This window comes from Variovorax sp. OK212 (assembly GCF_900112425.1).
Lineage (GTDB): Bacteria > Pseudomonadota > Gammaproteobacteria > Burkholderiales > Burkholderiaceae_C > Variovorax.
The window spans coordinates 343,120-399,270 of sequence record NZ_FOLP01000004.1 but is presented as its reverse complement, the minus strand read 5'-3'; the positions used below and the strand labels follow the sequence as shown (position 1 = coordinate 399,270).

Below are 56,151 nucleotides of genomic sequence, written 5' to 3'. Positions count from 1 at the left end.
ACCTGTTCGACACGGTGCGCGAGGCGCTCGCCGACTTCGGCGTCGACATGGACGCGCTGGCCGAGCGCGAACCCGACGCGGCGCTGGGCAACGGCGGCCTCGGCCGGCTCGCGGCCTGCTTCCTGGACTCGATGGCCACCCTCGGCGTGCCGGGCATGGGCTATGGCATCCGCTACGAGTACGGCATGTTCCGCCAGCGCATCGTCGACGGCCAGCAGGTCGAGACGCCCGACTACTGGCTCACGCGCGGCAACCCGTGGGAGTTCCAGCGGCCCGAGGTGAACTACCGCGTGCGCTTCGGCGGCCATGTGCAAAAGCGCGAGGGCGCCAATGCCCCCTACGGCGCGGCCGACTGGGTCGACACGCACGACGTGCGCGCCGTGGCCTACGACACCATCATTCCGGGCTACGGCACGCAGGCCACCAACACGCTGCGGCTGTGGTCGGCGCGCGCCACCGAGGAAATCGACCTCTCGGCCTTCAACCGCGGCAACTACATGCAGGCGGTGGAAAGCAAGAACCACTCGGAGAACGTGTCGCGCGTGCTCTACCCCGACGACTCCACGCCGTCGGGGCGCGAGCTGCGCCTGCACCAGGAGTACTTCTTCTGCAGCGCGAGCGTGCAGGACCTGCTGCGCCGCTACCTGCGCAACCACAAGACCTTCGAGCAGCTCTCGGAGAAGGTCAGCATCCACCTGAACGACACGCACCCGGTGCTGGCCGTGCCCGAGCTCATGCGCCTGCTGCTCGACGAGCACAACCTGTCGTGGGACGAGGCCTGGGCGCACACGCAGAAGGTGTTCAGCTACACCAACCACACGCTGATGCACGAGGCGCTGGAGACCTGGCCGGTCGAGATGCTCGGGCGCATCCTGCCGCGGCACCTGCAGATCATCTACGACATGAACGCCCGGTTCCTGGCCACCGTGGCGCAGAAGGCCGGCAACGACGTCGAGCTGATGCGCCGACTCTCGCTGGTCGACGAAGCCGGCGAGCGGCGCGTGCGCATGGCCTACGTGGCGGTGCTGGCGAGCCACTCGATCAACGGCGTGTCGGGGCTGCACTCGGAGCTGATGAAGCAGTCGATCTTCGCGGACTTCGACAAGATCTTTCCCGAGCGCTTCAACAACAAGACCAACGGCGTCACGCCGCGCCGCTGGCTGGCGCAGGCCAACCCGCCGCTGGCGGCGCTGCTCGACCAGCGCATCGGCAAGGGCTGGCGGCGCGACCTGTCGCAGCTCGAGGCGCTCAAGCCCATGGCCGTGCAACCGGCCTTCGTGCGCGCCTTTCGCCATGCCAAGCGCGAGAACAAGCTGCGGCTGGCCAACTGGATCGAGCAGCACCTGAAGACCGACATCGACACCGACGCGATGTTCGACGTGCAGGTCAAGCGCATCCACGAATACAAGCGCCAGTTGCTCAACGTGCTGCACGTGGTGACGCGCTACCACCGCATCCTGGACGCGCACGCCGCGGGCGGCACGGCCGACATCGTGCCGCGCGTGGTGGTGTTCGCGGGCAAGGCGGCCTCGGCGTACGTGATGGCCAAGCTGGTGATCCGGCTCATCAACGACGTGGCGAGCGTCATCAACGCCGACGAGCGCGTGGGCAAGCTGCTGAAGGTGGTGTTCCTGCCGAACTACAGCGTGAGCCTGGCGGAAATGATCATGCCGGCGGCGGACCTGTCGGAGCAGATCTCCACCGCGGGCACCGAGGCCTCGGGCACCGGCAACATGAAGTTCGCGCTCAACGGCGCGCTGACCATCGGCACGCTGGACGGCGCCAACGTGGAGATGCGCGAGAACGTGGGGCCGGAGAACATCTTCATCTTCGGCAACACCACGCCCGAGGTGGCCGACATCCGCGCGCGCGGCTACCAGCCGCGCGACATCTACGAAGGCAACGCCGAGCTCAAGCGCGTGCTCGACGCGATCCGCGAGGGCGCGTTCTCACCGGGCGAGCCGGCGCGCTACCAGGGCATCTACGACGCGCTGGTGAACTGGGGCGACCACTACCTGCTGCTGGCGGACTACGCGAGCTACGTGGCCAAGCAGGCCGAGGTCGATGCGCTGTACCGCGACTCGGACGCGTGGATGCGCATGGCGATCCTCAATGTGGCGGGCATGGGGGCGTTTTCGTCGGACCGCACGATTGCGCAGTACGCGCACGAGATCTGGCACACCAAGCCGGTGGTGCTGGGCTGAACAAAGTGCCGGCCTGACGCGCCGGCCTGAGACATCGGCCCGACGTGCAGAGCCCGAAGCGCCGGCTTCAGCGCGCAGGGTTCAACGCGCAGGCTTGGCCGGCTCGGCCTCGGTCACGAAACCGATGCGGCTGAGCCCGGCCTTGTTCGCGATGCCCATCAGCGCCACCACCTTGCCGTAGGGCACGGTCTGGTCGGCGCGCAACTGCACCTCGGTGTCCTTGCTGTCGGCCGCGGCCTTCTCGAGGCGGGCCGCCAACTCCTCGTCGGTCACGGCCTGGTCGTTGAAGAAGACCTTGCCCGCGGCATCGACCGACAGGCTCACGAACTTGGGCGCGTCGTTGGGCTGGCCCGCGTCGGTCTGCGGCAGGTCGAGCTTGATCGAGCTGGCCATCAGCGGCGCGGTGATGATGAAGATCACCAGCAGCACCAGCATCACGTCGACCAGCGGTGTCACGTTGATGTCGGACAGCGGACGTTGCGCGCCCGCGCCCATGGCGCGCCCGCCGCCTGCGGCGCTGCTGCCCAGTGAAGTGCGTCCGAAGGCCATGCTGAAGTACGCCTTGCCTCGCCTGCTCAGACCGGCATCGGCCGCGCGGGTGGCGGTGCGGCCGGTGCCGGCGGCGCGCCGAAGCTGCCGAGCAGGTCGTGCGCGAAGCCTTCGAGCTCGGCCTCGATGCGGCCGATGACGCGGCCGAAGACGTTGTAGGCCAGCACGGCCGGAATGGCGACGGCCAGGCCGAAGGCCGTCATGACCAGCGCCTCGCCCACGGGGCCGGCCACCTTGTCGATGGTGAAGCCGCCGGTCTGGCCCGCGATGCCCGAGAGCGCGCCGTAGATGCCCCACACCGTGCCCAGCAGGCCGACGAAGGGTGCCGTGGCGCCGACCGTCGCCAGCAGGATCTGGCCGGCCTGCAGCCGGCGCAGCGCGCCGTGCAGCGCGTCACGCAGCACACGGGTCAGGCGCTGGTTGCGGTCGACCGAGGCACCCAGCGTGCCGTCGGGAGCGCCCGCGGCCGCATGCCGGATGGCCGACACGGCGGGCGACACGAGCGCCGCCTTGTCGAAGGCCTTGAGCTTCTGCTCGGCATCGGCCAGCGTGGCCGATTGCCAGAACGCCGCGATGCTGCGCAGCACGTCGCGCGTGCCGCCGCGCAGCAGCCAGGCCTTCCACAGGATGATGACCCAGCTCGCGATCGACATCGCCAGCAGCAGCGCCGCCACCGAACGGCTGACGCCGTCGCCATGGGTCAGCAGTTCGAGCACGCTCATCGGCGGTCCTTTGATTTAGCGCAGGCCGAGGACGTCGTTCATGTCGAACAGGCCGGCGCGCTGTCCGGCCAGGAAACGCACCGCGCGCAGGCTGCCCTGGGCGTAGGTGACGCGGCTCGACGACTTGTGGGTGATCTCGATGCGCTCGCCCGTGCCGGCGAACAGCACGGTGTGGTCGCCCACGATGTCGCCGCCGCGGATGGCCGAGAAGCCGATGGTGGACGGGTCGCGTTCGCCCGTGATGCCTTCGCGGGCGAACACGGCGCATTCCTTCAGGTCGCGGCCCAGCGCGTCGGCAATGACTTCGCCCATCTTGAGCGCGGTGCCCGAGGGCGCGTCGACCTTGTGGCGGTGGTGCGCCTCGATGATCTCGATGTCGTAGCCCGTCGACATGGCCTTGGCCGCCATCTCGAGCAGCTTGAGCGTCACGTTGACGCCCACGCTCATGTTGGGCGCCATCATGATCGCGATGTCCTTGGCGATCTCGGCGATTTCGGCCTTCTGCACGTCGCTGAAGCCGGTGGTGCCGATGACGGCCTGCACGCCGAGTTCGCGGCACACCGCGAGGTGCGCGAGCGTGCCTTCGGGGCGGGTGAAGTCGATGAGCACCTGCGCGTCCTTCAGGCCCGCGCGCAGGTCGGACACGATGGACACGCCGCTGTCGAAACCGAGGAAGGCGCCGGCATCGGTGCCGAGCGCCGGGCTGCCCGCGATGTCGAGCGCGCCGGCCAGGCGCAGGTCGGGCGCGTTGCGCACGGCCTCGATCAGCATGTGGCCCATGCGGCCCGAGGCGCCCGCGATGGCGATGCGGCGCGAATCGGAAGCGAAGGGGGAAGGAGCGGAAGTGGAGTCGGTCACGCGGATTCAGTCATGCAAGGAACACGGGGAACACGGGACGGGCACTGCCTGGCTCGGCGGGCGCCGCCCGCTACGGCTGTCTGTCTGGCCGCTGTGCGATCAGCGCGCGGCTTCGAGCGGGGGGTACGCGGCCGGCAGCGGCGGGAGCGAGGCCTGCGCGTCGGAGGTACCGGCGGCGGTGTCGGCCTTTTTCTCGTCCTTGGAAGGCGCGTACTTCTTGAGATCGTCTTCCGACGCCTCGAGCGCGGGCACCTTGCCGGATTTCTTGCGGGTGTCGAGCGTGGCGACGAATTCTTCTTCGCTCGGCATCTCGTCGCCTTCGAAGCGGTCCATGAGTTCGCCGTTGAAGAACACCGTGAGGTGGCGTTCCTGCGGATCGACGCCCTGGCGGCGGATGGTGAACACGTAGTCCCAGCGGTTGGCGTGGAACACGTCGCTCAGCAGCGAGGTGCCGAGGATTTCACGCACCTGCTGGCGCGACATGCCGGGCTTGAGCGCCGCGACCTGTTCCTTCGACACGAAATTGCCCTGCACCACTTCGACCTTGTAGGGCGTGACCGCGGACAGCGCGCTGCGCGTGCGATCGCTGAAACCGCTGCAGGCACCGAGGCACAACGTGGCGGCCACGGCGGCGACCATCAGCCAGGGACGGCGTTGGAGAATGGCAGGCATGGGGGAAAAGGGGGTAGCGATATGATCGGCCATTGTAGCGGCTGGCCCTTTCCAGGGCCTTTGCCGCAGCCCAGGGCGCAGGAACCAACATGGCCAACATCGACGAACTCAAGAACACAGGCCTCAAGGCCACATTGCCACGCCTGAAGATCCTCGAGATCTTCCAGACCGGCAGCCAGCGGCACATGACGGCGGAAGACGTGTTCCGCGTGCTGCTCAACGAACACTCCGACATCGGCCTGGCCACCGTCTACCGCGTGCTGACCCAGTTCGAACAGGCCGGCATCCTCGAGCGCAGCCACTTCGAAAGCGGCAAGGCGGTCTACGAGCTGAACGAAGGCACGCACCACGACCACCTGATCTGCACCTCGTGCGGCAAGGTCGAGGAGTTCTACGACGCCGAGATCGAGCGCCGCCAGCAACTGGTGGCCAAGGACAAGGGCTGGATCCTGCAGGACCACGCCATGTCGCTCTACGGTCTTTGCGGGGACTGCGCCAAGAAGCGCTGAGCCACGCCTTCCCGGCTCCTCGCGCAGCGGGCCGGGAAAACCTTCAATCCTGTCCGGTTTCCATCGCCTTGTGATGGCGCGCGACGAAGTCGGCATACGTGTCGATGCCGCGCAGCTGCAGGATCGAATTGCGCACCGCCGCCTCCACCAGCACGGCGATGTTGCGCCCCGCCACCACCTGGATGATGACCTTGCGCACCGGAATGCCCAGCACGTCCTGCGTGAGCGGCGCCGAGGGCATGCGCTCGTAGTCGCGCTCGAAGCTGTCGCGGCGCACCAGGTGCACGATGAGCTTCAGGCGCATCTTCCGGCGAACCGCCGTCTCGCCGAAGATCGCGCGGATGTCCAGCAGGCCGATGCCGCGCACTTCCAGCAGGTTCAGCAGCAGGTCGGGGCAGCGCCCCTCGATGGTGTTCTGGTTGATGCGGTACAGGTCGACCGCGTCGTCGGCCACCAGGCCGTTGCCGCGCGAGATCAGCTCCAGGCCGAGCTCGCTCTTTCCCAGGCCCGACTCGCCCGTGATCATCACGCCCATGCCCAGGATGTCCATGAACACGCCGTGCATCGAGGTGCGCTCGGCGAAGTGCTTGGACAGGTAGGCGCGCAGCAGGTCGATCACGAAGGCCGACGATTCGCGCGTGGCGAAGAGCGGCAGCTGCGCGCGCTCGCAGATCGACAGCAGCTCGTCGGGCGCGGCCTGGCCGTCGGCCAGCACCAGCATCGGCGGCTCCAGCGTGACGATGCGGGCGATGCGCCGGGCGCAGTCTTCCTGGCTGCCGCGCGTGAGGTAGGCCACCTCGCGGGCGCCCAGGATCTGCACGCGGTATGGGTGGATGTAGTTGAGATAGCCGACCAGGTCGGCCGCCGACTGCGCGCGGCTGATGACCTCGGGGTCGAACTGGCGCTCTGACGCGCCGAGCCCCGCGAGCCATTCCCAGCGGAGCGAGCCGCGGAACTCCTCGAACATGGCATCGGCGCTGATGACGGTCGGCTTCATGCGTTCAGGCGCCGGCGCACGGGCGTCGGCATTGCGTTGGAGTGACGGAGAGAGCCGCGCAGCTTATCAGCAGCCGCGCGTGCCGACGCATGCGCTCAGGCGACTTGCGTGGACTGCCAGCCGGCAATGAGGCCGTGCAGGGCGGCCGCGTCGGTGCTGGACTTGATCTGTTCGCGCAGGCTGGCGTCGCTCAGCAGCTCGGCGATTTCGGAGAGGATTTCGAGGTGCTTCTGCGTGGCCGCTTCGGGCACCAGCAGGAAGATCAGCAGCGCGACGGGTTGTTCGTCGGGTGCGTCGAAACCGATGGGGTTGGCCAGCTGGAACACGGCAGCCATCGGGGCCTTGAGGCCCTTGATGCGGCCGTGCGGGATGGCGACGCCATGGCCCAGCCCGGTCGAGCCGAGGCGTTCGCGAGCGAACAGGCTGTCGGTGATGAGGGCGCGGCCGAGGCCGTGAAGGCTTTCGAACAGCAGGCCGGCTTCTTCGAAAGCACGTTTCTTGCTGGTGGCGTCAACGCTCACGAGCACTTGAGCGGGCGGCAGGATGGACGCGAGGCGATTCATGGTGGGTGCAGAGCGGGGGCGATTATGCACCCGGTTGGTAAAAACCCCCAGTCCTCCTATTTACTTTTTGTCTACATGTTGCCCAGAGGCCTCGCGCGCCCCTCTGGAGAGCGGCCAAAGACCAAGCGTGGCAGTCGGAAAAACAAAAGGCCGCCCGAAGGCGGCCTTGGCATGTGCCGGGGCGCTTTACATCAAGCGTTTGGGCGCCGCGTGATGGTGATCCTGCAGGCGATCCTTGTGGCGCACCACTTGGCGGTCGAGCTTGTCGACCAGTTCATCGACCGCAGCGTAGAGATCAGCGTGGCTCGATTCCGCGAACATGTCATTGCCCTTGACGTGGATGTTGCACTCCGCCCTTTGGCGGCGTTCCTTTTCCTTTTGCTTTTCCACCGTGAGGATCACCTTGACATCGACCACCTGGTCGAAATGCCGCGTGATCCGGTCCAGCTTGCTCGTGACGTAGGTGCGCAAGGCAGGTGTGACGTCGAGGTGATGACCGCTGATCGTCAAATTCATGAATGACCTCCTGGAATTGACGGTTGGGGAAATGACCCCGCTCCGGAATGAAGCGTGGCCGGGGGAACTCTGGGGGTGGGCAGGGAGAGAGAGAAGAGAGGGGGAGAAGAAAGAGGAATCGGGGGTCGGTCGATTCACTATGCCCAAGCTGTCACGGTATTGCAATACCAGGGATGCCCGCAGAGCGAGCACTTTCTGCGCAGCTTTTCACACGCTCATGAATCCATAGCAGGCCACGCGCGCCCGGCAGGCCGCGCAGCGTGTCGCGCACATGTGTTTCAGCAGGAAAAACCCGGTGACCCTGTCGCCCGAAGGGCCAGAGGAGGCGCAAGCCGCGCCGGAAAATTCAGCGCCAGGCGGCCCGCATGCGGTTGCGCAGGTCGATCACCGCGCTGGGCGGCGGCACCGCCGGCGGGCGCTCCGGCGGGGGCGGCCAGGTCTGCTGCTCGAAGCCCGCGAGGTCGGCGTCGGCGATGAAGCGCGTGCGGTTGGCGTACAGGTGCCGGTCGCCGCGCGCCGCCTGCTGCGTGATGTAGAAGCGCTGCGGCACCAGCAGGTGCAGGTGGTCGCGCGCCCGGGTCATCGCCACGTAGAGCAGCCGGCGCTCTTCTTCGAGTTCCTGAGCGCCCTGCGCCACATCGGCCGGCATGCAGCCGTCGACCACGTTGAGCACGTGCACCGAATTCCATTCCTGCCCCTTGGCCGAGTGGATGGTCGAGAGGATCAGGTAGTCGTCGTCGAGCAGCGGCGGGCCCGGGCGGTCGCTGGTGGCCTCCGGCGGGTCGAGCGTCAGTTCGGTCAGGAAACGTTCGCGCGAGCCGTAGCCGGCGGCCAGCCGCGCGAGCTGCTCCACGTCGGCGCGGCGCACGCCGGAGGTGTCTTCGTACAGCCGCTCCAGGTGCGGCTGGTACCAGTTCACGGCCACCTCCACGTCGGCCGGCCACTTCAGCGAGGGCTCGCGCAGGGCGGCGTAGGCCTGGGCAAAGTCGGCCCACTGCGCGCGCGCCGCGGACGGCGGCACGAAGTCGCGCACCGCCGCGGCCGGGTCGGCCGCCTTGTCCATGGCATCGAGCAGCCGCGCACCCGTGGCCGGGCCGATGCCCGGAATGAGCTGCGTCACGCGAAAGCCCGCCATGCGCCCGCGCGGGTTCTGCGCGAAGCGCAGCACCGCGAGCAGGTCCTTCACGTGCGAGGCTTCGAGGAACTTGAGCCCGCCGAACTTCACGAACGGAATGTTGCGCCGCGCCAGCTCCAGCTCGAGCCCCGCGCTGTGCGACGAGGTGCGAAAAAGCACCGCCTGCGACTTCAGCGCCAGCCCGCCCTCGCGGTGCGCCAGCACCTTGTCGGCCACCCAGCGCGCCTGCCCGGCCTCGTCGGCCACGAGCACCAGCTGCGGCTTGCCGGCCGAGGGCTTGTCGGTCCACAGCGTCTTGGCGTGCCGCTCGGCGGCCTGCGCGATCACGCGGTTCGACACGTCGAGGATCGGCTGCGTCGAGCGGTAGTTGCGCTCCAGCGTGACCACGCGGGCTTGCTGCGTGAACTGCGAGGGAAAGTCGAGGATGTTGCGCACCGTGGCGCCGCGGAACGAATAGATCGACTGCGCGTCGTCCCCCACCACCGTCACGCCGCGCCCGTCGGGCTTGAGCGCCAGCAGGATCGAGGCCTGCAGCCGGTTGGTGTCCTGGTACTCGTCGATCAGCACATGGTCGAAGCGCGCGCCGATGTGCGCGGCCAGCGCGGGCTCGGCGGCCATCTCGGCCCAGTAGAGCAGCAGGTCGTCGTAGTCGAGCACGTTCTGCTGCTGCTTGGCTTCGACGTAGGCGCCGAACAGCTTCTTGAGCTCGGCCTCCCATTCGGCGCACCAGGGAAAGGCCTCCTTCAGCACCTGCCCGAGCGGCGCGCGCGTGTTCACGCAGCGCGAATAGATCGACAGGCAGGTGCCCTTGCGCGGAAAGCGGTTCACCGTGGACGACAGGCCCAGCTCGTGCCGCGCCAGCCCCATCAGGTCTTCGGCATCGCCGCGGTCGTGGATGGTGAAGTTCTCGTCGAGCCCGATCTGCGGCGCGTACTCGCGCAGCAGCCGCGCGCCGATGCCGTGGAAGGTGCCGGCCCACGGCAGCGCCGGCGGCGTCTCGGCCTTCAGCCCGAGCACCTTGGCCAGCACCTGGCCCGCGCGGCGCTCCATTTCCTGCGCGGCCCGGCGCGAGAAGGTCAGCAGCAGCAGGCGCTGCGGATCGACGCCGCCCGCGATGAGGTGCGCCACGCGGTGCGCCAGCGTGCTGGTCTTGCCCGAGCCGGCACCGGCGATGACGAGCAGCGGCCGGTCGTCCCGCTCGGCGGCGGCACCATCTGCGTCCACACCCACTGCCGCGCCCACGCCGTGCTCGACGGCGGCCCGCTGCGCGTCGTTGAGCGTGGCCAGCGCGGCGGCCAGGCGCTCCGACGGGGTCTTCGGTGCGGCGGAAAAAACGGGGAGCGCAGCGGTCTGCATGGCATGCGACTTTACTGTATGTACGTCCAGTCCGGCCACCCGGGCGACATATGGCCGGTGACATAATCGCGCCTCGCTGCAACAAGAGATTCTTCCCATGGAAACCGCCCCGTCTCGGCAGCTTTCAACTCCCTTTCGCTGACGTGATTTCTTGACGCGACTTTTCGCGCACGTCGGGCCCGGGAATTGAAAGCGCCCCTCCCTCGCCCAACGTTTCAGTCATACCCGGGAGTGAGCCCATGCTCAACATCTTCACGCTTGCCAACGGCCGCCTCGTCCAGGAAGAGATCGAGGCGCTCGAAGAGCTCTCCAAGTTCCAGCCGATCTGGGTCGACCTGGAGTCGCCCACGCTCGAAGAGAAGCGCTGGATCAAGCAGTACTACGGCCTGTCGATTCCCGAAGACGCGATGGACGAGGACATCGAGGAATCGGCGCGCTTCTACGAGGAAGACAACGGCGAGCTGCACATCCGCTCCGACTTCCTGATCGACGACGACGAAGACCCGCGCACCGTGCGCGTGGCCTTCATCCTCAACCAGCACAACACCGACCTGCGCAGCCGCGGCGTGCTGTTCTCGATCCACGACGAGGACGTGCCCGTGTTCCGCCTGCTGCGCATGCGCGCGCGCCGCGCACCGGGGCTGATCGAGGACGCCAAGGAAGTCATGCTCAAGCTCTTCGACGCCGACGCCGAGTACTCGGCCGACACGCTGGAGAACATCTACGACGAGCTCGAGGTGGCGGGCAAGAAGGTGCTGTCGGGCAATGTCACCGACGAACTGGCCGGCGAGGTGCTCGGTCTCATCGCACGGCAGGAAGACTTGAACGGCCGCATCCGCCGCAACGTGATGGACACGCGCCGCGCGGTCAGCTTCATGATGCGCAGCAAGATGCTCAACGCCGAGCAGTTCGAGGAGGCGCGGCAGATCCTGCGCGACATCGAGTCGCTGGACAACCACACGGCCTTCCTGTTCGACAAGATCAACTTCCTGATGGATGCGACCGTCGGTTTCATCAACATCAACCAGAACAAGACCATCAAGATCTTCTCGGTGGCCAGCGTGGCGCTGCTGCCGCCCACGCTGATCGCCAGCATCTACGGCATGAACTTCAAGTTCATGCCCGAGCTCGACTGGTCGCTGGGCTACCCCTACGCGCTCGTGCTGATGGCGGCGAGCGCGCTGGGGCCCATGTGGTACTTCCGCCGGCGCGGCTGGCTCAAGTAGACCGGCGCCGCAGCGCCCTGCCCCGGTTGACCCGGTGCCCCGGGTGCTAGAGTGGCCGACAGCCCAGCGCTGAACGGAGAGCCACTGTGCGCAGACTTCGCTTCCTCACCAACCGCCACCGCGCGCCGTCGACCAACACCGCGCTCGGCCTGCTGCTGGCTTTCAATGCCGGCGCCGTCAATGCGGGCGGCTTCCTCGTGCTGCACATGTACACCTCGCACATGACCGGCTTCGCCTCTCAGCTGGCGGACGGCATGGTGCTGGGCAACGTCACGCTGCTGCTGAACGCGCTCGGCGCCATCCTCGCGTTCCTGAGCGGCGCCGCGGTCTGCGCGGTGCTCGTGAACTGGGGCCGGCAGCACCGCATGCACGGCGTCTACGCCCTGCCGCTGGTGCTCGAGGCGGCGCTGATGTTTCCGTTCGGGCTCATGGGCGCCATCACGCTGACCTGGGCCACGCCGTTCGCCGTGCCGCTCACCGTGCTGCTGCTGTCCTTCATCATGGGCCTGCAGAACGCGGTGGCGTCGAAGACCTCGCGCGGCAGCATCCGCACCACCCACATGACCGGCAACATCACCGACATGGGCATCGAGATCGGCAAGATGCTCTACTGGAACGGCCGCGACAAGTCCGCCCCGCTGGCGGTGCGCCACGACCGCACCCGCATGCGCCGCGCGGTCGGGCTGGTCGGCATGTTCGTGCTCGGCGGGGCGATGGGCGCGCTGGGCTTCAAGTACGTCGGGTTCGTGTGCGTGGTGCCGCTGGCGGCGCTGCTGCTCGCGCTGTCGATCCCGCCGCTGCTGCGCGACATTCCGCGCCGCCGCGTGGCCTCGTCCTCCTAGCTCAATCGGCCGCAGGCAGCGTGCCCAGCCACGCGCTGACCAGCGCCAGGCTGTAGCGGCTCGCCACCACGGCGACGAAGCGCGCGAAGTCGCCGTGCGCCGCGTCGTCGGCGCGATCGGAAATCGTGCGCATCGCGGCAAAGGGCACGCCGTAGTCGTGGCACACCTGCGCCACGGCCGCGCCTTCCATCTCGACCGCGAGCGCATCGGGCAGCTCGCGCTGCAGCGCCGCGCTCTCGGCGGTGGTCGACACGAAGCGGTCGCCGCTCACCAGCAGCCCGCGGTGCACCTTGGGCGCCGACAGGCCAAACTCGTCGACGCCGGCCTGGCCGATCAGGGCCACCGGGTCGCGCAACACGTCGCCGGCAACCGCCGACAGCGCATCGCCGAGCGCCGCGTCCGCCGCGAAGCGCGACAGACCCATCAACGGCACCTCGTGCTTCGGGAAGAGCGGCGACGCGTCCATGTCGTGCTGCAGCAGCGCGGTGGCCACCACCACGTCGCCCACGTTCACGCCCGCCGCGAGCCCGCCCGCGACGCCCGTGAACACGATGGCCCGCACGCCGAAGCGCTCGAGCAGCACCGTGGCCGTGACCGCCGCCGCCACCTTGCCGATGCGCGAGAGCACCGCGACCACGGGCTGGCCATGCAGGTGCCCCACCCAGAAGTCGCGCCCCGCGGCGCGCACGCGCTGCTCGTCGGGCATCTGCGCGAGCAGTGCGCCCAACTCCTCGTGCATGGCCGCGACAACGGCGATGGGCGCAACCGGCTTCATGAAAAATTACTTGATATCGACACCGTAGAAAGTATGACGGCCAAACGGGCTCAGCTTGAAGTCGACCACTTCCTTGCGCACCGGCTTCAGCTGCACCGCGTGCGCGATGGTGAACCACGGCGCCTGCTCCTTGAAGATGACCTGCGCCTTCTTGTACAGCGCGTCGCGCTCGGCCTGCTTGGTCGTGCTCTTGGCCTTCACCACGAGGTCTTCGTACGGCTGGTAGCAGAATTTCGACACGTTGCTGCCGCTGGCCGACTTGGCCGAGGCACAGCCCAGCAGCGTGTAGAGGAAGTTGTCCGGGTCGCCGTTGTCGCCAGTCCAGCCCATCATGCCCATCTGGTGCTCGCCGGCCTGCAGGCGCTTGCGGTACTCGCCCCATTCGAAGCTCTTGATCTCGGCCTTCACGTTGATCTTGGCCAGGTCGGCCTGCATCAGCTCGGCGATGCGCTTGGCGTTCGGGTTGTACGGGCGCTGCACCGGCATGGCCCACAGGTCGGTCGTGAAGCCGTCGGGGAAGCCGGCCTGCGCCAGCAGCTTCTTGGCGGCCTCGGGGTCGTACGGGTCGTCCTTCACCGCGTCGTTGTAGGACCACATGCTCGGCGGAATCGGGTTCTTCGCGGCCACGCCGGTCGACAGGTACACGCCGTCGATGATGGCCTTCTTGTTGATCGCCATGCTGACGGCCTTGCGCACGCGCACGTCGTCGAAGGGCTTCTTCGTCGTGTTGAACGACAGGTAGCCCACGTTCAGCCCCGGCTGCTCCAGCACCTGCACGTTCGGGTCCTTGCGGATCGCGTCGAGGTCGGCCGGGTTCGGGTACGGCATGACGTGGCATTCGCCCTTCTGCAGCTTGGCCCAGCGCACCGACGCGTCGGGCGTGATGGCGAACACGAGGTCGTCGATCTTCGCCTTGCCGCCCCAGTACTGCGGGAAGGCCTTGAAGCGGATGATCGCGTCCTTCTGGTACTGCACGAGGTAGAACGGCCCGGTGCCGATCGGGTCCTGGTCGACCTTCTCGGGGGTGCCGGCCTTCAGCATGGCGATGGCGTATTCCTTCGACTGGATGCCCGCGTACTGCATCGCCAGGTTCGCGAGGAACGGCGCCTCGGGCTGGTTGAGCACGATCTTCACGGTGTAGTCGTCCACGCGGTCCACCGTCTTCAGGAGCTTGGGCATGCCCATGTCGTTGAAGTACGAGTGGTTCTGGCTCGTGACCTTGAAGAAGGGATCGCTCTCCTTCCACTGGCGCTCGAGCATGAAGATGAAGTCGTCGGCATTGAAGTCGCGCGTGGGCTTGAAGCTCTTGCTGGTGCTGTGCCACTTCACGCCCTTGCGCAGGTGGAAGGTGTACTGCGTGCCGTCGGCCGAGATGTCCCACTTCTCGGCCAGGCCCGGCACGACCTTGGTGCCGCCGCGCTCGAACTCGACGATGGTGTTGTAGACCTGCGTGGTCACGTCGAACGAGGTGCCGGTGGTGTTCATGCCCGGATAGAAATTCTCCGGGCTGCCTTCGGAGCAATACACCAGCGTCTTGGCCGACACCGCGCCGCAGGCCAGGGTAAGGGCCGCAAGCGCTGCAGGTGCCAGGAACGCCAGCTTTCGTGAGCGGCGCGAAACGGTGGACTGGGTCTTCATGTGGACTCCTTGAGACACGGTTGAGAGAACAGGAAACAAGCGGATGCTAGGAATGCGCCGCCGTCGCAACGGCGGCCATCGGGACATCGGCACGCACCACGGGCGCACCGTCGAGAAACTGCTCGGCGAAGTGGCAGGCCACCTGCCGCTCGTCGAGCACGCGCAGCAGCGGCCGCTCTTCGTGGCAGCGCGGCGCCACATGCGGGCAGCGCGTGCTGAACACGCAACCCGGCGGTGGGCTCAGCGGCGACGGCAGCTCGCCCTTGAGCACGATGCGCTGGCTGCTGAGCCCCGGCGTGGACGCCAGCAGCGCCTGCGTGTACGGATGCAGCGGCCGCGCGAAGATGCGCGACTTGGGGCCCTGCTCCACCGCATGGCCCAGGTACATCACCAGCACGTCGTGCGCGATGTGGCGCACCACGCCCAGGTCGTGCGAGATGAAGAGGTACGCCAGGCCCAGCTCGGCCTGCAGGTCGGCCAGCAGGTTGAGCACCTGCGCCTGGATCGACACGTCGAGCGCGGACACCGGCTCGTCGGCCACCAGCAGGCGCGGCTGCAGCATCAGCGCGCGCGCAATGGCGATGCGCTGGCGCTGGCCGCCCGAGAACATGTGCGGGTAGCGGTTGGCGTACTCGGGGCGCAGGCCGACGCGCGCGAGCATGTCGCGGGCCTTGGCCGCGCGCTCCGCCTTGCCCATCGAGGTGTTGATGGCCAGCGGATCCTCGAGCACGGCCGCGATCTTCTTGCGCGGGTTGAGCGAGCCGTACGGGTTCTGGAACACGAGTTGCACGGCCTGGCGCAGTTCGCGCTTGCGCTCGGCGGGCGGATCGACGGCATCGGCGCCGACCAGCCTGAGCTGCCCCGCGGTGGGTTTCTCGATCAGCGCGACCATGCGCGCCAGCGTCGACTTGCCGCAGCCCGACTCGCCGACCACCGCCAGCGTGCGGCCACGCTCGATGCGAAACGAGATGTCGCCCACGGCCCGCAGGTGCGCGGGCGCGCGGAACAGGCCGCGGCGGATGTCGTAGGTGCGCTGCAGGTTCGTCGCCTCGACCACCACCTCGGCCGGTGCGTCGCTTGTTGTTTGGCTCATGGCAGCACCTCCGCGGCCTGCACCGCCGCTTGCCGCGGCGGGTCTTGCGCGATGGCGGCCATGCGGCCCGGCTCGCCGAGCGGGAAGTGGCAGCGCACGTCCGCGCCGTGGAACTCGCGCAATGCGGGCCGCACCTGGCAGGCGCGCTCGGTGACGTAGCCGCAGCGCGGTGCGAACAGGCAACCCGCCGGCCGGTCGTGCACGCCCGGCACCACGCCGCTGATGGTGGCCAGCCGGCCCTCGGGCGCGGCGCGCTCGGGCAACGCCGCGAGCAAGGCCTCGGTGTACGGATGCTGCGGCGACGCGAAGAGCCGGTCGACACGCTGGTGCTCCATCACCTGGCCCGCGTACATCACGGCGATGCGCTGCGCCATCTCGCTCACCACGCCCATGTTGTGCGTGATGAGCACCAGCGCCATGCCGCGCTCCTTCTGCAGGTCGCGCAGCAGGTCGAGGATCTGCGCCTGGATGGTCACGTCGAGCGCGGTGGTCGGCTCGTCGGCGATCAAGAGGCGCGGGTTGCAGGCGATGGCCATGGCGATCATCACGCGCTGGTTCATGCCGCCCGAGAGCTGGTGCGGGTAGCTGCCCAGGCGCGACGACGCGGCCGGAATGCCCACCTGCTCGAGCAGCTCGGTCGCGCGCTTCTTCGCCTCGCGCTTGTCGAGCTTCAGGTGCAGCCGCAGCGTTTCCATGAGCTGGAAGCCGATGGTGAAGCAGGGGTTGAGGCTGGTGGTCGGCTCCTGGAAGATCATCGCGACCTCCTTGCCGACCAGCGCGCGGCGCGCCTTGTCGGAGATGCCGAGCAGCTCCTTGCCGGCAAAGCGCATGTGGTCCGCGCGCACGCGCCCCGGAAAACCGACGAGGCCCATGAGCGCCATCATCGTCACGCTCTTGCCCGAACCCGATTCGCCGACGATGCCGAGCACCTCGCCCTCTTCGAGCGTGAGGCTCACGCCGTCGACCGCATGCAGCACGCCGCCCTGGGTAGGAAACTCGACGTGCAGGTCCTTGATGTCCAGCAAAGGCATCCGTTCTTTCCTTTGCGTCAGCGTTTGAGCTTGGGGTCGAGTGCGTCGCGCAACCCGTCGCCCAGCAGGTTGAAGGCCAGCACGGCCGCGAGGATGGCCAGGCCCGGGAAGGTCACGACCCACCAGGCGCGCAGCACGAACTCGCGCGCATCGGCCAGCATGGTTCCCCATTCGGGCGAAGGCGGTTGCGCGCCGAGGCCGAGAAAGCCGAGCGCCGCGGCATCGAGGATGGCGGTGGAGATGCCGAGCGAGGCCTGCACGATCAGCGGCGCGGCGCAGTTGGGCAGCACCTCGCTGAACATCAGGCGCAGCGTGCCGGCGCCGCTCACGCGCGCGGCGGTGACGTAGTCGCGCGAGACCTCGGCGATGACGGCGGCGCGCGTGATGCGCACGTAGTGCGGCAGCACCACGATGGCCACGGCCAGCATCGCGTTGACCAGCCCCGGCCCGAGGATCGCGACGATCACGATGGCCAGCAGCAGGCTCGGCAGCGTGAGCACGATGTCCATCAACCGCATGATCGCGATCTCGAGCACGCCGCGGAAGAAGCCCGCAACCAGCCCGAGCACCACCCCCACGACCACCGACAGCGCCACCACCGCAACGCCGATCGACAGCGACAGCCGCGCGCCGTACATCAGGCGCGAAAGAATGTCGCGGCCGATGGCGTCGGTGCCCAGCAGGTAGCTCATGGAGCCGCCCTGCTGCCAGGCCGGCGGCTTCAGGAACACGGCGCTGTTGGTTTCGTTGGGCGCGTGCGGTGCGATCCACGGCGCGAACAGCGCAACGAGCAGCAGCGCCACGATGGTGACCAGCCCGATGACCGCGCCGCGGTTGGCCGAGAACGCCGTCCAGAACTCACGCCAAGGGCCGGGCGGCGCGGCCGTCTTCGCGCCGGATGCGAGGGGAGAAGAAGTCGCCATGGATCAGCGCCGGATGCGGGGGTTGATGACGCCGTAGGCCACGTCGACGAGCAGGTTGACCACCATCACGATGCCGCCGAGCAGCAGCATGCCGCCCTGCAGCACCGGGTAGTCGCGCCGGCCGATGGCTTCGATGAGCCACTTGCCCACGCCCGGCCACGAGAAGATGGTCTCGGTGAGGATGGCGCCCGTGAACAGCACGCCCACCTGCAGCCCGATGACGGTGACGACCGGGATCAGCGCATTGCGCAACGCATGCAGCCCCACCACGCGAAAGCGCGACAGGCCCTTGGCGCGCGCGGTGCGGATATAGTCCTCCCCCAGCACCTCGAGCATGGCCGAGCGCGTCATGCGCGCGATCACCGCGAGCGGCACGGTGCCGAGCACGATGGCCGGAAGAATCAGGTGGTGCAGCGCCGACCAGAAGGCACCGGTGTCACCGGCGCGCAGCGAGTCGATCAGCAGGAAGCCGGTCTCGGGTTCGATGAAGTACTGCACCGCGATGCGCCCCGACACCGGCGTCCACCCGAGCTGCACCGAGAAGAACAGGATCAGCAGCAGGCCCCACCAGAAGATCGGCATCGAGTAGCCGGTGAGCGACGTCGCCATCACGCCGTGGTCGAAGATGGAATTGCGCCGCACCGCAGCAAGAATGCCCGCGGGCAGGCCCAGCAGCAGCGCGAAAAGAATGGCGCAGACCGCGAGCTCGACGGTGGCCGGGAACAGCGCGAGGAACTCGCTGATCACGGTGTCCTGCGTGATCAGCGACTTGCCCAGATCGCCGTGCAGCACGCGGCCGATGTAGATGCCGTACTGCACGATCACCGGCTTGTCGAAGCCGTAGGCGGTGCGCAGTTCGGCGTGGCGCGCGGGGTCGATCCCGCGCTCGCCGGCCATCGTCTCGATGGGGTCGCCCGGCACCAGCCGGATGAGAAAGAAGGCGAGCAATGTCATGCCGATGAAGGTCGGCACCAGCAAGCTCAAACGGGTCAGGATGAATCGAAGCATCGACCCGCGAATATGCAAGATCGATGCCGTGGCCCCACCCGGGCCGAACCCTTACTTTTTCGAGTCGCGCAGCTCGCGGCGAAGGATCTTGCCGACGGGTGTCTTCGGCATGTCCGTACGAAACTCTACGATTCGCGGCTGCTTGTAACCCGTAAGGTTTGCTCGGCAGTACTCGCGCACCTGCGCCTCGGTGAGCGAGGGGTCCTTCTTCACGATCACGAGCTTCACGGCCTCGCCGGTCTTGTCGTCGGGCACGCCGACCGCCGCGCATTCGAGCACGCCCGGAATCAGTGCGACCACGTCCTCGATCTCGTTGGGGTACACGTTGAAGCCCGACACCAGGATCATGTCCTTCTTGCGGTCGACCACCTTGAAGTAGCCCTTGTCATCGACCACGCCGATGTCGCCGCTCTTGAAGTAGCCGTCGGGCGTCATGACCTTGGCGGTCTCGTCGGGACGCTGCCAGTAGCCGGCCATCACCTGCGGGCCCTTGATGGCGATCTCGCCGCGCTCGCCCAGGGGCACTTCGTTGCCTTCGTCGTCGAGCAGCTTGAGCCAGGTGCTCGGCAGCGGCAGGCCGATGGTGCCGGTGTAGGCGGTACTGTCGGTCGGGTTGCAGGTGGTCGAGGGCGAGGTTTCCGACAGGCCGTAGCCTTCGCAGATCGAGCAACCGGTCTTCTCGAGCCAGAGCTTGGCGACCGCGGCCTGCACGGCCATGCCGCCGCCCACCGAGATCTTGAGGTTCTTCCAGTTGACGGTGTTGAAGTCGGCGTGGTTCGCCAGCCCGTTGAACAGCGTGTTGACGGCCGGAAAGCTGTGGATGGTGTGCTTGGACAATTCCTTCAGCACGCCGGCCAGGTCGCGCGGATTCGGAATCAGGATCAGCTTGCCGCCCGTGCGCATGTTCAGCATCATGCCGACCGTGAACGCGAAGATGTGATACAGCGGCAGCGCGCACACGCTGGTGGGCTGCTCGTTGGCCGGCACCTTCTTCATGGCCGGTTCGTTCCAGGCCTCGGACTGCAGCACGTTGGCGATCACGTTGCGATGCAGCAGCACCGCGCCCTTCGACACGCCCGTGGTGCCGCCGGTGTACTGCAGCACGGCCACGTCGTCGGGGCCGATGGCCACGGGCTTGACGCTGCTGCTGGCGCCCTTGTCGAGCGCGTCGTTGAAGCGCACCGTGCCCGGCAGGCTGAACTGCGGCACCAGCTTCTTGACGTTGCGCACCACGTAGTTGACGAGCGCGCCCTTCAGGAAGCCGAGGCGGTCGCCCATGGAGGCCAGCACGATGTGCTTGATCGGCGTGGCCGCGATGCACTGCTGCAGCGTGGTGCCGAAGTTCTCCATGATCACGATGGCCTTCGCGCCCGAGTCCTTGAGCTGGTGCTCGAGTTCGCGCGGCGTGTACAGCGGGTTCACGTTGACCAGGATCAGGCCGGCGCGCAGGATGCCCGCGACCGCAATGGGGTACTGCGGGCAATTGGGCATCATGGCCGCCACGCGGTCGCCCTTGACCAGGCCCAGGCCCTGCAGGTAGGCCGCGAAGGCCTTGCTCTGCTTGTCGGTCTCGCCGTAGCTGATGTCCTTGCCCATGAAGCTGTACGCCGTGCGGTCGGCGTACTTCTTGAAGCTCTCTTCCATGAGCGCGACCAGCGATGGATAGTGCGAGGCATCGATGTCGGCGGGCACGCCTTGCGGGTAGCTGCTGAGCCAGGGGCGGTCGGTCATTGGATTTGTCTCCTCCGGGGGTCTGACAGTTGAAAACGAAAACGGCGCACGAAGTGGCGCCGCGAAGATTCGCCCGCGTGGCGGGCGTGGACCTTCGGCCTATTCGATGGCCTTGCCCATATCTTCCACTACTTTTTTGGCATCGCCAAAGACCATCATGGTCTTGTCCATGTAGAACAGTTCGTTGTCCAGGCCGGCATAACCGGCGGCCATGGAGCGCTTGTTCACGATGACGGTCTTGGCCTTGTAGGCCTCGAGAATCGGCATGCCGTAGATCGGGCTGCCCTTGGTGTGCGCGGCGGGGTTCACCACGTCGTTGGCACCCAGGATGATCGCCACGTCGGCCTGGCCGAACTCGCCGTTGATGTCTTCCATCTCGAACACCTGGTCGTACGGCACCTCGGCCTCGGCCAGCAGCACGTTCATGTGGCCGGGCATGCGGCCCGCCACCGGGTGGATCGCGTACTTCACGGTGATGCCCTTCTCGGTGAGCTTGGCCGCGAGCTCCTTCACCGCGTGCTGAGCGCGCGCCACGGCGAGGCCGTAACCCGGCACGATCACCACGGTCTCGGCATTGCCGAGCACGAAGGCCGCGTCGTCGGCGCTGCCGGTCTTCACCGGGCGCTGCTCCTTCGCACCACCGGTGGCGGTGGCGGCCTCGCCGCCGAAGCCGCCCAGGATCACGTTGAAGAACGAGCGGTTCATGGCCTTGCACATGATGTAGCTCAGGATGGCACCCGACGAGCCCACCAGCGAACCGGCCACGATCAGCATCGCGTTGTTCAGGCTGAAGCCGATGCCCGCCGCCGCCCAGCCCGAGTAGCTGTTGAGCATCGACACCACCACCGGCATGTCGGCGCCGCCGATCGGAATGATGATGAGCACGCCCATCACGAAGGCCAGCGCCAGCATCGCGAAGAACGCCGTCCAGCTTTCGGTGGCGACGAACAGCAGGCCCAGCGCGATGGTCAAGAGGCCCAGCACCAGGTTGAGCATGTGCTGGCCCTTGAACTGCACCGGCGCGCCCTGGAACAGGCGGAACTTGTACTTGCCCGAGAGCTTGCCGAAGGCGATGACCGAGCCGCTGAAGGTGACCGCGCCGATGGCCGCGCCCAGGAACAGCTCGAGCCGGTTGCCGTAAGGAATGGCGTAGCGCACGAAGCCGTCGAGCAGCACGGCGCCGTCGGGCGTGGCCGCGCCGATGAGCGCGGCCACGGGCGCGGCGGTGATGCCGAAGGCCCAGGGCTCGGCCACAGCGGCCACGCCGATGAACACCGCCGCCAGGCCGATCATGCTGTGCATGAACGCCACCAGCTCGGGCATCTTGGTCATCTCGACCTTGTTGGCCATGAAGGCGCCCAGCCCGCCGCCGACCACGACGGCGGCCAGCACGTAGCCGATGCCCGCGCCGAAGTCGACATTGAGCGAACGGGCCTGGCCGTGGATCAGCGCGATGGTGGTCAGCACGGCGATCGCCATGCCGGTCATGCCGAACACGTTGCCGCGGATCGAAGTGGTGGGATGGCTCAGGCCCTTCAGGGCCTGGATGAAGCAGACGCTGGCAACGAGGTACAGCAGCGTGACGAGGTTCATGCTCACTTGGCTGCTCCCTCTTCGGCCTTCGCCAGACCGGGGGCGGCCTTCTTTTCTTTCTTCTTGAACATCTCCAGCATCCGGCGCGTGACCAGGAAGCCGCCGAAGACGTTCACCGCGGCCAGCGCCACGGCCAGCACGCCCATGGTCTTGCCCAGCGGCGTGGTGGTGAGCGCGGCCGCGAGCATCGCGCCCACGATCACGATCGCCGAGATGGCGTTGGTCACGGCCATCAGCGGCGTGTGCAGCGCCGGCGTGACGGTCCACACCACGTGGTAGCCCACGTAGATGGCCAGCACGAAGATGATCAGGTTGATGACGGTGTGGGAAACGGGATCCATGGTTTCTTCTCCTCGGCTGGCGTTTGTTTACTTCTTCGTGACCTGGCCGCCCTGCGTGACGCGGCAGGCGGCGACGATGTCGTCCTCGAGGTCGATGTTCAGCGCGCCCTCCTTGGTGACGATCAGCTTGAGGAAGTCGAGCACGTTGCGCGCGTAGAGCGCGGAAGCATCGGCCGCCACCAGCGCCGCGAGGTTGGTCTCGCCCACGATGGTCACGCCGTGCTTGACCACCGTCTTGTCGGCTTCGGAGATCGGGCAGTTGCCGCCCGTCAGGCCGCCATTCGCGTCCGCGCCCTTGCCCGCGGCGATGTCGACGATCACCGAGCCCGGCTTCATCGACTTGACCATGTCCTCGGTGATGAGCGTCGGTGCGGCACGGCCCGGAATGAGGGCGGTGCTGATCACCACGTCGGCCAGCGCCACGCGCTTGGCCACCTCGACCTGCTGGCGCGCCAGCCAGCTCGCGGGCATGGGCTTGGCGTAGCCGCCGACGCCGACAGCGGCTTCCTTTTCCTCGTCGGTGTCGTAGGACACCTCGATGAACTTGCCGCCGAGCGACTCGATCTGTTCCTTCACGCTGGGACGCACGTCGGAAGCCTCGATGACGGCGCCCAGGCGCTTGGCCGTGGCAATCGCCTGCAGGCCCGCCACGCCGACGCCCAGGATCACGACGCGCGCGGCCTTCACCGTGCCGGCCGCCGTCATGAGCATCGGGAAGAAGCGCTGGTACCGGTCGGCCGCGATCATCACGGCCTTGTAGCCGGCGATGTTGGCCTGCGAGGAGAGCACGTCCATGCTCTGGGCGCGGGTGGTGCGCGGCGCGGCCTCGAGGGCGAAGCCGGTGACGCCCGCCGCGGCCAGGCGCTGCAGGCCGGCCGCGTCGAAGGGGTTGAGCATGCCGATGACCACGGCGCCCGGCTTCAAGAGCCCGCTCTCGGCGTCGGTGGGCGTGCGCACCTTGAGCACCATGTCGGCGGAGAACGCGCCCGCCTGGTCCGTGATGTCCGCCCCTGCGGCCTGGTAGGCGGCGTCGGTCACGCTGGCGGCAACGCCAGCCCCCGACGCCACTCGTACCGCATGCCCGGAAGCGACCAGTTTCTTCACTGTCTCGGGTGTAACGGCCACTCGGGTTTCGCCAGCCAGTGTCTCGGCAGGCACGCCTATCAGCATAGAGATCTCCTCAGAGCAAGGGGGCACACGGAACGCGCGCAGAGCTTACAGCAAGATTACAGGCGCCCGGTGTCGCTAAGACGCCGGTGCGTCACCCGCCTCCAACGCCGATGAATGCTGCGACGAATGCTATGCAATAGATAGCAAATTCGAAACTTTGGAAGGACAGCATCGAGTGACTGCCGGGCGGTCTTGGCCGGTCTTCCAGCCGCTCTTTGCACTGGCCGATTGTTGACAGCCTTGCCGCCGCACGGCGACGGGGAGAACCCTATTTGTTTGCAACTGTAGCTAAATGTGGCAAGCGTTCTTTTGAAAAACTCGATTTGCGTGCATTAGTTGCAAACTCCCAAAATTACCTAAGTCGCAGATAGATACACTTCCGATCAATCGCCAGCTCACGGAGGTTGGCGAAGGGAGGAAGAAGGGGATGGAATGCGTATTGCTGTACTCGATGACGGCCCGGATCAGCTGAAGCTGATCCATCAAACCATGGTGGGGCTCTCACACGAGTGCCACCTGTTCAGGCAAGGAAGAACACTGCTGCAGGCTTTGCGCAGACAAACATTCGACTTGCTGATACTTGCCTGGAGCCTTCCCGACATGCAGGGGCCCGAGGTCGTGAAGACCATCCGGCTCGACCTGAAGAGCCGACTGCCCATTCTTTTCGTGACCCACGATTGCGATGCGAAAGACATGGTCGAAGGCCTCAACACGGGCGCCGACGACTTCATGGCCAGGCCGGTTCGCCACGGCGAGCTCGAAGCCCGCGTCAACGCGCTGCTTCGCCGCTCGTACCCGAAGCGCGAAGATGCCGAAATGGTCTTCGGCCCGTACCACTTCTATCCGCCCTCGCGCGTGCTGAAGGTACGGGGCGTGCCGGTCGACCTGAAGAACCGCGAGTACGAACTTGCGCTGTTCCTGTTCCAGAACCTCGGGCGGCTGTTGTCGCGGGAGCACCTGCACGAGGCCGTGTGGGGGCTGGGCATCGAGGCGCTGTCGCGCTCGCTCGACACCCACATCTCGCGGCTGCGGACCAAGCTGGACCTGCGACCGGCCAACGGCTTCCTGCTGCTGGCCATCTACGGCCTCGGCTACCGGCTGGAAGCGATCGACGAGATCTCTTTGCCGAAGCTGAAGCGGGCTTTCGCAAGGCGTTAGGTACACGTTGAAGGATGTCGGGCAGGCGTTGACCGCATCTGCCGACACACCCGCATTTCTCCCCTGAGATGACTGGCTTCGGGAATCTCTCCCACGCTACAGTCTCCAACGGGTTTCCCAAGGAACGAGACGAATGAATCCCATGATCCGGCTGCTGCTTGCCGCCACGCTGCTGTGGAGCTGGTTCAGCCCAGCCGCCGCCCAGGACCTCGAAGCCAGCGACATGGTGCGCGGGGGCATGCAGGCCATCCAGATGATCGACCAGGACCGGACTGGCGAGCTCTGGGACGGCGCCACGCCGGCCACCCGCAAGCGCATGCCGCGCGCCGACTTCATCGACAAGGTCGCCAGAAGCCGCGCGCCGCTAGGCTCGCCCCAGATGCGCACCTGGGTTGCGGTCAACCGCCAGGTCGTCGCCGATTCCGACACCGACACCGCCGGCCAGTACGTCAGCATCGAATACGAGACCCGCTTCGCCCACAAGCCCGACAGCACCCTGCGCGAACTCGTGAGCTTTCACCTCGACCGCGACCGCACCTGGCGCTTCAGCGGCTATGTGCTGCGATAAAGATGCCAAACATGAGCAAAGCACGCCCCACACGCTGGAAACCCAACGTCACCGTCGCCGCGGTGATCGAGCGTGACGGGCGCATCCTGCTGGTCGAGGAGCAGGCGGGCGACGGCCTCAGGCTCAATACACCCGCCGGCCACCTCGACCCCGGCGAATCGCCCGCCGAAGGCTGCGCGCGCGAGACGCTGGAGGAAACAGCCCATCATTTCACGCCAACGGCGCTCATCGGCATCTACATGGCGCGTTCTCGCCCGGTGGCCGAGGGCAGCGAAGACGTCACCTACATGCGCTTCGCCTACTGCGGCACGCTGGGTGCCTTCGAAGAGGGACGCGCGCTCGACGACGGCATCGTTCGCACGCTGTGGATGACGCCGGAAGAAATCCGCGCCAGCGTGGCGCGGCACCGCAGCCCGCTGCTGCTCCAGTGCATCGAGGACTACCTGGCCGGCCAGCGCCACCCGCTGGAACTCGTCCACGTCGACGCGACAGTGCGCGTCGCGCCCTGAATCAGACGATCACGCCGCCGCCCAGGCAGCGTTCGCCGTCGTACAGCACGGCGGACTGGCCGGGCGTCACCGCCCATTGCGGCGCTGCGAAATGCAGGCTGAACGCCGCGCCCGCCTCTCCCGGTCCCATCTCGCACGCCGAATCGGCCTGCCGGTAGCGCGCCTTCGAGCCGTAGCTCCCCGCCACCGGTGCCTCGCCGGCAACCCAGCTGGCGTCGCCGGCCTTCAGCGCGGACGACAGCAGCCATGGGTGGTCGTGCCCCTGCACCACCCACAGCGTGTTCTTCTCGATGTCCTTGCGCGCCACGAACCAGGGCGAATGGTCGCCCGAGCCGCGCTGCGCACCCTTTTCCTTCACGCCGCCGATGCCCAGCCCCTGTCGCTGCCCCAGCGTGTAGAAGCTCAGCCCCTGGTGCTCGCCCAGCTTGCGGCCGCGGTCGTCCTTGATCGGGCCCGGCTCCTTGGAGATGTAGCGGTTCAGGAAATCGCGAAACGGCCGCTCGCCGATGAAGCAGATGCCGGTCGAATCCTTCTTCTTGGCGTTGGGCAGGCCGATTTCTTCCGCGATGCGGCGCACCTCCGTCTTGTGCAGCTCGCCCACCGGAAACAGCGTCTTCGACAGTTGCGCCTGGTCCAGGCGGTGCAGAAAATAGCTCTGGTCCTTCGCCGGATCGAGCCCCTTCAGCAGCTCGTGCCCGCCAGTGGCTTCGTTCAGCCTCACGCGCGCATAGTGGCCGGTGGCGATCTTCTCGGCGCCCAGCCGCATGGCGTGGTCGAGGAAGGCCTTGAACTTGATCTCGGCGTTGCACAGCACATCGGGGTTGGGCGTGCGGCCGGCCTTGTATTCGCGCAGGAACTCGGCGAACACGCGGTCCTTGTAGTCGGCCGCGAAGTTGACGTGTTCGATCTCGATGCCCAGCACGTCGGCTACGCTGGCGGCGTCCACGAAGTCGATGTTCGACGAGCAGTACTCGCTGTCGTCGTCGTCTTCCCAGTTCTTCATGAAGATGCCGACCACCTCATGCCCCTGCTGCTTGAGCAGGTGCGCCGTCACCGCGGAGTCCACTCCGCCGCTCAGTCCCACCACGATCCGTTGCTTTGCCATAAGCGCGCCATTGTCCCAGCCCCGCGGTAGGGCCCCGCGGTGTGTGGGAAATCGGGAAAACCCGTGTCCCCGGCTTGTCAGCGCCCGCCCCACGGGCCCGGGCCCCGGCGCTACAGTGCCGCTGAACGAGGCGGCACCGATCCGCCCAGGCGATTCGCAACCACAGCACAGCGGAGACAAGACGCATGGCCACCCCCTCCCCCGCCACGGCTTCCGGCCACGATGCCGGCAGCACCCCCTGGACACGCGCCTACCCGCCCGGCATGCGCTGGGACGCCGAGCTGCCCGTCAAGCCGGTGCAGCAGATGCTCGACGAGGCCGTCGAACGCTGGCCCGACCACTCCGCCGTCGAGTTCATGGGCCAGTCGCTCAGCTACCGCCAGCTCGGCCAGGCGGTCGACCGCTTCGCCAAGGGCCTGCAGGACCTGGGCGTGAAGCCCGGCGTGCACGTGGGCCTCTATCTGCCCAACACGCCCCATTACCCGATCGCGTTCTTCGCGGTGCTCAAGGCCGGCGGCACGGTGGTGAACTACTCGCCGCTGGACGCCGAGCGCGTGCTGGCCCACAAGATCGAGGACAGCCGCACCGACATCCTCGTCACGCTCGACCTGGTGAACCTCTACCCGCTGATGGCGCGCCTGCTCGACCACTCGCGCCTGAAGACGCTGGTGGTCGGCAGCCTGGGCGACTACGGCGCGATGGGCGACAAGGTGCAGGCGCAGCTGCAGGCCGCGGGGCAGATCGCGCCCGTGCCCACCGACGCGCGCCACGTGCGCTTCACCGACCTGCTGAAAAGCGAAGGCACGCACCAGACCTACCCGCTCGGCGACCTGGCCGAAGAGATCGTGGTGCTGCAGTACACCGGCGGCACCACCGGCCTGCCCAAGGGCGCGATGCTCACGCACGCCAACCTCAGCTCGGCGTCCGCCCAGTACTACGAGTCGACCAAGGGCGACCCGCCGATCCTGGCCGAAGGCAAGGAGCGCTTCCTGGTCGTGCTGCCGCTGTTCCACATCTTCGCGCTGAGCGCCGCGATGCTGCTGGGCGTGCGCCTGGGCGCGGCGTTGGTGCTGCACACGCGCTTCGATGTGGACGCGGTGATGAACGAGCTCGCGGCCAGCAAGATCAGCGTGTTCCCCGGCGTGCCGACGATGTACACCGCCATCCTGTCGCACCCCAAGGCCAGGGAGATGGACCTGCGCTCGCTGAAGTTCTGCGGCTCGGGCGGCGCGCCGCTGCCGGTGGAGGTGGAGCAGCGCTTCTTCGAGCTCACGGGCTGCCACCTCAACGAAGGCTGGGGCATGACCGAGACCTCGCCCGTGGGCACCTTCACGCCCGCGCGCGGCGTGCGCAAGGCCGGCTCGTGCGGCATGCCGCTGCCGCAGGTGCGCATCAAGCTCGTGAGCCTGGACGACCCGACGAAGGACGTCACCGCCTTCGGCGAGCCCGGCGAACTCTGCATCCGCGGCCCGAACGTGATGAAGGGCTACTGGAACAACCCGAAGGCCACGGCCGATTCGATGACCGCCGACGGCTACTTCCGCAGCGGCGACGTCGCGAAGATGGACGCCGACGGCTACCTCTACATCGTCGACCGCACGAAAGACATGCTGCTGTGCGGCGGCTACAACGTGTACCCGCGCGTGCTCGAAGAAGCGGTGTACGAGCACCCTTCCGTGGCCGAGGTGTGCGTGATCGGCATTCCCGACGACTACCGCGGCCAGTCGCCCAAGGCCTTCGTGAAACTGAAGGAAGGCGCGGGCGAACTCACGCTCGATGCGCTCAAGGGCTTCCTGAAGGACCGCCTGGGCAAGCACGAGATGATCGGCGCGCTGGAGATCCGCGCCGAACTTCCCAAGACGGCGGTAGGCAAGCTCTCGAAGAAGGACCTGGTGGACGAGGAGGCCCGCAAGCGGGCGTGACTCTGAAAAGCCCACAAGCGGACTTGACCGGGAAACGCCCGCAAGCGGGCGTGATACCGAAAAGCCCGCAAGCGGGCTTGATGCTGAAAAGCCCGCAAGCGGGCTTGATCACGAGGAAACCGGCCTACTTGGCGGTCTGCCCGAACGCCCCGGCCAGCAGCTCGTAAGAGCGCAGCCGCGCGGCGTGGTCGAACACCTGCGAGGTGATCATGAGCTCGTCGGCGCCGGTGCGCGCCACGAACGCTTCCACGCCCTGCTTCACGGTGTCGACCGAGCCCACCGCGGAGCACGACAGCACCGAGTCGAGCAGCGCGTTCTCCGCCGGCCCGACCTTCTGGCGGTAGTTCTCGACCGGCGGCGGCAGGCGCCCCGGGCGGCCGCTGCGCAGGTTCACGAAGGCCTGCTGCCACGAGGTGGCGCGGAACTCGGCCTCGGCGTCGGTGTCGGCCGCGAACACGTTGAAGCCCAGCATCACGTACGGCTTCTTCAACTGCGCCGACGGCTTGAAGGTCTCGCGGTAGATCTGGATGGCCTGCATGATCTGCTGCGGCGCGAAGTGCGAAGCAAAGGCGTAAGGCAACCCCAGGTGCGCCGCGAGCTGCGCGCCGAAGGTGCTGGAGCCCAGGATCCACACCGGCACCTCGAGCCCCGCGCCGGGCACGGCCTTCACGGCCTGCTGCGGCGCCTTCGACATGAAGTCCATCAGCTCGACCACGTCCTGCGGGAACTGGTCCGAGTCCGACTCGAGGTTGCGCCGCAAGGCCCGCGCCGTGCGCTGGTCGGAGCCGGGCGCGCGGCCCAGGCCGAGATCGACGCGCCCCGGGTACAGCGACTCCAGCGTGCCGAACTGCTCGGCGATCACCAGCGGCGAATGGTTCGGCAGCATCACGCCGCCGGCGCCGATGCGGATGGTGGACGTGCCCGCCCCCACATACGACAGCAGCACGGCCGTGGCCGCGCTCGCAATGCCCGGCATGCCGTGGTGCTCGGCCAGCCAGTAGCGCGTGAAGCCGAGTTTCTCGCCGTGCTGCGCCAGCGAAAGCGAGTTGCGGAACGACTGCGCGGCGTCGCTGCCCTCGGTGATCGGGGAAAGGTCGAGGATCGATAACGGAATCATGGCGCGATCATGGCGCGATCCGCCAACGCCGTCACGCGAGGGGCTATTCGGTTTGGTATAGCGTCGTCACGGTCGCGAAGTCGCGCGCGTTCTGCTCCACGTTCACCTGGAACGGCACGCTCTCGCCGGGCGCGATGGCCGGCAGGTTGTCCATCAGCTTGAAGCCGGTGAGCTGCCCGTTGCGGTCGCGCAGGCTCACCCACAGCCGCACCTTGCCGACGATGGCCGTGCCCGGGTTCGTCACGCTGCCCGTGACCTCCACGCTCCGGTAGCTGAAACGCTGGCTGAAGTTGAGCAGCACGCTGCCCGTCTCGGCCTTGGTGCCGGTCACCTTCACCTCGAGCGGCTTGCGCGGGCCCGGCAGCGCGGCACGGCGCATGGGCTTCCATTCGATGCGCGTCTGCGTGATGCGCTCGACGTCGCGCGGCTCCAGCAGGATCGGGAAGCGCTCGCCCGGGTACAGGTACGCCAGCCCCGTGATGGCCGTGCTGCCGTCGGCCTTGTTGCCGCCGAAGCGCGCGATCGCACCGCCGGGCGCGAGCACGATCGCGTCGTTGCTGCGATTCACCAGCTCGGTGAGGAACAGCGGCCGCTGGATGTTGCTGCGCCCCGCCACCAGCGGCAGCAGCTCGAGCTGCTTCTCGTCGAAGCGCTCGCTGTCGTCGGCCAGCAGGTCGTCGGTGCCCAGGCGCAGGTCGGGGTTGAAGTTTTCCGGGGCGCCCACCGTGCGGATCACGCGGTCGGCACTGAGCACCGGCGTGCGCGAACCCGAGGCCTCGACCGTGCTGTAGCCGATGCGGTAGTCCCACGCCGCAATGGCCGCCGCGCGGCCGAAGCGCGCGATGCTCACGTCCACCGAGGTGCGCGCGCCCGCCGGCACTTCGTTGGCCTGGCCGTAGCCGTGGCCGAAGCCGATCACCTGCCCCGCGTCGTCGTACAGCGTGGCCAGCACCTCGACGCCGCCGACCACCGCGGCGTCCTTGCGGTCGTTGACGATGCGGCCCACCAGCCGCACGCGTTCGCCCTGCTGGATGAGCCGCACGCGCGAGAAGGCCATGCGCGGGCCCTGCACCGCGTTGTAGGGCTCGGCCAGCTTCTGCACGCGCAGCTCCTGCCGCGTGACGTTCTTGCCGCTGGGCATGTCGATCAGCGCGGGCGCGCTCTCGCCGGGCTCCAGCACGGCCACCGGCAGCATCTCGCTGCGCTCGTCGAGCTTGCTGTCGCCGTCGTAGTACGTGGCGCGAATGCCGGCGCGCGACAGCGGCTTGCCGGTCTCGTTGCGCGCCACCACCAGCAGCTTGGGCTGCGCCGAACTGCCGCTGCCCACCAGCACCTGCCGCGGCTCGCCGAGCTTCAGGCCGTCGATGGGAATGGTGCGGTCGGCCACCGCGGCGACCACCGAGCGCGGCGTGCCCGATGCACTGCGCGTGTCGCCATGGCGGCCGCCGACGAACATGCCCACCACGCCGACGAGCACCGCGACGCCCAGCACCACGGCCACCACGACGCCGACCTTGCGCATCGCAAGCGCCTGCTGCTGCGCCTGCTCGGCCGCGAGCCGGCGGCCCGCCTCGTTCTTCACCTGGTCGAGCACGCGCTCGAGGCGGTCGGACACGTTGTCCTCCACCAGCGTGACAGAGCCGCAGTGCTCGCAGGTGTATTCGTTGAGGCCGGTGCGCTTGAGCACGCTGCTGCCGCATTCGCCGCACTTGAGCGTCTGGAGGTCGATGGTCATGTCGCGTCTTTTACCAGCCGAACTGTCCGCCGGGCTACCAGCCGAACACGTCGGCGATGTCCTCGGCCGCATCGGCGCCGCCGAGCAGCGGCGCGAGGCGCTCGATCAGCCGCGCGCGGTGCACCGGGTCGACCTCGCAGTCGTCCTCGTCGGTGAAGATGCCGTCGCCCGCCTCTTCCCACACCTGGCCGACGGTGCCGAGGCACGCGGCCATCTGCAAGATGTCGGCGAACAACGGCTCGTCCTCCTGCCAAGCGCCCGCGCCGTGCATCGCGAACTGGATCGCGCCGGTGCGCAGGTCGAAGATGAACGGGTCGGCGCCCTGGTCGGCCACCACGAGCCAGTGCTCGGGCCAATCGGCAATGCGCTCGCCGGTGATGCCGTGCCAGCGGTAGCCGGCCTGCAGCTGCCACAGCCGCGAGAGCGCGGGAATGCTGAACGAGTTGCCCGTGGTCGGCACCGTGAGGCCCGCGTAGCCCACGCGCTCGTTCACCCAGTTGCCGAGCGGGCCGACGTGCTCGTAGAAGCTTGCGATGGCGGCGGGCAGCGCCATGTCGCCGCGCCAGTGTTCGGCGGCGGATTGCGGCGCCAGTTCGCCATGAGGGGCCAGGGCCGCGCGGGCCTGTTCGATCGATGCCAAGTGTGTTCTCCGTTCAGGAAGGGGAGGCGGACTGCAATGCGGTGCGCAGTGCGGTGCGCAATGCGTCGATGTCGCCGGGTGCGATCTCGGCCACGTTGTGCAGGCCCTGCAAACCGGCGAGGCCGCACGCCGTCGATGCGACCACGGGCACGCCGGCCGCCACGGCGCGCAGCAGCGCGCGCGGTGCGTGCTCGACATGCGCGGGCAGCACGGCGACCGCGGCACCGGCCAGCCAGTCGCCTTGCCAGTTCATGTATTCGATGGGTTCGATGCCCTGCCAGAGCCGCGCGTCGTCCGGCGCCGAACCCAGCACGCGCAGCCGGCACGGCCAGCCTTGCAATGCGGCAGCGAGTTCGCGCGCGCCCTTGCGCGCCAGCGCGCTCGCGGCGAACACGACCAGCGGCAGTTCATGGCGTTCCATGCGCGCGGGCTTCACCGCGGGCAGCGTCCAGTCGAGCCGCTGCAACGCAGCCTGCGGCGCGTGCCTCGCGAACGCACGCGCCACGTCGGCATGCGGCGTGACGACGACCGCCGCGCGCGCGAGCGCCAGTGCCTCGGCGCGCACCAGCGACGCCTCGGCACGAAAGTCGCGCAAGGTGGCGTCGCCGGGCCAGCGGCGCGACGCGGCGTCGAGCCGCTGCTCGATGTCGGCCATCGGCAAGGCGCTGGCCAGCACCGTGACGCGGCGCCCGTCGAGCGCACCGATGCGCTGCAGGTGCGGCAGCAGCGCCTGCTCGACCACCAGCTGCGTGTGCGCGGGTTCCAGCCGCGCGGCAAAGGCCTGCGCGAGCCAGCGCTGGCCGTCGATCAGGCTGGCCTGCCGCCGGCCCGCGTGCCGCGCCCAGAGCCGCTGCCACAAGGCACGGCGCAGGCTCGCGGCCCATGGCGTTGTCACCGGTCCCTGGCCGTTCGCCACCGGCTCGCGATGCCACCCCGCGGAAGGCACGCGCCAGAACGCGAGCCGCAGCGGCACCGGCTGCATGCGCTGCGCCTGCGGGTGCGCCTCGCGCAGGTAGCGCGCGAACTCCGGCGTCCAGCCGTCGACCAGCACCGCCGTACGGCCTTCGGTACCCACGCCTGTCTGCGGGCGATGGCGAAAGCATGTCGTCTGCTCGCAGCTCAGGCAGCCGCGCGCCAACGGCAACGCAGCGGCCGTGCCGCCGTTCGCGCGCCGCAGCGTGACGGGGGCGGCCTGCAGCACCGACACCGACATCACCGGCGGCGCATGCGCACGGATGCGCACCACCAGCTCGGTGTCGGTCAACGCCACTTCGAGCCGCCAGGCCTGCTTCGCGCGCAGCTTGAGGTCGACGTAGTTCCAGAACACCGTCGCATCGACGGCGTCGCCTTCCGGCGTGCTCGCCTGCTCGACGCGCGCCGTGTGCCCATGGCGTTCGACCAGCTCGAACCCCGCGCGCACGGCCACGGTGGCCAGCGCGTTCGACAGCTGGCACAGGCCGCCGGCGAGCGTCGGCACCACGCAGCCGCCGCGCACCTCGCGCCCCAAGACAAAGCCGCGCCATGCACCCGGCCGCCCGAGCTGGCGCCAGAAGCTCAGCACTTCGCCGGCCGGTATCTCGATGGCGTCGAAGGCACGGCGCGCCACGCGCAGGTTCTGCACCTTGCCGGCGACGAGCGGAAACTCGTCGGCGCGGCCGTCGGTCCACAAGGGGGTTCGGTATTGCGCGAGCACGGGCGCGTCGGCCAGTGCATGGGTGCCGCCCTGCCAGCGCCGGGCCGAGGGCCGCAGGGTTTCGCGCAGTGCGTGGGCCGTGGCGAGCAGCCGCGAGCGCAGCCAGAAGTCGATCGCGTCGATGCGGCGCGGCGGCTGCCAGGCCTGCACGCTCACGCGGAGGGGCCTCGCTTGCGCCATTGGCCGAGGTCGGCTTCGATGCGCTCGTTGATGTTGCCGCTCCATTGCGCGCCGAAACCGGCCGCGCGCAGCAGCTCGACGATGCGATGGCCCACCACCACGGTGTTGGCTTCGCGCTGTTCGATCTCGGGAATCATGCCGCCGCTGAAGGCCAGGTGCAGCCGGCCGGTGCGCACCGCCGTGTCGAGGTCCTGCGAGTGATAGAAGCAGCAGCCGCGAACGCCCGAGGCCAGCCGCCCCGCGGCACGCCACTGCTCGCGCACGTCGTCATGGCCGTCGGCCAGCGTGTTGCCCGCGCGGTGCAGCGCAATGATCTTCTCGCCGCGCAGCTGCGTGAAGACCCCTTCGAGGCGGTCGTATTCGGTGTGCGCCGGCCAGGCGGCTTCGGCGGCGCGCTTGGCGGCGCAGGCCCGCGCGGCCTCGGCCTTGACCCAGGCACGGTCCTCGGGGGTGAGCTCGTCCGGATCGAGGTACTCGTCGGTGATCATCCATTCGACGTCGGCGTCGGGATAGAAGCCGCTCCACACCAGATCGTGGATGCGTCCGCGCGTGTCTTCAGGGTCGAGGGTGAGGGCCATGCGTGTTGGGTTGCCGCATTGGCGGCGACGAATCATGCTTTCTTGTTGGCTGGCGGGAGCGCCTTCATTCTCGCCCACCGCACCAGGATGGCGCATTAATGCGAAAGCATGCGGTCTTGCGGGAACCCTCGCAGCCGGCCCCGCAGTCACCCCACAACCATCACTTGCGGGCCGCGCCATCATGAAGGACGCGCCGAGGCAAGGCAATGCGCCTTTTGGCGAAGCTATGCTCGGCGGCTCTTCATGCCGCAGCGCCACCCTTCCCTCGATCTGATCGCCCACGTGCTCGGGCACCCGCCGGGCCCGGCGCACGCATCTTCCGACGGCCGCTACCAGGCGGCGATGGTGGGCACCGACACGGTGATCGTCGATCTCGTCTCACGGCGCATGCATCGCGCGCCCGGCGTGCATGTGCGCGCGTTCGACGACGCACCGCCCGACGGCATGGCCGCCCCCGCGCTGCGCGTGGAGGGCGAGGAGACCGCCACCGCTTACGCGCCGACATGGACCGACCTGCAATGGATTGCGCTCGGGGATGCCGCGCCTGCAACACCCGCCACACCCGCCACACCCACCGATTCCTGGTCACCCTGGCCGGACCCGCGCGCGGCCGGGCTGCCGCCCTTCGAAGAGCGCCTGCCCACCGAATGGACCTCCGGCGCGCCGCAGGCCACCGAGCGTGTGAAGAAGTCGGTCTCCGGCTGGATCGGGTGGCTGCTCGCAGGCGCAGTGCTGGCCTTCATGGCGGTGTTCGGCTTCCAGGCCATCACGTGGTCGCTGCGCGGCGGCTGGCAATGGCTGTGGCTGCTGGTGGGGTTGCCGTTCTTCGGCGTGTTCTCGGTGTCGATGGTGGTGTTCGTCGTCACGACGCTGCGCGAGCGCCGCCGCGTGCGGGTGGCGCTTGCGAACATCTCGCTGGAGCGCGGCGAAGGCTTTCGCGCGGACGCCCCGCTGGACCAGCGCCTGCGCGCGACGGTGCCGCCCGCGCAGGACGGCGAACGCAGCGTGGCGCCGGAACGCATCGTCGCGCGGCTGATGCAGCGCGCGATCCGCCAGGAGGCCGACGGGCGCGCGGTGCTGGTGGACGAGTGCCGCGACGAAACCACCGCACTGTGCGAGGACGCCCGCGAAGACAGGTGCGTCTATGCGTGGACGCTGCGCGCGGGCCCGGCGCTCGAAGGCCCGTCGCAATGGTTCGTCGCGCTGCACGACGCGGCGGCACCGGACGGCCCGCCGTTCCTCGTGGCCGCGCTGCGGGAATTGCCCTCGCGCTGATTCAGCGTCAGCGCGCCGCGCCCGGCTCAGCGTCAGCGCGCCGCGCCCGGCGCTTCGGCTGCACCGGCGGCGATGGCGGCCAGCAGCACCTGCGCCGACCGCACCCGGCCCATGCGCGGGAACACCTGCGTGTTCGCGAACACATGCGGCTCGGCGGCCAGCGAGGTCATCGCGTCTTCCACGAACACCAGCTCGTAGCCCCGGTCGAAGGCCGCGCGCGCGGTCGACTCGACGCCGAAGTTGGTCGCGATGCCGCTCATCGCCAGCGTGCGGATGCCGCGGCGGCGCAGTTGCTGGTCGAGGTCGGTGCCATAGAAGGCGCCCCACTGGCGCTTGGTGATCCGAACGTCGCCGGCCTGCACCTGCAGCTCGGGCACCAGTTCCGAGAACTCGGGCGGCGGCACGGGCGATCCGGGTGGCCGGCCGATGGAGGCGTCGGCCGGCAGGCTCAGCAGCGCGGTCACGTCCACGCGCACCCACACGACCGTGCCGCCCGCCGCGCGCAAGGCGTCGGCGATGCGCTGGCTCCGCTGCACCACGTCGGCGGCGGTGTGCGGCGCGAGCGCCCGGCCCACATTGCTGTGCTGGAGGTCGATGGAAATGAGGGCGGTATGGCGGGGGTTCAGGTCGAGCGATTGCATCCGGGCCATGGTAGTGAGGGCGTATGAGGCGGCCATGAGCGCACGCGGTGGCGGGCGCCCCGCGGCCCAGAAAAAAGCCGGGCCATGCAATTGCATGGCCCGGCTTCTGTCTTTTCCCTTGCCGGGACGCTGTCGCAGATGACAGCGGCAGGTTTACAGCGGCAGGTTGTCGCCGTGGGCTGCAGCACGGGCTGCGGCGCGCACCGCGGCGCGGTCCACCGAGCTGGCCACGACCGGTGCGACACCGGAAGAAGCGCCGTCGGCATACGGGTCGGCGGAATGGGCAGCGGCAACGGCTTCGGCGCGGATCGCGGCGCGGTTGGCCGTCGACACGAACACGGGCGCCGGGCCGGCGTTGGCACCGGTGGCATAGGGGTTCGCGCTGTGGGCGGCCACGACGGCCTGGCTGGCGACGTCGGCGCGGCTGGCGGCCGAGGTCAGTTGATGCACGCCGTCATACGTTTCGGCATGGGCAGCGCCGGCAGCGGCGAGCAGAGCGATGGAGATGGCGGAGAGGAGCTTCGAGGCGGTCATTTGGTTGTCCTTTGTTCGTTCGGTCAGTTCTTTTTGCACTTGGATGATTTCGAACGGGTCTTGGGTGGGTCACCGTCCCTCCGGGGGGCGGCCACCTCGCTCGGGGCCCTGTTCTCTCGGATCGACTGGGTGGTTGGTCCGTGAAATGAATTGTGCGCCGATCTCTAAGTAAAAACCCTTATGCAAACGAACCACGCTGTTCACACAATGGAAACAATCACCTGATCCAGGAGGCGTTTGGCGCCTTGCCGTAGAGTCGCCGGCATGCACGCGCCGGCCTCCTCCCCCTCTGCTTCTGCCCCCACTTCCCAAGCCCCGTGGGGCGCCCCGGACACCGTGTTCGACCGGCTGGAAGGCGCATGGACGCTGGAGCGCACCATCGAAGGCCAGGCCGCCATGACCGGCACCGCCGTGTTCACGCCGCTGGCGCCGGGCTGGCTGAAGTACCGCGAGGAAGGCCGCATCCGGCTGGCCGACGGCAAGGAGTTCGACGGGCACCGGGAGTACCTGTTCGAGCGCGCGCCGGGCGGCTTCAGCGTGCACTTCGCCGAAACGCCGCCGCGCCTGTTCCACGCCATTGCAATAGTGCGCGACGGTGATGCGCTCGCCGGGTCGGCCACGCACCTGTGCACGCCCGACACCTACGACAGCAGCTACCGCTTCCTGGCGGACGGCGGCTTCGTCATCCGCCACACGGTGCACGGCCCGCGCAAGGACTACCTGTCGGCCACCGTCTTCAGGCGGCGCGAGGGGTAGCGGGTAGCCGGGAATTCAATCGCGGCGGCCGCGTCAGTCGCGGTCCAGCCGCCAGGCCGGCATGCCGCGCATCACCGTCTGCACGAGCATCGCGCAGATGCCGCACTTGATCAGGTCGCCCGGAATGAACACCAGCATGGCCAGCGCGGCCTGCGACAGCGACATGTGGGCGATCCACGAGAGCCCGGCGATGCCGAAGGCGTAGACCACGAGGATGCCGCCGACCGCCGAAGCCGCGAAGGCCGCCGCCAGCAGCGGCAGGCCCGTGGCGCCGGCCATGCGGCGCATTGCGAGGCGCATCAGCAGGCCGCAGGCGAAGGCACCGAACATCCAGCCGAACAGGAAGCCCGAGGTCGGCCCCACGAACACGCTGAGCCCGCCGCGGCCGCCCGGCAGCAACGGCAGGCCCAGCGCCACGGCCAGCAGGAACAGCGCGATGGCCAGGAACCCGCGGCGCGGCCCGAGCAGGCAGCCCGCCAGCATCACGCCCAGCGACTGCAGCGTGATCGGCACGCCGAACGGCAGGTCGATCTTGGGGATCAGGCCGAACACCGCCATCAGCGCCGCGAACAACGCGATGTACGACAGGGAACGGGACGAGGTGAGGGAGCCGGTGGTGGTCATGGCGTTCGCAATCGAGAAGAAGTCGGAAAGTCAGCGGCCCAGCCGCGCGGCCAGCGCATCGGCCACGCGCTCGGCCGTCTGCAGCGTGCGGATGGTCAGCGGCGCCAGCAGCCGCAGCCCGCCGCCGTGGCCCGTGCGCGCGCGGTAGGCGTCGTCCAGGCGCTGCCACTGCACATAGAAATTCTCGGCGAAGCGCAGCATCAGGCCAAGGCCGAGCGCGATCCGCTCGGTCGGCACGCCGAAGCGCTGCAGCGGGTGCAGCACGGCCTCGAGCACCGCCAGCAGGTCCTCGAAGCGCGTGGTCAGCGTGAGCATCAGCGCGAGCGTGGCCGCGCTGCCCAGGCGCAGCGCGCTCGCCACGCCCAGCGGCGTGGTGCCCATCGCCCAATGAAAGCCGACGATCAGCCCGCCGGCGACGGCCACGCCCAGCAGCATGCGCACGCGCCGCCACGCGGGCGGCCCGAGCGACGCGAACAGCAGCAGCACCGCCGCGCAGGCCGCGCCCAGGTACGCGGGCCGCTCGACCAGCACCAGCAGCGTGCCGCACACCGACAGCACCGCGAGCTTCAGCCACGCGGCCATCGCGTGCATCCACGTCGGCTGCTCCGAATAGAGGCTACGCATGCGCGCCCCGCTCCGCGGCCGCGCGCTCGCGCACGTTTTCCGAATAGGCCTCGCACACCTCGCGGCCCGGCCCGTCGGCGCGCACGCGGCCCTGTTCGAGCCACAGCACGCGCTCGAAGTCGTACACGTGCTCGAGCAGGTGGGTGGACACGACGATCTGCTGGTCGGTCGCGTCGAGCTGCGCCGCCAGCCGCGCCTGGCTCAGCAGGTCGAGACTGGCAAAGGGCTCGTCGAGCAGCAGCGTGGCGGGCCGGCTGATCTGCAGCGCCAGCAGGCACACCTGCTGCCTCTGGCCCTGGCTCAGTTCGCCCACCGCGCGCCCGGCCCAGGCCTCGAGCCCGCGCTGCGCGAGGAAGTCGCGCGCCTGCCGCCGCGCGGCCTGCCGCGTCTCGCCGCGCGCCGTGAGGCTGAAGGCCAGTTCCTCGGCCACCGTGGGAAAGATGATCTGGTCGTCGGGGTTCTGGAACATCAGCCCGACGTGCTGCGACAGCTGCCTGCGGTCGGTCTGTGTGTCGCAGCCGTGCACCGTGACGCGCCCCTGCGCCGGCTGGTCGAGCCCGCTGATCAGCCGGAACAGGCTGCTCTTGCCCGCGCCGTTGTCGCCGACCAGCCCGATGCGCGATTCCCGCAGCTCGAGCGTCAGGCCCTCGAACACCGGCCGGCTGCCGCGCACGAGCGTCACCGCCTCGAGGCGAATGCTGCGGGGGGCGCTGGGGGCTGTCGGGGTCGGCTGCGGCAAGGGGTCGCCACTGTACCCGAAGGCGCCCGGGGCCCACGGGGCCCCACGGGGTTCATGGGACGGCGGCAAACAGCCCGTTGAGCTCGCCGACCGACAGCATGCCCTCGCCCATGGTGCCGAAGCGCCCGTGCGCGAAGGCCTCGGCGGCAATGCGCCCGGCCAGCCCCAGCGCCGACTGCAGCGGCCCGCAGCCCAGGCTGATGCGCCGCGCACCGGCGCGCGCGAGCGCCTCGGCCGGCGGCGCGCCGGCATAGCCCGCGTACACGTTCAGCGGCAGCTTCACCGCGCCCGCCAGCTTCGCGATTTCATCGGGGCTGGACATGCCCGGCACGAAGATGCCGTCCGCGCCCGCCGCCGCATAGAGCCGCGCGCGGCGCCGTGCCTCCTCGAAACGCGCCGCCGGGTCGTCCCAGGGCACGAAGTAGGCGTCGGTGCGCGCGTTGATGAAGAAGCGCGCGTCCAGCTTTCGGATGGCGGCGATGCGCTCGCACAGTACCTCCGGCGGCGCCAGTTCCGCCGTGCCCGATGCACCCGGCACCGAGCCGTCCTCGATGTTGATGCCCGCCACGCCCATGCCGATCAGCGCGCCCGCCAACTCGGCCACGGCCTGCGTGCTGTCGCCGAAGCCGCGCTCTATGTCCACGCTCACCGGCACGCGCGCCACGCGGCAGATGCGCGCGCAGGCCGCCAGCAGTTCACTGGCGGGCATGCGTTCGCCGTCCGCGTAGCCGAGCGACCAGGCCATGCCCGCGCTGGTGGTGCCGATGGCCGTGGCCCCGGCACGCTCGACGACGCGGGCGCTCACGGCGTCCCATGCGTTCACGAGCACCAGCGGCCCGGGGCCCGCGTGCAGGCGGTGGAAGGTTTCGGTGTGGCGTTGCGCGTCGCTGGCTCGCATGGTCGTTCGTTCCGGGGAAGTTGGGCAATGACCGCAGGGTAACCACGACGCGCCGCTCGGACTTGGAAAAAATTGCGGTCCGCGCCGTCGGGCGCCGCGCGCTCACTTCACGCCGTAGCGCCGGGCCGCCCGCAGCGCCACCAGGCTCACCAGCACGCCGAAAGCCACGTAGAACGATGGTGCGATCTTGCTGCCCGTGGCCGTGATGAGCCAGGCACTGATGAAGGGCGCGAAGCCGCCGAAGATCGCCACGCCGAAGCTGTAGCTCACCGACAGCCCGGTGCCGCGCGTGGCCGCAGGGAACAGCTCCGACATCGCCGCCGAGATCGGACCCCAATACGCCGACGCAACCACGCCCATGGCGGTGAGCGCCAGCATCAGCGCCGGCACCGACGGATGGTTCACCAGCAGGTAGAACAGCGGCACGATCATCACCCCCATGGCCAGCGCGGCATTGCGCATGACGACCACGCGTCCCACCCGGTCCGACAGGCTGCCGAACATCGGCACCAGCGCGAACTGCAGCACGCCGAACCAGAAGGTGCCCGCGAAGGCCATCGACGCCGGCAGGCCCAGCTGCCGCACCGCGAAGGTCGGCATGAAGAGCCCCGTGTAGGCCACCACGGTCGCCAGAATGATGAGCCCCATGGCCGCCAGCGTGCGCCCGCGCTGGTCGACCAGCGTGGTGCGCACCGGCGAGGCCTCCTGCGCCGCGCGCTTGAACTCCAGGCCCTCGTCCAGGTGGCGGCGGATGTACAGGCCCGCGGGCCCGATCAGCAGGCCGAAGAAGAACGGAATGCGCCAGCCCCACGCCAGCAGTTGCTCGGGCGTGAGCAGCGCGTTCAGTCCCATGCCGAAGCCCGCCGCCAGGAAAGTGGTGATGCCCTGGCTCGCAAACTGCCAGCTCGCGAAGAAGCCGCGCCGGCGCGGGTCCTGCTCGGCCAGCAGCGCGGTGGCGCTGCCGAACTCGCCGCCGGCTGCGAAGCCCTGCAGCAGCCGCGCGAGAATGACCAGCCCCGGCGCCCACAGCCCGATCTGCGAGAAGGTCGGCGACACCGCGATGAGCAGCGTGCCGCACAGCATGATCGCCATCGACAGCGTCAGCGCGTTCTTGCGCCCCTTGGCGTCGGCGTACGCGCCGAGCACCAGCGAGCCGACCGGACGCATCACGAAGGTCACGCCGAAGGTGCCCAGCGTGATGAGCAGCGACACGCTCTCGTTCTCGGCGGGAAAGAACAGCTTGGCGATGGTCACGGCCAGAAAGCCGTAGATGACGATCTCGAACCACTCCAGCGCATTGCCGATGGAGATGGCGGTGATGACGCGCAGCGTGCTCTGCCTGGCCGCGGGTTCGGCGGGCTCGGCAAGCTCGGCGGGGTTTGACATGGCGCGGGTGCGCGGGGCGAGTGTGCTCATGGTGCTGCGTGCTCCAGGGATGGTTGAACCGGATGGCCCGCGCCCGTCGCGGGGCGGACGCCGAAGTGATGCAGCACGTTGCGCAGCACCCCTTCGAAACAGGGATCGACACCGAGCACCCAGCTCGCACCGACGGCACCGGCGTTGAACACGCGGCCGCCCCGCGGGCGCTCCCAATAGATCATCTCGGCCGAGAGCCCGTCGAGCGACTCGGTCACGTTGGAGAAGTAGTCCAGGTACGCATCGAGGCGGCCCGGCTGCAGCCGCCGCCCCTGCGCGATCACCTGGATGCCCTGCTGCGGCGCGGGCAGCTGTTCGCCGGCCGGCAACGCATGCGTCATGCGGCGCAGCGTGGCCACGCTCAGGTCCCACTCGTGGCCAATGGCGCGCGGCAGGCCGCCGCCCGGCGCGTGGCCGAAGGTGTCGCCCTCGGCCAGCCCCAGCGCGTGCGGCTGCGTGAACAGGAAGTGTTGCGGCTGCGTGGCGTGGTACACGCCGAAGTCGCTGCCGTCGGCAAAGGCCCAGCCCGCCGACTCCAGCCCGATGAGCTCCGCGCAGGAGCGCCCGGCCTGCCGGAACTGGCCGCCGCGCGCCCAGTCCTGCGCGTGGTATTGCTCGCCGTAGGGCCCGGCAGGCGGGCGGACCTGGGCGGCCTCCTCGCTGTCCACGTCGTTCGGGCCGAGCACCTTGCGCTGCTCCATCACCGTGCACGCCTCGTCGTAGCTCACGCGCAGGTACATGGTGTTGCCCGACAGAACGATGGCCGTGCCGCCGTCGCACAGGTAGTCGTCCAGGCCGTCGCAGGCGGGCAACGACCAGTACTCGCTGTGGCCGTTGACCATCACCGTCTTGTAGGCCTTCAGCAGGCCCGGGTCGCGGTGCAGGTCGAGGTCGCTCACCACGTCGTAGTCGTAGCCGGCCTGTTCGAGCCACACGTGCAGTCGGCGCTCCAGCCGGGTCCACTGGCAAAAGCCCGCATCGGCCGGGTCGTACAGCGCGTCCGGACTGGCGTTGGGCCAGGGCATGCGCAGGCCGACCTGGTAGCTCGGCTGGCCGCCGCGGTGATAGGTGTAGCTGCTGTACGCCGGCGCCTCGGGGTGGCTGTTTTCCAGGCCGGCCGAGCGCCGCGGCCAGACCGGATCGCTCGCGGTGTTCTTCGCGAAGGGCGTGCTCGCATAGGCCAGCCAGCTGTTGGTGGCGCACAGCACCAGCACCGGCGCGGGCGCCTGGTGCGCGGCGCGGCGCACGATGAAGGTGATGTCGTACACGGCGGGCCGCCCGTCGAGCAGGAAGTGCACGCGGCCCACGTACACGCCGGACTTCGCGTTCGCGGGAATGCGAAAGGCGTGACTCTCGGGCCAGCGGCAGTCGTAGAGGTCGTCGCTCGCCAGCCGCAGGCCGTGGCCGCGCGTGGGGTCGGCCAGCGGGTCGTAGCCGTTGTCGGAGAACTCGTTCACCCGCCGCGGCTCGAAGGCCGGGCCGACGATCATCCAGGTGCCGTGGTTGACGATGCAGCCGGTGCGCTGGTGGCCGCTGGCGTCGGCCACCGTGTCGCCGCGCTCCTCGCGCAGCGGCCAGCAGGCCAGCACCGTGCGCCCGCGCGGCGTGTGCAGGCCGCGGTCGGCGAAGCGCGAGCGCACCTCGTCGGGCTGCAGCGCCTGCGAATAGATCGCGGGCATGACGATGTCGCCCTCGAGAAACGCATCGGCCAGGCCGTCGATGCCGCTGCTGCCCAGGCGCAACGGTGCCCGGCCCGGGTGCAGCGGGCCGCGCCACCGGCCGCGCGCGACCGCCTCGCCGTCGATCCACAACGCGGTGTCTTCGCCGTCCCACGTGGCAACGACGTGGTGCCACCGCTTGGGCCGCAGCGCGCCGCCCATGAGCTGGCCGCGCACATCGAACGCGCCGCCGTCGCCCAGATAGAACACCGTGCGCCCGGCCTCGTCGATGAAGAGTCCGTAGCCGCACGCACCGGGCAGGTCGTACTGCCCGATCACGCTTTGCTGCGTGCCCACGCTCCAGACCTGCACCCAGCACTCCAGCGTGAGCGCGCGCAGCGGCTGGTCGAGGCCGCGCGCCACGCGCACGTAGGAACCGGGGTGGATCGGCTGCACGCGCGCCGACGACGGCTCGAAGGCATGCAGCACCGTGTCGGCGGTGCGGCCTTCGACGTCGGGGCCCAGCCGGCACACCGAGAGCGTGCAGGGCACGTCGTGGCTCAGGTGGAAGCGCACCACCTCGCCGGCGGCGACGCTCTTGCGGTCGGTGTAGCCGTGCACGCCGGGCACGTGCAGGCTGCGGTGGGGCGCGAGTGTCCCAGGCATCGGCACGGCCCTCGTCACGCCGAAACGGCCAGTCCGCTGGGCGCGATCTCGTCGGCCAGGTCGCGCAGCGAGCGCTCGAGCAGGTCCACCAGCTCGTCGATTTCATCGGGCGTGATGGTCAGCGGCGGCGTGATCATCTGGAAGTCGCCGAAAGCACCCAGGTTGGCGCGCCGGTTGTACAGCGCAATGCCGTGCTTCAGCCCGTGCGCGGTGAGCCGCGCCGGCGCATTGAAGCTGGCCGGCAGCTGCCGCCTGGTGGCCTTGTCGGCCACGATCTCGATGGCGGTGAAGAGCCCCTTGCCGCGCACGTCGCCCACGATGGGCGAACGCTCGGCCACCTCCCGCAGGCGCGCCATCAGCAGCTCGCCCATGTCGCGCGCGCGGTTCACCAGGTCCAGCCGGATCACCTCGCCGACCACCGCGTTGGCCACCGCGCACGACAGCGGATTCGTGAAGTAGGTGTGGCCGTGCACGAAGCCGCCGCTGCTGGCAATGGCGTCCACGATGCGATCGGGCACCAGCAGCGCACCCAGCGGCGTGTAGCCCGCCGCCAGGCCCTTGGCCAGCGTGACGAAGTCGGGCCGCGCGCCGGCCCAGTGGTGCGCGGCCAGAAAGGCGCCGGTACGGCCCGCGCCGCTCATGATCTCGTCGTAGATCAGCAGCACGCCGTAGCGGTCGCAGATCTGGCGCACGCGCTCGAAGTACGCCGCGCCCGTCACCACCGCGCCGGTCGACAACCCCCCGATGGGCTCCAGGATGAAGGCCAGCACGGTGTCGGGCCCTTCGCGCACGATGGTGGCCTCCAGCGCGTCGGCGCAGGCCATGGCGTGCGACTCCACCGTGTGGCCGTCGGGTACGCGGTACGACAGCGGCGCGGGCACCTTCGGCATCTCGCGCACCATGGCGCCGTAGATGGCTTGCGTGTGCGCGTCGCCCGTCACGGCCAGCGCGCCGAGCGTGGAGCCGTGGTAGCTGGGGTTGCGCGAGATGACCTTGGCACGCCGCGGCTGGCCCATGACCACCGCGTACTGCCGCGCCAGCTTCAGCGCCGACTCGTTGGCCTCCGAACCGCCCGAGACGAAGAAGGCGCGCTCGAAGCCTTCGCCCGCCAGCTTGCACACGCGGTCGGCCAGCGCGATGCTGTGCTCGCTCTCGAAGAAGCGCGGGTAGGCGAAGGTCACCTGCGCGGCCTGTGCCTGCATGGCCGCCAGCACCCGCGGGTTGCCATGGCCGATGTTGGCCACCACCGCGCCGGCCGTGGCGTCGAGGTAGCGGCGCCCGCTGGCGTCCCACAGGTAGAGGCCTTCGCCGCGCGCGATCCGCGGCGGCCGGGGCGTGCCCTTGGCGGCATAGAAGCCGAGCACGGAGCCGCCCTGGGGCGTGTCGCCCACGGTGCGGGGGGTGTCTTCGATCGTGGTGCTCATCGGGGAATTTCCAGTCGCATGTCTTGAACGGCCCGACGATAGGCAGACGCCGCCGACATGGGTAGACGTATGGAGCGATGAAGTGCTATACGTCTGGCGCATGAAGAACACCCACGACCGGCTCGACCTGCTCGACACCTTCATCAAGATCGGCGAGAGCGGCTCGCTCAGCAGGGCCGCGCGCCTGCTCGGCACCACGCAGCCCACGGTGAGCCGCCGCCTGCTCGAGCTGGAGCGCCTGCTGGGCTGCAAGCTGGCCATTCGCAACACCGCCAACTTCTCGCTCACCGACGAGGGCCGCTCGCTGCTGGCCGAGGCACACGACCTGACCGACCGCTGGTCGGGCCTGTCGCAGCGGCTGCGCGGCGGCCAGAGCCAGCCCGACGGCACGCTGCGCGTGATCGGCCCGTCGGGCTATGGCACCGGCTTCCTGACCGATGCGGTGACCGACCTGCGCGCCTCGCATCCGCAGGTGCGCGTGGAGCTCACGCTGACCGATCGCGTGGTCGACCTCGCGGCCTCCGGCGCGGAATGCTGGGTGTGCGTGGGCGAGGTGCGCGACCCCGGCCTGGTGAGCCGGCCGCTGGGCCACATGGAGCGGGTGCTGATCGCCACGCCCGCGCTGCTCAAGCGCACCGGCCCCGTCACGCTGGCCCGGCTGCCGCAATTGCCGTGCGTGGGCCTGGTGCCGTACGTGACGGGCAACGTGCGCCTGATCGACCGCGGCGGTCGCTCGCGCATCGTGGCGCTGGACACGCCCATCCGCACCGACAGCCTGTTGGCCAGCTACCGCGCGGTGCTCAACGGCGCGGGCATCGGCGCCGCCGCGCCGTGGATGTGCCACGACGACATGCGGGCCGGCCGCTTGAAGCGCGTGCTGCCGAACTGGTGGCTGGAGCCGATCGGCGTGCACGTCGCGCTGCCGCCGGGCTTGTACCGGCCGGCGCGTGTCACGGCGTTCGTGGAAGCGCTGCGCGCGCGCATGCATGCACTGCCGGGGTTCAAACCCGCGTCGTGAAGCGCGCGAGCTACATCAGCGCCACCACCGGATAGCGCCGCCACCCCGGCTCCGCATGCCGCCGGCCCTGCGCGAAGAGAAAGCCCAGCACCGCCTGCGGGTCGGACAGCTTCTCGGGGTGCGCCGCCTTCCATTGCTCGAACTGTCGCGCCAGCGCGGGTTCGTCTTGCAGCATCTGCAGCGCGGTGTCTTCGAAGACATAGGCGGAGAAGTTCTCCTTCTTCTCCAGCACGCCATTGAAGAAGCCCCAGCGAAAGAAGCTGTCGTGGGCTTCGGGCTCGAGCGTCTCGACCGCGTAGCGGGCGTTGGGCTGGTCGAGCGGGATCCACGCGTCGCCTGCATATGCCTGGAAGGGCTCGGTGTGCGTCGCCAGCACCACCTGGTCATGGAACATGTGGCCCTCGTAGGCGTTCGCGCGCGACGTCACGGCCTGTACGCGGTACACCCGCGCCGCATCGAACAGCCGGTCGGCGCCCAGGCGCTGCATGTCAACGCCGTTCCACTGCAGGCGCTCGATCACTTCGCGCCACGCCTGGGGCACCAGGTAGGCCCTGGGCGCGGCGACCGTCGCGTCTTCCACGCAGCGGTCGAAGTGCACGATGTCCTTTTCCCACGGCTGGTTGCGGTCGTAGGCCAGGCGCTGGTAGTTGCCGAGCTGGCTGGGCGTGCGCACCGCCTGGTAGCCCTTGAAACGCAGGCTGGCCGGCCGGGTGTGGTCGTTGCGCCATGTCAGCGGCCAGCGCGCCTGCTGCGCCGCGGCGGCGCGGGCCTCTCGTCGCAGCTGCTGGATGCGCGGCGCATGGGCCACGGTGAAGTCCAGCACCACCTCGACCAGCGTGCGCATGGCGGCCACGCGGTCGGCGTAGGGCTTGAGCATGTGGGTTTCGGGCATGAAGCCGATGGTGTGGTGCAGCGCGGCGTAGCCGGTGGAAAAGCGCGGCAGGTCGAGAAAGTCCTCGATGCCGTCGTCCGGCGTCTCGGCCAGCAGGTTCACGTACGGGCAGGTGGGCCAGCCGCGCCGGTCCATGTCGCCATAGATGGCCGGCAACATGCGCTCGCGCAGGAAGCCGCCCAGCGCGCCGCCCAGCTTGTCGGGCTGGGTCGGGATCAGCGTCATGGTGCAGGCGTAGTCGGCGCCGTTCGAGGTGTGGGTGTCGACCATCACGTCGGGGCGCCACGCGGTGAAGAAGCGGTTGAACACCTGCGCGGCGAGGCTGTCGCACTTGATGAAGTCGCGGTTCAGGTCCAGGTGCCGGCCGTTGCCGCGAAAGCCGAACGACTCGGGCCCGAGCTGGTTCACGCGCGAGGTGGCCTGGCGGTTGATGCAGCCGTCCACGTTGTAGACGGGAATGAACAGGAACACGGTGTCGCCCAGCGCCGCGAGCCGCTCGGGCTGCGTGCAGAAGTCGCGCACCAGCGCCATGCAGGCGTCGATGCCCTCGGGCTCGCCGGGGTGGATGCCGTTGTTGTTGAAGAACACCGGGCGGCCCTGCTGCTGGAGCGCCTCGCGCGCGAACACGCCGTCTGCGGTGACCACGCCTGCATGCATCGGCACGCCGGTGTCCGACACGCCGATCTGGTGCCACCGCAGCACGCCGGGGAAACGCTCGGCCAGCCGCTCGTAGAAGGCGACGCACTCGGCCCAGGTGGTGGTCCGGTTGCCGTTGCCGCTTTCGAAAGGCGTGGGGTACAGGGGGCCAGGTTCAGCGGTCATGAAGAAGCTCCGTTCACGCAACGACAGGGTCCGGCGGCTGCGCGGCGTAGCAGTTCGCCAGCAGTTCGCGGGTGTAGGGGTGTGCCACCTGGCCGGCCGTGATCTGCGCCGCGGCGAGCGTCTCGACGACGACGCCATGGCGCATCACGGCCACGCGGTCGCACATGTGGGCGATCACGCCGAGGTCGTGGCTCACGAACAGGAAGGTGGTGCGCAGGTCGCGGCGCACTTCCATCAGCAGGTTCAGCACCTCGGCCTGGATGGAGGCGTCCAGCGCCGAGGTGGGCTCGTCGAGCAGCAGCACCTCGGGCTCCAGCACCAGCGCGCGCGCAATCGCCACGCGCTGGCGCTGGCCGCCGCTCAGCTGGTGGGGAAACCGGAAGCGAAAGCTCTTGCCCAGCCCGACGCGCTCGAGCGCGGACACCACGCGCTGCTCGATGCGATCGAAACCGTGGAAGCGCATGGCCTCGCTCAGGCAGCGGTCGATGGTGTGGCGCGGGTGCAGGGAGCCGAACGGGTCCTGGAAGATCATCTGCACCTTCAGCCGGTACTCGCGCTGCGGCGCCACGCCGGCCGCGCGCCGGTGGCCCAGCACCTCGACGTCTCCCTGCCAGTCGCCGTCGAGCCCCGCCAGCACGCGCAGGAGCGTCGACTTGCCGCTGCCGGAGCCGCCGACCACGCCGAAGGACTCGCCCTTGCGCACCTCGAACGAGGCCTGCTTGACCGCCTGGTGGCGCTGCGCGCCATGGCCGTAGAACACATCCAGGCCGTGGCAGCGGATGGCGCTCTCCGGCAGGTTGGCGGCGGGGGTTTCACTGCGCATGGCGGGCCACCGTGTCCTGGATGAGTTGCCGGTCGATGGTGGGCAGCGGCTGGCCCGGGTTCTGGCCGGTGGGCATGCAGTTGAGCAGGCCGCGCGTATAGGGGTGCTGCGACTGGAACAGGTCCTTGGCGGCGCACGACTCCACCACCTGCCCGCGGTACATGACCAGCACGCGGTCGCAGAAGTGCGCCACCATCTTCAGGTCGTGGCTGATCATGAGCAGGCCCATGCCGCGCTTGCGGATCTCGCGGTCCATCATCTCCAGCACCTGGCCGCGCACCATCACGTCGAGCGCCGAGGTGGGCTCGTCGGCGATGAGCAGGCCGGGCTCGGCCATCATCATCGCGGCGATCATCACGCGCTGGCCGATGCCACCCGAGAGCTGGTGCGGATAGGCGTCGTAGACCCGCTCGGGGTGGTCCACCCCCACGGTCTCCAGCATCTCCAGCACGCGGGCGCGCGCCTGGGCCGGCTTGAACACACCGTGCAGCAGGCCCGCCTCGGCAATCTGCTTGCCGACGCGCAGCACCGGGTTGAGCGAGAACTTCGGGTCCTGCAGCACCATGGCGATGCGGCGACCGCGAATGGCGCGCCAGCCCGAGGGCGTCTGGCGCGTGAGGTCGGCGCCGTCGTAGGTCATGCGGCTGGCCGTGGACCGGCCGGGCGAGCGCACCAGCCCCAGGATCGCGCGCGCCGTCATCGACTTGCCCGAGCCCGACTCGCCCACGATGCCGATGCGCTCGGCGCCCATGCGCAACGACAGCGACTTCACCACGTCGACCGGCCCGCTGGCTGTCGGGTAGGTCACCGTGAGGTCTTCGATGAGCAGCTCAGCCATTTTTCGGGTCCAGTACGTCGCGCAAGCCGTCGCCCACCAGGTTGAAGGCCAGGCTGCCCAGCAGGATGGCCACGCCGGGCACGGCCGCCACCCACCACTGGTCGAAGATGTACTGCCGCCCGGTGGAGATCATGGCGCCCCACTCCGACATCGGCGGCTGCGCGCCCAGCCCCAGGAAGCCCAGGCCGGCGGCCGTGAGGATGATGCCCGCCATGTCCAGCGTGACGCGCACCACCGTCGAGGGCAGGCAGATCGGCAGCAGGTGGCCGAACAGGATGCGCGAAGTGCGCAGGCCCTGCACCCTGGCGGCCTGGATGAAGTCGCTGCCGCGCACGGTGCGTGTCTCGGTGCGCGCAATGCGCGCGTAGGCCGGCCATGCGGTGATGGCGATGGCGATCACCGCGTTCACGATGCCCGGCCCCAGCACGGCCACGAGCGCGAGCGCCAGCACCAGCCGCGGGAACGCCATGAAGATGTCGGTGACGCGCATCAGCACCGTGTCGACCCAGCCACCGAAGTAACCCGCGCACATGCCCAGCAACAGCCCCAGCGGCGCCGACAGCAGCGCCACCAGCGACACGATGAGCAGCGTGGGCCGCGTGCCGTAGATGACGCGGCTGAGCAGGTCGCGCCCGAGCTGGTCGGTGCCCAGCCAGTGCGTGGCGCCCGGCGGCAGCAGCCGCTGCTGCACGTTCTGCGCGTTGGGATCGAACGGGGCCAGCCAGGGCGCGAACACGGCCGCCAGCACCATCGCCGCCAGGATGACCAGGCCGAACACCATGGCCGGGCTGCGCACCGCGCGCAAGCCCATGCGGTACCAGCGCCCGCAGCGCGCCTGAAAGGCCGACGCGGGCGCCTCGCTGAGCCACCAATCCTGTCGAAGCATCATGACCTGGCCCTCGGGTCCATCAGATAACCGAACACATCGGACGCGGTGTTGAGCACCACGAAGCACAGGCCCACCAGCAGGGTGCCGCCGAGCACGGCCGACACGTCGGCGCTGAACAGCGCATTGGTCACGTACAGGCCGATGCCGGGCCAGGAGAACACCGTCTCGGTCAGCACCGCGCCTTCGAGCAGCACCGCATACGACAGCGCGATCACGGTGACCAGCGGCGCGGCCACGTTGGGCAGCACGTGGCCCACCAGCACCCGCAGCTCCGACGCGCCCTTCACGCGCGCCGTCATCACGTACTCCTTGCCCAGCTCTTCGAGAAAGAACGCCCGCGTCATGCGCGAGATGTAGGCCAGCGAGAAGTACCCCAGCAGCGCGGCCGGCAGCAGCAGGTGCGACAGCCCGTTGCGAAAGGCTTCCGCGTTGCCGGCGCGCAGCGTGTCGACCAGCACCAGGTTGCTCCAGCTGTCGACCGTGTACTGGTACACGTCGTCCAGCCGCCCCGGCCCGCCGACCCAGCCCAGCCTGGCGTAGAAGACCAGCAGGCCCACCAGCCCGAGCCAGAACACCGGCACCGAATACCCCAGCAGCCCGACCAGGCGCAGCAGCTGGTCGATCCATCGGTTGTGCTGGTGCGCCGCGAGCATGCCCAGCGGCACACCGAACATCACGCCCAGCACGATGCCCAGCGTGGCCAGCTCCAGCGTGGCCGGAAAGTACTGGCGCAGGTCTTCCAGCACCGGGCGTCCCGTCGAGGTCGAGCGGCCCAGGTCGCCCTGCGCCGCGTCGCTCACGTAGCGCACGAACTGCGTGGCGATCGGCCGGTCGAGCCCCATGCGCTGCCTGGCCTCCTGGTAGGCCTCGGGCGAGGCGCGGTCGCCGACCACCTGCAGCACGGGGTCGATGGGCGCGGCCTTGCCGATCAGGAAGGTGACCAGCAGCACCAGCAGCATCAGGACGAAGGACAGGCCAGACCGCAGCAGGGCGGCCGGAGCGACCGGAGCGACGCGCTTGCGCATGGCCGTGCTACTTGGTGACGCCGTCGTACTTGATCAGGTCGGCCACCGTGCCCTGCACGTAGCCCTTGACGTTGCTGCGCAGGGCCACCCGGTTCTGCTCCTGGAAGGTGATGATGAACGGCGACTTCGCCTGCACCTCGCGCTGCAGCCCCTGGTAGGCCGCGGCGCGCTTGGCCGGATCGACCTCTTTCAGCGCCGCCATGGTCTTGGCCGACAGATCGGGAATGAGCCAGCCGTTGCGCCATGTCGTGGTGCTCTGGTAGGCGCTGTCGCTGTTGTCCACGTTGTACGCGAACGACTTCGCATTGGAATGCGGGTCGAAGAAGTCGGGGCCCCAGTACAGCAGGATGGCCTCGTGCTTGCGGGCTCGGTAACGGGTGAGCACCTGGGCGCCGGTGCCGGGCAGCAGGTTGAGCTTGATGCCCGCCTTGGCCATGGTGGCCTGCATCGACTGCGCCATGTCCATGAAGCGCTGGGTGTTGATCAGGTCCATGTCGATTTCGAGGCCGCCGATGCCGGCCTTGGCGAGGATGGCCTTGGCGCGCTCCGGGTCGGCCTTGTAGGGGTTGGTGGTCAGCGCACCCGCGAAGCCCACCGGCAGGAAGGCCTGGTGCGTGCGCATCTGGCCCTTGAGCAGCTGCGTCGAGATGCCGTCGTAGTCCACCAGGTAGCGCATGGCCTCCCACAGCGCGGGGTTGCGCAGCTTCTCGTTCTTGAGGTTGAGCGCAATGAAGTGCACGGCGGCCGCGGGGAAGTCCTCGATGCGCACGTCGGTGCGCGCCTTCAGCGCGTCGAGCTGGTCGGCCGCGAGGTCGCGCGCGATGTCGGCGTCGCCGGACTCCAGCAGCAGGCGCTGCGTGGCGGACTCGGCCACGCTCTTGATCAGCACGTTGGCGGTCTTGGGCAGGTTGAAGGCCTTCTTGTTGGCTTCGAGAAGCAGCACTTCCTTGGGCTTGTACAGCTTCAGCTTGTACGGGCCGCTGCCGGCGGAGTTGCGGTTGAGCCACTGGTTGCCCAGGTCGCCCGCCTTCTCGTTGGCCAGCACCAGCTTCTCGTCGACGATGGCGCCGGGCCGCGCGGCCAGCACGCTCAGCACGTAGGCCGGACCGAACTCGCCGCTCCAGCCGAGCACCAGCGTGTCGGCCGCGCCCTTGCGCGCCATCTGCTCGATGTTGTCGGCGGTCCAGCCCAGCTGGCTCAGGATGAAGGCCGGCGCCTTGTTCAGCTTGAGCACGCGCTTGAAGGAGAACACCACGTCCTCCGGGCGCACCGGGTTGCCGCTTTCGAAGGCGGCGCCCTTGCGCAGCGTGAACTCGATGCTCTTGCCGTCGGCCGCCGGCTTCCAGCTCGCGGCCAGGCCCGGCTTCAGCTGGGTCGGGTCCGCGGCGTCGTACTGCACCAGGCGCTCGTAGATGTTGGTCACCACCTCGCCGCTGGAGAACTCGAAGGCCTCGGCGGGGTCGAGGCTCACGATGTCATCGATGTTCTTGACCACCACCAGCGTGTCCTTCGGCGTGGCGGCCCACGCGGACAACGAGAAGAAGACGCCTGCAACTGCCGCGCAAATTCGAGGGTTCAAGGTTCACTCCGGGTGAGGATGAGAAGAGGCAAGGAAGGGGATCGGGCGAATCAGGCCGCGCGCCGCGCGAGCCATTGCTCGTACAGCACGAAGCCCCTGGCGGCCAGGCCGCGCGCCTCGAGGCAGGCGTCGAGCACCGGGCCGGTGTAGGCACCGGCGGCGTCCAGCAGGTTCAGGGTGCCCAGCATGCGGGTGCCGTCAAGCACCGGGATGTTGATGACAGCGCCCAGGCCATGCCGCACGATCGTGGGCAGGTCGGAGAAGTGCGGGCCGAAGTCCTCGGGCTGGCTGGCCACGAAGCACTCGCCGCGCTCCATCAACGCGGTCCACTCGGTGTGGTCGCGCGGCTTCTTGCCGTGCACCGGGTAGGCCTCGGGCTGGGTGGTGTAGATCCGCTCGACGCTGGCCTCGTCGGGCAGCACGCGGCTCACGGTCAGCAGCTTGTGGCCGATGCGCTGCTGGAGCAGGTCGCTCACGGCGGCGAAAGTGACTTCGTGTTCGTACGCAGGGCTTGCGTTCATGCTCGGGTGTCTTTTTTCTTGGAAAGTCGGGCCTTGGCCCCGGTGGGTGCCTTGGCTTGTGCCTTGGCTTGTGCCTTGGCTTGTGCCTTGGCTGGCGTCGTGGCGCCGGACACCCGTGTGGGGGAGCCATGGCTTTGCAGGTCGTGCGCGGTGTGGGGGTCGTCCCCATCGGCCTTGAACAGCGGCGCGGTACCGACCCACAGCGCCTTGGCGGGCTGGGCGAAGGGGTTTTCCCAGCAATGCGGCGTGGTGGACGGCAGGTGCACCGAGTCGCCCTCGTCCAGCTGCAATTCGCGGCCGCCGAGCGTGTAGCGCAGGCTGCCGCTCAGGATGTAGACCAGCTCTTCGCCGGGGTGGGTGATGGGCGTGGACTTGTGCCCCGCCGGAATCGTCACCACCAGCCCGTTGACCACGCTGCCGGGAAACTGGCCGCTGACGCGGTCGAAGGTCATGTCGCCCGCCTGCAGCTGGAACGGCGAGCGAGCGCTCTGCGGAAAGTGATGGCCGCCGGCATTGCGCGCCTGGAAGAAGTAGTCCAGCTCCAGGCCCAGCACCTCGCCGATGCGCATCAGCGCGGTGAGCGAAGGCGACGCCAGGTTGCGCTCCAGCAGCGAGATGTAGCCGATGCTGAGCTCGCTGCGTTCGGCCACCTCCGCCAGGCTCAGGTGCAGCAGCCGGCGGCGCGCCCGCAGGGCTTCGCCGATGTCGGCGAGAACCCCCGTTTCGCGGCCGGCGGGCGCGGCGCTCGTGGGTTGCGGCTCTTTCGAAGGCTGCGTTTTTTTCATGGTGATGAAAAAGTGTAGCAGTCTCAGTAAAAATGTTTTACTTTTCTAGCGGTACTTTTTAATGAATCGCGCGGCCGGTGGCCGTTCGTGACCGTGAAGGGCGCGGCCGGCGGGTGCGCGTGCCGAAAGTACCGGCAGCGAAGGAGCCGGTGGCTGTCGCGGCCTTGTCAGCCGATTCCCTCCTACCTGCGCTGCGGCTACAGTAGTCGCCCCGATCGGTCATCCAGCCCTTGCGCCAAGAGTCTGCGAAGACTCTGCCAAGGGTCAGGCAAGCGCCAGACCAGGCCACAAACACACATTCAAGGAAACACGCCATGGGCGCCCAATGGAAAGCGAAACACAAGGATCTGGCGGCCAATGCCAAGGGCCGGCTGTTCGGCAAGCTCGCCAAGGAAATCATGATCGCCGCGCGCGCCGGCGCCGATCCGGCCGGCAACTCGCGCCTTCGCCTCGTGGTGGAGCAGGCCCGCAAGGTCTCGATGCCCAAGGAAACGCTGGACCGCGCCATCAAGAAGGGCGCCGGCCTCACCGGCGAGTCGGTGCATTTCGAGCACGTGATCTACGAAGGCTTCGCGCCGCACCGCGTGCCGGTGATGGTCGAGTGCCTGACCGACAACGTGAACCGCACCGCGCCTGAAATGCGCGTGCTGTTCCGCAAGGGCCAGCTGGGCACCTCGGGCTCGGTGTCGTGGGACTTCGACCACGTCGGCATGATCGAGGCCGAACCCGCCAGCCCCGACGCCGACCCCGAAATGGCCGCCATCGAAGCCGGCGCGCAAGACTTCGAGCCGGCCGCCGAAGACCACCCCGTGGTGTTCCTCACCGACGCCACCGACCTCGACCTGGTGAGCCGCGCGCTGCCGGCGCAGGGTTTCACCGTGCTGTCGGCCAAGCTGGGCTACAAGCCCAAGAACCCGGTCGACCCGGCGAGCCTGAGCGCCGAAGACCTGGAAGAAGTCGAGACCTTCCTGGCGGCCATCGACGCGAACGACGACGTACAGAACGTGTTCGTGGGCCTGGCGGGCTGAGCCTTTCGCCCGCATGCTC

Annotated in this window: 54 protein-coding genes (2 of these 54 cut by a window edge); 13 read left to right on the top strand and 41 right to left on the bottom strand. The window is 68.8% G+C overall.

The features are described 5' to 3' along the window. On the top strand, positions 1 to 2,204 hold the 3' portion of the coding sequence (locus BM004_RS15580) for a glycogen/starch/alpha-glucan phosphorylase (protein WP_093127316.1). Its footprint begins 280 nt before the window's first position; only the last 2,204 of its 2,484 coding nucleotides appear in the window; the start codon falls outside the window, past its left edge; it ends in the stop codon at positions 2,202 to 2,204. 81 nt (positions 2,205 to 2,285) lie between these two features. On the opposite strand, the gene BM004_RS15575 is transcribed toward BM004_RS15580, so the two are convergent. From BM004_RS15575 to BM004_RS15560, 4 genes are all read right to left on the bottom strand, one after another. Beyond that, complete coding sequence (locus tag BM004_RS15575) at positions 2,286 to 2,753, bottom strand: ExbD/TolR family protein (RefSeq protein WP_093214615.1); 468 nt, start codon at positions 2,751 to 2,753, stop codon at positions 2,286 to 2,288. 26 nt (positions 2,754 to 2,779) lie between these two features. Next, positions 2,780 to 3,475 carry a MotA/TolQ/ExbB proton channel family protein gene (locus BM004_RS15570; RefSeq protein ID WP_093127321.1) on the bottom strand — a complete coding sequence of 232 codons (696 nt, stop codon included), beginning with the start codon at positions 3,473 to 3,475 and terminating at the stop codon, positions 2,780 to 2,782. 15 nt (positions 3,476 to 3,490) lie between these two features. After that, entirely contained in the window at positions 3,491 to 4,333 is an 843-nt protein-coding gene (dapB, locus tag BM004_RS15565) for a 4-hydroxy-tetrahydrodipicolinate reductase (protein WP_093214612.1), read from the bottom strand. A gap of 99 nt (positions 4,334 to 4,432) precedes the next feature. Then, positions 4,433 to 5,005 (bottom strand): outer membrane protein assembly factor BamE, encoded by a 573-nt coding sequence (locus tag BM004_RS15560; protein ID WP_093127326.1) that lies wholly within the window; start codon positions 5,003 to 5,005, stop codon positions 4,433 to 4,435. Between the two features lie 89 nt (positions 5,006 to 5,094). Here BM004_RS15560 and fur point away from each other — a divergent pair, with 89 nt between their 5' ends. Next, positions 5,095 to 5,514: a ferric iron uptake transcriptional regulator gene (gene fur, locus BM004_RS15555; RefSeq protein ID WP_093127329.1), complete on the top strand. Its 420-nt coding sequence runs from the start codon at positions 5,095 to 5,097 to the stop codon at positions 5,512 to 5,514. A gap of 43 nt (positions 5,515 to 5,557) precedes the next feature. Here the strand turns inward: fur and hprK are convergent, their stop codons facing one another. From hprK to BM004_RS15535, 4 genes are all read right to left on the bottom strand, one after another. Further along, a complete protein-coding gene (hprK, locus tag BM004_RS15550; protein WP_093127331.1) occupies positions 5,558 to 6,511 on the bottom strand; it encodes an HPr(Ser) kinase/phosphatase in 954 nt (317 codons plus the stop codon). A 95-nt stretch (positions 6,512 to 6,606) separates the two neighbouring features. Beyond that, on the bottom strand, positions 6,607 to 7,074 hold the full coding sequence (locus BM004_RS15545; RefSeq protein ID WP_093127334.1) for a PTS sugar transporter subunit IIA: 468 nt from the start codon (positions 7,072 to 7,074) through the stop codon (positions 6,607 to 6,609). Positions 7,075 to 7,260: 186 nt separating this feature from the next. Beyond that, complete coding sequence (gene hpf, locus BM004_RS15540; protein WP_081270768.1) at positions 7,261 to 7,590, bottom strand: ribosome hibernation-promoting factor, HPF/YfiA family; 330 nt, start codon at positions 7,588 to 7,590, stop codon at positions 7,261 to 7,263. A gap of 346 nt (positions 7,591 to 7,936) precedes the next feature. Next, a complete protein-coding gene (locus BM004_RS15535; RefSeq protein ID WP_093214610.1) occupies positions 7,937 to 10,081 on the bottom strand; it encodes an ATP-dependent helicase in 2,145 nt (714 codons plus the stop codon). Between the two features lie 239 nt (positions 10,082 to 10,320). On the opposite strand from BM004_RS15535, the gene corA reads away from it, so the two are divergent. Next, positions 10,321 to 11,307: a magnesium/cobalt transporter CorA gene (gene corA / locus BM004_RS15530; RefSeq protein WP_093127339.1), complete on the top strand. Its 987-nt coding sequence runs from the start codon at positions 10,321 to 10,323 to the stop codon at positions 11,305 to 11,307. Positions 11,308 to 11,393: 86 nt separating this feature from the next. Beyond that, entirely contained in the window at positions 11,394 to 12,149 is a 756-nt protein-coding gene (locus tag BM004_RS15525) for a YoaK family protein (protein ID WP_093214607.1), read from the top strand. 1 nt (position 12,150) lies between these two features. Here BM004_RS15525 and BM004_RS15520 read toward each other — a convergent pair whose 3' ends face one another. The 10 genes from BM004_RS15520 to BM004_RS15475 all read right to left on the bottom strand — a co-directional run bounded on the left by BM004_RS15520 (position 12,151) and on the right by BM004_RS15475 (position 23,452). Beyond that, the gene (locus BM004_RS15520; protein ID WP_093214605.1) at positions 12,151 to 12,924 is read right to left on the bottom strand and encodes a 5'-methylthioadenosine/adenosylhomocysteine nucleosidase; all 774 of its coding nucleotides are present in this window, start codon (positions 12,922 to 12,924) and stop codon (positions 12,151 to 12,153) included. Positions 12,925 to 12,930: 6 nt separating this feature from the next. Next, positions 12,931 to 14,562, bottom strand: a complete 1,632-nt coding sequence (locus tag BM004_RS15515) for an ABC transporter substrate-binding protein (RefSeq protein WP_093127349.1) — start codon at positions 14,560 to 14,562, stop codon at positions 12,931 to 12,933. 46 nt (positions 14,563 to 14,608) lie between these two features. Next, positions 14,609 to 15,655 (bottom strand): dipeptide ABC transporter ATP-binding protein, encoded by a 1,047-nt coding sequence (locus tag BM004_RS15510; RefSeq protein ID WP_093127352.1) that lies wholly within the window; start codon positions 15,653 to 15,655, stop codon positions 14,609 to 14,611. Then, positions 15,652 to 16,686 (bottom strand): ABC transporter ATP-binding protein, encoded by a 1,035-nt coding sequence (locus tag BM004_RS15505; RefSeq protein ID WP_093127355.1) that lies wholly within the window; start codon positions 16,684 to 16,686, stop codon positions 15,652 to 15,654. The genes BM004_RS15510 and BM004_RS15505 overlap by 4 nt, the downstream gene beginning before the upstream one ends. A 17-nt stretch (positions 16,687 to 16,703) precedes the next feature. Further along, entirely contained in the window at positions 16,704 to 17,609 is a 906-nt protein-coding gene (locus BM004_RS15500; RefSeq protein ID WP_093127357.1) for an ABC transporter permease subunit, read from the bottom strand. Positions 17,610 to 17,612: 3 nt separating this feature from the next. Continuing rightward, entirely contained in the window at positions 17,613 to 18,617 is a 1,005-nt protein-coding gene (locus BM004_RS15495; RefSeq protein ID WP_093127360.1) for an ABC transporter permease subunit, read from the bottom strand. 51 nt (positions 18,618 to 18,668) lie between these two features. Then, entirely contained in the window at positions 18,669 to 20,348 is a 1,680-nt protein-coding gene (locus tag BM004_RS15490; RefSeq protein WP_093214602.1) for a long-chain-fatty-acid--CoA ligase, read from the bottom strand. A 99-nt stretch (positions 20,349 to 20,447) separates the two neighbouring features. Then, positions 20,448 to 21,947 (bottom strand): NAD(P)(+) transhydrogenase (Re/Si-specific) subunit beta, encoded by a 1,500-nt coding sequence (locus BM004_RS15485; RefSeq protein ID WP_093127365.1) that lies wholly within the window; start codon positions 21,945 to 21,947, stop codon positions 20,448 to 20,450. Continuing rightward, positions 21,944 to 22,282 (bottom strand): NAD(P) transhydrogenase subunit alpha part 2, encoded by a 339-nt coding sequence (locus BM004_RS15480; RefSeq protein WP_093127367.1) that lies wholly within the window; start codon positions 22,280 to 22,282, stop codon positions 21,944 to 21,946. The genes BM004_RS15485 and BM004_RS15480 overlap by 4 nt, the downstream gene beginning before the upstream one ends. A gap of 27 nt (positions 22,283 to 22,309) precedes the next feature. After that, positions 22,310 to 23,452, bottom strand: coding sequence for a Re/Si-specific NAD(P)(+) transhydrogenase subunit alpha (locus BM004_RS15475; RefSeq protein ID WP_093127371.1), 1,143 nt, complete (start codon positions 23,450 to 23,452; stop codon positions 22,310 to 22,312). A gap of 432 nt (positions 23,453 to 23,884) precedes the next feature. Between BM004_RS15475 and BM004_RS15470 the strand changes: the two genes are divergently transcribed. From BM004_RS15470 to BM004_RS15460, 3 genes are all read left to right on the top strand, one after another. Further along, the gene (locus BM004_RS15470) at positions 23,885 to 24,610 is read left to right on the top strand and encodes a response regulator transcription factor (protein WP_093127374.1); all 726 of its coding nucleotides are present in this window, start codon (positions 23,885 to 23,887) and stop codon (positions 24,608 to 24,610) included. Between the two features lie 133 nt (positions 24,611 to 24,743). After that, on the top strand, positions 24,744 to 25,178 hold the full coding sequence (locus BM004_RS15465) for a DUF4019 domain-containing protein (protein ID WP_093214600.1): 435 nt from the start codon (positions 24,744 to 24,746) through the stop codon (positions 25,176 to 25,178). 11 nt (positions 25,179 to 25,189) lie between these two features. Beyond that, a complete protein-coding gene (locus tag BM004_RS15460; protein ID WP_093214988.1) occupies positions 25,190 to 25,687 on the top strand; it encodes an NUDIX hydrolase in 498 nt (165 codons plus the stop codon). A gap of 1 nt (position 25,688) precedes the next feature. Here the strand turns inward: BM004_RS15460 and mnmA are convergent, their stop codons facing one another. Further along, complete coding sequence (gene mnmA / locus BM004_RS15455) at positions 25,689 to 26,792, bottom strand: tRNA 2-thiouridine(34) synthase MnmA (protein WP_093214597.1); 1,104 nt, start codon at positions 26,790 to 26,792, stop codon at positions 25,689 to 25,691. A 185-nt stretch (positions 26,793 to 26,977) separates the two neighbouring features. Here mnmA and BM004_RS15450 point away from each other — a divergent pair, with 185 nt between their 5' ends. Beyond that, positions 26,978 to 28,714: a long-chain-fatty-acid--CoA ligase gene (locus tag BM004_RS15450; RefSeq protein WP_093214595.1), complete on the top strand. Its 1,737-nt coding sequence runs from the start codon at positions 26,978 to 26,980 to the stop codon at positions 28,712 to 28,714. A gap of 124 nt (positions 28,715 to 28,838) precedes the next feature. Here BM004_RS15450 and BM004_RS15445 read toward each other — a convergent pair whose 3' ends face one another. The 5 genes from BM004_RS15445 to BM004_RS15425 are packed head-to-tail and all read right to left on the bottom strand — an operon-like array spanning position 28,839 to position 34,657. Then, positions 28,839 to 29,831 (bottom strand): LLM class flavin-dependent oxidoreductase, encoded by a 993-nt coding sequence (locus BM004_RS15445; protein ID WP_093214592.1) that lies wholly within the window; start codon positions 29,829 to 29,831, stop codon positions 28,839 to 28,841. Positions 29,832 to 29,874: 43 nt separating this feature from the next. After that, positions 29,875 to 31,566 carry an FxLYD domain-containing protein gene (locus BM004_RS15440; RefSeq protein ID WP_093214589.1) on the bottom strand — a complete coding sequence of 564 codons (1,692 nt, stop codon included), beginning with the start codon at positions 31,564 to 31,566 and terminating at the stop codon, positions 29,875 to 29,877. A gap of 34 nt (positions 31,567 to 31,600) precedes the next feature. Next, complete coding sequence (locus tag BM004_RS15435) at positions 31,601 to 32,206, bottom strand: hypothetical protein (protein WP_093214586.1); 606 nt, start codon at positions 32,204 to 32,206, stop codon at positions 31,601 to 31,603. Positions 32,207 to 32,219: 13 nt separating this feature from the next. Further along, on the bottom strand, positions 32,220 to 34,055 hold the full coding sequence (locus BM004_RS15430; protein WP_256219911.1) for a VanW family protein: 1,836 nt from the start codon (positions 34,053 to 34,055) through the stop codon (positions 32,220 to 32,222). Continuing rightward, the gene (locus BM004_RS15425) at positions 34,052 to 34,657 is read right to left on the bottom strand and encodes a DUF6891 domain-containing protein (protein WP_093127396.1); all 606 of its coding nucleotides are present in this window, start codon (positions 34,655 to 34,657) and stop codon (positions 34,052 to 34,054) included. The genes BM004_RS15430 and BM004_RS15425 overlap by 4 nt, the downstream gene beginning before the upstream one ends. A 243-nt stretch (positions 34,658 to 34,900) precedes the next feature. On the opposite strand from BM004_RS15425, the gene BM004_RS41970 reads away from it, so the two are divergent. Next, positions 34,901 to 35,932, top strand: a complete 1,032-nt coding sequence (locus BM004_RS41970) for a hypothetical protein (RefSeq protein ID WP_256219910.1) — start codon at positions 34,901 to 34,903, stop codon at positions 35,930 to 35,932. A gap of 32 nt (positions 35,933 to 35,964) precedes the next feature. On the opposite strand, the gene BM004_RS15415 is transcribed toward BM004_RS41970, so the two are convergent. Together BM004_RS15415 and BM004_RS15410 are read right to left on the bottom strand one after the other, a co-directional pair. After that, positions 35,965 to 36,582: an isochorismatase family protein gene (locus BM004_RS15415; RefSeq protein ID WP_256219909.1), complete on the bottom strand. Its 618-nt coding sequence runs from the start codon at positions 36,580 to 36,582 to the stop codon at positions 35,965 to 35,967. Between the two features lie 144 nt (positions 36,583 to 36,726). After that, positions 36,727 to 37,107: a helicase SNF2 gene (locus BM004_RS15410; RefSeq protein WP_093214578.1), complete on the bottom strand. Its 381-nt coding sequence runs from the start codon at positions 37,105 to 37,107 to the stop codon at positions 36,727 to 36,729. 336 nt (positions 37,108 to 37,443) lie between these two features. Here BM004_RS15410 and BM004_RS15405 point away from each other — a divergent pair, with 336 nt between their 5' ends. Then, on the top strand, positions 37,444 to 37,863 hold the full coding sequence (locus BM004_RS15405; protein WP_256219908.1) for a DUF6314 family protein: 420 nt from the start codon (positions 37,444 to 37,446) through the stop codon (positions 37,861 to 37,863). A 33-nt stretch (positions 37,864 to 37,896) separates the two neighbouring features. On the opposite strand, the gene BM004_RS15400 is transcribed toward BM004_RS15405, so the two are convergent. The 7 genes from BM004_RS15400 to BM004_RS15370 form a co-directional block, all read right to left on the bottom strand. Beyond that, positions 37,897 to 38,487, bottom strand: coding sequence for a biotin transporter BioY (locus tag BM004_RS15400; RefSeq protein ID WP_093214573.1), 591 nt, complete (start codon positions 38,485 to 38,487; stop codon positions 37,897 to 37,899). 30 nt (positions 38,488 to 38,517) lie between these two features. Next, a complete protein-coding gene (locus tag BM004_RS15395) occupies positions 38,518 to 39,111 on the bottom strand; it encodes an energy-coupling factor transporter transmembrane component T family protein (protein ID WP_093127408.1) in 594 nt (197 codons plus the stop codon). Continuing rightward, entirely contained in the window at positions 39,104 to 39,850 is a 747-nt protein-coding gene (locus BM004_RS15390; protein ID WP_093214570.1) for an energy-coupling factor ABC transporter ATP-binding protein, read from the bottom strand. The genes BM004_RS15395 and BM004_RS15390 overlap by 8 nt, the downstream gene beginning before the upstream one ends. Positions 39,851 to 39,902: 52 nt before the next feature. Continuing rightward, a complete protein-coding gene (locus BM004_RS15385; RefSeq protein WP_093214568.1) occupies positions 39,903 to 40,748 on the bottom strand; it encodes an isocitrate lyase/PEP mutase family protein in 846 nt (281 codons plus the stop codon). A 102-nt stretch (positions 40,749 to 40,850) separates the two neighbouring features. Further along, positions 40,851 to 42,134, bottom strand: coding sequence for an MFS transporter (locus BM004_RS15380; RefSeq protein ID WP_093128092.1), 1,284 nt, complete (start codon positions 42,132 to 42,134; stop codon positions 40,851 to 40,853). Between the two features lie 26 nt (positions 42,135 to 42,160). Continuing rightward, positions 42,161 to 44,488, bottom strand: a complete 2,328-nt coding sequence (locus BM004_RS15375) for a LamG domain-containing protein (protein WP_093214565.1) — start codon at positions 44,486 to 44,488, stop codon at positions 42,161 to 42,163. Positions 44,489 to 44,502: 14 nt separating this feature from the next. Then, entirely contained in the window at positions 44,503 to 45,912 is a 1,410-nt protein-coding gene (locus BM004_RS15370) for an aminotransferase family protein (protein WP_093214562.1), read from the bottom strand. Between the two features lie 100 nt (positions 45,913 to 46,012). On the opposite strand from BM004_RS15370, the gene BM004_RS15365 reads away from it, so the two are divergent. Then, complete coding sequence (locus BM004_RS15365) at positions 46,013 to 46,930, top strand: LysR family transcriptional regulator (protein ID WP_093127421.1); 918 nt, start codon at positions 46,013 to 46,015, stop codon at positions 46,928 to 46,930. 10 nt (positions 46,931 to 46,940) lie between these two features. On the opposite strand, the gene BM004_RS15360 is transcribed toward BM004_RS15365, so the two are convergent. Genes BM004_RS15360 through BM004_RS15325 form a run of 8 tightly spaced genes read right to left on the bottom strand, consistent with a single transcriptional unit; the run spans position 46,941 to position 55,104 of the window. Continuing rightward, positions 46,941 to 48,644, bottom strand: coding sequence for a M14 family zinc carboxypeptidase (locus tag BM004_RS15360; protein WP_093214560.1), 1,704 nt, complete (start codon positions 48,642 to 48,644; stop codon positions 46,941 to 46,943). Positions 48,645 to 48,657: 13 nt separating this feature from the next. Further along, positions 48,658 to 49,467: an ABC transporter ATP-binding protein gene (locus BM004_RS15355; RefSeq protein WP_093214558.1), complete on the bottom strand. Its 810-nt coding sequence runs from the start codon at positions 49,465 to 49,467 to the stop codon at positions 48,658 to 48,660. Continuing rightward, positions 49,457 to 50,305, bottom strand: coding sequence for an ABC transporter ATP-binding protein (locus BM004_RS15350; RefSeq protein WP_093214555.1), 849 nt, complete (start codon positions 50,303 to 50,305; stop codon positions 49,457 to 49,459). Before BM004_RS15350 ends, BM004_RS15355 begins: the two co-directional genes overlap by 11 nt. Then, positions 50,298 to 51,194 carry a nickel transporter permease gene (gene nikC, locus BM004_RS15345; protein ID WP_218152697.1) on the bottom strand — a complete coding sequence of 299 codons (897 nt, stop codon included), beginning with the start codon at positions 51,192 to 51,194 and terminating at the stop codon, positions 50,298 to 50,300. Before nikC ends, BM004_RS15350 begins: the two co-directional genes overlap by 8 nt. Next, a complete protein-coding gene (locus BM004_RS15340) occupies positions 51,191 to 52,219 on the bottom strand; it encodes an ABC transporter permease (protein WP_093214554.1) in 1,029 nt (342 codons plus the stop codon). Before BM004_RS15340 ends, nikC begins: the two co-directional genes overlap by 4 nt. Positions 52,220 to 52,226: 7 nt before the next feature. After that, positions 52,227 to 53,798 (bottom strand): ABC transporter substrate-binding protein, encoded by a 1,572-nt coding sequence (locus BM004_RS15335; protein WP_093214551.1) that lies wholly within the window; start codon positions 53,796 to 53,798, stop codon positions 52,227 to 52,229. Positions 53,799 to 53,848: 50 nt separating this feature from the next. Next, a complete protein-coding gene (locus BM004_RS15330; RefSeq protein ID WP_093127435.1) occupies positions 53,849 to 54,319 on the bottom strand; it encodes a hypothetical protein in 471 nt (156 codons plus the stop codon). Beyond that, positions 54,316 to 55,104, bottom strand: a complete 789-nt coding sequence (locus BM004_RS15325) for a helix-turn-helix domain-containing protein (protein WP_093214548.1) — start codon at positions 55,102 to 55,104, stop codon at positions 54,316 to 54,318. Before BM004_RS15325 ends, BM004_RS15330 begins: the two co-directional genes overlap by 4 nt. A gap of 314 nt (positions 55,105 to 55,418) precedes the next feature. Here BM004_RS15325 and BM004_RS15320 point away from each other — a divergent pair, with 314 nt between their 5' ends. Both BM004_RS15320 and BM004_RS15315 read left to right on the top strand, forming a co-directional pair. Continuing rightward, on the top strand, positions 55,419 to 56,132 hold the full coding sequence (locus tag BM004_RS15320; protein WP_093214545.1) for a YebC/PmpR family DNA-binding transcriptional regulator: 714 nt from the start codon (positions 55,419 to 55,421) through the stop codon (positions 56,130 to 56,132). A 13-nt stretch (positions 56,133 to 56,145) separates the two neighbouring features. After that, positions 56,146 to 56,151, top strand: partial view of a GFA family protein gene (locus tag BM004_RS15315; RefSeq protein WP_093127443.1) — the beginning only. It continues 393 nt past the right edge of the window; the window shows 6 of its 399 coding nt (coding positions 1-6); the start codon lies at positions 56,146 to 56,148; its stop codon lies beyond the right edge, outside the window.

Coding starts and splice junctions, on each gene's coding strand:
- BM004_RS15575 (WP_093214615.1), bottom strand. CDS start 2,753: ATGGCCTTCGGACGCACTTCACTGGGCAGCAGCGCCGCAGGCGGCGGG.
- BM004_RS15570 (WP_093127321.1), bottom strand. CDS start 3,475: ATGAGCGTGCTCGAACTGCTGACCCATGGCGACGGCGTCAGCCGTTCG.
- BM004_RS15560 (WP_093127326.1), bottom strand. CDS start 5,005: ATGCCTGCCATTCTCCAACGCCGTCCCTGGCTGATGGTCGCCGCCGTG.
- fur (WP_093127329.1), top strand. CDS start 5,095: ATGGCCAACATCGACGAACTCAAGAACACAGGCCTCAAGGCCACATTG.
- hprK (WP_093127331.1), bottom strand. CDS start 6,511: ATGAAGCCGACCGTCATCAGCGCCGATGCCATGTTCGAGGAGTTCCGC.
- BM004_RS15545 (WP_093127334.1), bottom strand. CDS start 7,074: ATGAATCGCCTCGCGTCCATCCTGCCGCCCGCTCAAGTGCTCGTGAGC.
- hpf (WP_081270768.1), bottom strand. CDS start 7,590: ATGAATTTGACGATCAGCGGTCATCACCTCGACGTCACACCTGCCTTG.
- BM004_RS15535 (WP_093214610.1), bottom strand. CDS start 10,081: ATGCAGACCGCTGCGCTCCCCGTTTTTTCCGCCGCACCGAAGACCCCG.
- corA (WP_093127339.1), top strand. CDS start 10,321: ATGCTCAACATCTTCACGCTTGCCAACGGCCGCCTCGTCCAGGAAGAG.
- BM004_RS15520 (WP_093214605.1), bottom strand. CDS start 12,924: ATGAAGCCGGTTGCGCCCATCGCCGTTGTCGCGGCCATGCACGAGGAG.
- BM004_RS15515 (WP_093127349.1), bottom strand. CDS start 14,562: ATGAAGACCCAGTCCACCGTTTCGCGCCGCTCACGAAAGCTGGCGTTC.
- BM004_RS15510 (WP_093127352.1), bottom strand. CDS start 15,655: ATGAGCCAAACAACAAGCGACGCACCGGCCGAGGTGGTGGTCGAGGCG.
- BM004_RS15505 (WP_093127355.1), bottom strand. CDS start 16,686: ATGCCTTTGCTGGACATCAAGGACCTGCACGTCGAGTTTCCTACCCAG.
- BM004_RS15500 (WP_093127357.1), bottom strand. CDS start 17,609: ATGGCGACTTCTTCTCCCCTCGCATCCGGCGCGAAGACGGCCGCGCCG.
- BM004_RS15495 (WP_093127360.1), bottom strand. CDS start 18,617: ATGCTTCGATTCATCCTGACCCGTTTGAGCTTGCTGGTGCCGACCTTC.
- BM004_RS15490 (WP_093214602.1), bottom strand. CDS start 20,348: ATGACCGACCGCCCCTGGCTCAGCAGCTACCCGCAAGGCGTGCCCGCC.
- BM004_RS15480 (WP_093127367.1), bottom strand. CDS start 22,282: ATGGATCCCGTTTCCCACACCGTCATCAACCTGATCATCTTCGTGCTG.
- BM004_RS15475 (WP_093127371.1), bottom strand. CDS start 23,452: ATGCTGATAGGCGTGCCTGCCGAGACACTGGCTGGCGAAACCCGAGTG.
- BM004_RS15470 (WP_093127374.1), top strand. CDS start 23,885: ATGCGTATTGCTGTACTCGATGACGGCCCGGATCAGCTGAAGCTGATC.
- BM004_RS15465 (WP_093214600.1), top strand. CDS start 24,744: ATGAATCCCATGATCCGGCTGCTGCTTGCCGCCACGCTGCTGTGGAGC.
- BM004_RS15460 (WP_093214988.1), top strand. CDS start 25,190: ATGAGCAAAGCACGCCCCACACGCTGGAAACCCAACGTCACCGTCGCC.
- mnmA (WP_093214597.1), bottom strand. CDS start 26,792: ATGGCAAAGCAACGGATCGTGGTGGGACTGAGCGGCGGAGTGGACTCC.
- BM004_RS15450 (WP_093214595.1), top strand. CDS start 26,978: ATGGCCACCCCCTCCCCCGCCACGGCTTCCGGCCACGATGCCGGCAGC.
- BM004_RS15445 (WP_093214592.1), bottom strand. CDS start 29,831: ATGATTCCGTTATCGATCCTCGACCTTTCCCCGATCACCGAGGGCAGC.
- BM004_RS15440 (WP_093214589.1), bottom strand. CDS start 31,566: ATGACCATCGACCTCCAGACGCTCAAGTGCGGCGAATGCGGCAGCAGC.
- BM004_RS15425 (WP_093127396.1), bottom strand. CDS start 34,657: ATGGCCCTCACCCTCGACCCTGAAGACACGCGCGGACGCATCCACGAT.
- BM004_RS41970 (WP_256219910.1), top strand. CDS start 34,901: ATGCCGCAGCGCCACCCTTCCCTCGATCTGATCGCCCACGTGCTCGGG.
- BM004_RS15415 (WP_256219909.1), bottom strand. CDS start 36,582: ATGGCCCGGATGCAATCGCTCGACCTGAACCCCCGCCATACCGCCCTC.
- BM004_RS15410 (WP_093214578.1), bottom strand. CDS start 37,107: ATGACCGCCTCGAAGCTCCTCTCCGCCATCTCCATCGCTCTGCTCGCC.
- BM004_RS15400 (WP_093214573.1), bottom strand. CDS start 38,487: ATGACCACCACCGGCTCCCTCACCTCGTCCCGTTCCCTGTCGTACATC.
- BM004_RS15395 (WP_093127408.1), bottom strand. CDS start 39,111: ATGCGTAGCCTCTATTCGGAGCAGCCGACGTGGATGCACGCGATGGCC.
- BM004_RS15385 (WP_093214568.1), bottom strand. CDS start 40,748: ATGCGAGCCAGCGACGCGCAACGCCACACCGAAACCTTCCACCGCCTG.
- BM004_RS15380 (WP_093128092.1), bottom strand. CDS start 42,134: ATGTCAAACCCCGCCGAGCTTGCCGAGCCCGCCGAACCCGCGGCCAGG.
- BM004_RS15375 (WP_093214565.1), bottom strand. CDS start 44,488: ATGCCTGGGACACTCGCGCCCCACCGCAGCCTGCACGTGCCCGGCGTG.
- BM004_RS15370 (WP_093214562.1), bottom strand. CDS start 45,912: ATGAGCACCACGATCGAAGACACCCCCCGCACCGTGGGCGACACGCCC.
- BM004_RS15365 (WP_093127421.1), top strand. CDS start 46,013: ATGAAGAACACCCACGACCGGCTCGACCTGCTCGACACCTTCATCAAG.
- BM004_RS15360 (WP_093214560.1), bottom strand. CDS start 48,644: ATGACCGCTGAACCTGGCCCCCTGTACCCCACGCCTTTCGAAAGCGGC.
- BM004_RS15355 (WP_093214558.1), bottom strand. CDS start 49,467: ATGCGCAGTGAAACCCCCGCCGCCAACCTGCCGGAGAGCGCCATCCGC.
- BM004_RS15350 (WP_093214555.1), bottom strand. CDS start 50,305: ATGGCTGAGCTGCTCATCGAAGACCTCACGGTGACCTACCCGACAGCC.
- nikC (WP_218152697.1), bottom strand. CDS start 51,194: ATGATGCTTCGACAGGATTGGTGGCTCAGCGAGGCGCCCGCGTCGGCC.
- BM004_RS15340 (WP_093214554.1), bottom strand. CDS start 52,219: ATGCGCAAGCGCGTCGCTCCGGTCGCTCCGGCCGCCCTGCTGCGGTCT.
- BM004_RS15330 (WP_093127435.1), bottom strand. CDS start 54,319: ATGAACGCAAGCCCTGCGTACGAACACGAAGTCACTTTCGCCGCCGTG.
- BM004_RS15325 (WP_093214548.1), bottom strand. CDS start 55,104: ATGAAAAAAACGCAGCCTTCGAAAGAGCCGCAACCCACGAGCGCCGCG.
- BM004_RS15320 (WP_093214545.1), top strand. CDS start 55,419: ATGGGCGCCCAATGGAAAGCGAAACACAAGGATCTGGCGGCCAATGCC.